This is a genomic window from Streptomyces sp. NPDC086080, assembly GCF_044540255.1.
Taxonomy (GTDB): Bacteria; Actinomycetota; Actinomycetes; order Streptomycetales; family Streptomycetaceae; genus Streptomyces.
Window position 1 is genome coordinate 1 of record NZ_JBITRU010000022.1, and the last position, 57,671, is coordinate 57,671.

Annotated in this window: 44 protein-coding genes and 2 pseudogenes (1 of these 46 running past the window's edge); 21 read left to right on the forward strand and 25 right to left on the reverse strand. The window is 69.7% G+C overall.

What is annotated here, in order from left to right:
• The 4 genes from ACIF9R_RS24080 to ACIF9R_RS24095 all read left to right on the forward strand — a co-directional run.
• On the forward strand, nt 1-297 hold a 297-nt coding region (locus ACIF9R_RS24080), incomplete at its 5' end, for an alpha-glucosidase C-terminal domain-containing protein (RefSeq protein WP_399983632.1).
• 116 nt (nt 298-413) lie between these two features.
• Nucleotides 414-1,832, forward strand: a complete 1,419-nt coding sequence (locus tag ACIF9R_RS24085; protein ID WP_399983634.1) for a maltokinase — start codon at nt 414-416, stop codon at nt 1,830-1,832.
• A 41-nt stretch (nt 1,833-1,873) separates the two neighbouring features.
• On the forward strand, nt 1,874-4,492 hold the full coding sequence (gene glgB, locus ACIF9R_RS24090) for a 1,4-alpha-glucan branching enzyme (RefSeq protein ID WP_399983637.1): 2,619 nt from the start codon (nt 1,874-1,876) through the stop codon (nt 4,490-4,492).
• A gap of 19 nt (nt 4,493-4,511) precedes the next feature.
• Nucleotides 4,512-4,904, forward strand: a complete 393-nt coding sequence (locus ACIF9R_RS24095) for a hypothetical protein (protein ID WP_399983639.1) — start codon at nt 4,512-4,514, stop codon at nt 4,902-4,904.
• A 102-nt stretch (nt 4,905-5,006) separates the two neighbouring features.
• Here the strand turns inward: ACIF9R_RS24095 and ACIF9R_RS24100 are convergent, their stop codons facing one another.
• From ACIF9R_RS24100 to ACIF9R_RS24115, 4 genes are all read right to left on the reverse strand, one after another.
• Complete coding sequence (locus tag ACIF9R_RS24100; RefSeq protein WP_399983943.1) at nt 5,007-7,238, reverse strand: HelD family protein; 2,232 nt, start codon at nt 7,236-7,238, stop codon at nt 5,007-5,009.
• Between the two features lie 179 nt (nt 7,239-7,417).
• Complete coding sequence (locus tag ACIF9R_RS24105) at nt 7,418-7,741, reverse strand: thioredoxin family protein (RefSeq protein WP_399983946.1); 324 nt, start codon at nt 7,739-7,741, stop codon at nt 7,418-7,420.
• Nucleotides 7,738-8,205 carry a MerR family transcriptional regulator gene (locus ACIF9R_RS24110; RefSeq protein WP_399983642.1) on the reverse strand — a complete coding sequence of 156 codons (468 nt, stop codon included), beginning with the start codon at nt 8,203-8,205 and terminating at the stop codon, nt 7,738-7,740. The genes ACIF9R_RS24105 and ACIF9R_RS24110 overlap by 4 nt, the downstream gene beginning before the upstream one ends.
• Before the next feature lie 217 nt (nt 8,206-8,422).
• Nucleotides 8,423-9,811, reverse strand: a complete 1,389-nt coding sequence (locus tag ACIF9R_RS24115; protein WP_399983644.1) for a cation:dicarboxylate symporter family transporter — start codon at nt 9,809-9,811, stop codon at nt 8,423-8,425.
• Between the two features lie 190 nt (nt 9,812-10,001).
• Here ACIF9R_RS24115 and ACIF9R_RS24120 point away from each other — a divergent pair, with 190 nt between their 5' ends.
• From ACIF9R_RS24120 to ACIF9R_RS24130, 3 genes are all read left to right on the forward strand, one after another.
• Nucleotides 10,002-11,912, forward strand: coding sequence for an ATP-binding protein (locus ACIF9R_RS24120; RefSeq protein ID WP_399983647.1), 1,911 nt, complete (start codon nt 10,002-10,004; stop codon nt 11,910-11,912).
• On the forward strand, nt 11,909-12,592 hold the full coding sequence (locus tag ACIF9R_RS24125; RefSeq protein ID WP_399983649.1) for a response regulator: 684 nt from the start codon (nt 11,909-11,911) through the stop codon (nt 12,590-12,592). The genes ACIF9R_RS24120 and ACIF9R_RS24125 overlap by 4 nt, the downstream gene beginning before the upstream one ends.
• Before the next feature lie 306 nt (nt 12,593-12,898).
• On the forward strand, nt 12,899-13,609 hold the full coding sequence (locus tag ACIF9R_RS24130) for an XRE family transcriptional regulator (RefSeq protein ID WP_399983651.1): 711 nt from the start codon (nt 12,899-12,901) through the stop codon (nt 13,607-13,609).
• A gap of 167 nt (nt 13,610-13,776) precedes the next feature.
• On the opposite strand, the gene ACIF9R_RS24135 is transcribed toward ACIF9R_RS24130, so the two are convergent.
• The 3 genes from ACIF9R_RS24135 to ACIF9R_RS24145 all read right to left on the reverse strand — a co-directional run bounded on the left by ACIF9R_RS24135 (nt 13,777) and on the right by ACIF9R_RS24145 (nt 16,239).
• On the reverse strand, nt 13,777-15,024 hold the full coding sequence (locus ACIF9R_RS24135; protein WP_399983653.1) for an NAD(P)/FAD-dependent oxidoreductase: 1,248 nt from the start codon (nt 15,022-15,024) through the stop codon (nt 13,777-13,779).
• A gap of 32 nt (nt 15,025-15,056) precedes the next feature.
• Nucleotides 15,057-15,653, reverse strand: coding sequence for a GTP cyclohydrolase I FolE (gene folE, locus ACIF9R_RS24140; protein WP_399983656.1), 597 nt, complete (start codon nt 15,651-15,653; stop codon nt 15,057-15,059).
• A gap of 109 nt (nt 15,654-15,762) precedes the next feature.
• The gene (locus ACIF9R_RS24145; RefSeq protein ID WP_399983658.1) at nt 15,763-16,239 is read right to left on the reverse strand and encodes a hypothetical protein; all 477 of its coding nucleotides are present in this window, start codon (nt 16,237-16,239) and stop codon (nt 15,763-15,765) included.
• 93 nt (nt 16,240-16,332) lie between these two features.
• Here ACIF9R_RS24145 and ACIF9R_RS24150 point away from each other — a divergent pair, with 93 nt between their 5' ends.
• Nucleotides 16,333-17,001: a helix-turn-helix transcriptional regulator gene (locus ACIF9R_RS24150; protein ID WP_399983661.1), complete on the forward strand. Its 669-nt coding sequence runs from the start codon at nt 16,333-16,335 to the stop codon at nt 16,999-17,001.
• 115 nt (nt 17,002-17,116) lie between these two features.
• Here ACIF9R_RS24150 and ACIF9R_RS24155 read toward each other — a convergent pair whose 3' ends face one another.
• A complete protein-coding gene (locus ACIF9R_RS24155) occupies nt 17,117-17,389 on the reverse strand; it encodes a hypothetical protein (RefSeq protein WP_399983664.1) in 273 nt (90 codons plus the stop codon).
• Between the two features lie 723 nt (nt 17,390-18,112).
• On the opposite strand from ACIF9R_RS24155, the gene ACIF9R_RS24160 reads away from it, so the two are divergent.
• Nucleotides 18,113-18,874: a helix-turn-helix domain-containing protein gene (locus ACIF9R_RS24160; RefSeq protein WP_399983667.1), complete on the forward strand. Its 762-nt coding sequence runs from the start codon at nt 18,113-18,115 to the stop codon at nt 18,872-18,874.
• 404 nt (nt 18,875-19,278) lie between these two features.
• On the opposite strand, the gene ACIF9R_RS24165 is transcribed toward ACIF9R_RS24160, so the two are convergent.
• Nucleotides 19,279-19,818, reverse strand: a complete 540-nt coding sequence (locus tag ACIF9R_RS24165) for a GNAT family N-acetyltransferase (protein WP_399983669.1) — start codon at nt 19,816-19,818, stop codon at nt 19,279-19,281.
• Nucleotides 19,819-20,089: 271 nt separating this feature from the next.
• Between ACIF9R_RS24165 and ACIF9R_RS24170 the strand changes: the two are divergent.
• The 4 genes and pseudogenes from ACIF9R_RS24170 to ACIF9R_RS24185 form a co-directional block, all read left to right on the forward strand.
• Nucleotides 20,090-20,320 (forward strand): annotated as a pseudogene (locus ACIF9R_RS24170) (transposase); the annotation flags it as partial.
• Nucleotides 20,321-20,446: 126 nt separating this feature from the next.
• Nucleotides 20,447-22,777: an ADP-ribosyltransferase domain-containing protein gene (locus ACIF9R_RS24175; RefSeq protein WP_399983949.1), complete on the forward strand. Its 2,331-nt coding sequence runs from the start codon at nt 20,447-20,449 to the stop codon at nt 22,775-22,777.
• Nucleotides 22,778-23,038: 261 nt separating this feature from the next.
• Nucleotides 23,039-24,571: an ISL3 family transposase gene (locus tag ACIF9R_RS24180; RefSeq protein WP_399983671.1), complete on the forward strand. Its 1,533-nt coding sequence runs from the start codon at nt 23,039-23,041 to the stop codon at nt 24,569-24,571.
• Nucleotides 24,572-24,666: 95 nt separating this feature from the next.
• Nucleotides 24,667-25,094, forward strand: a pseudogene (locus ACIF9R_RS24185) (hypothetical protein).
• Here ACIF9R_RS24185 and ACIF9R_RS24190 read toward each other — a convergent pair.
• The 7 genes from ACIF9R_RS24190 to ACIF9R_RS24220 form a co-directional block, all read right to left on the reverse strand.
• Entirely contained in the window at nt 25,082-25,222 is a 141-nt protein-coding gene (locus ACIF9R_RS24190; RefSeq protein WP_399983673.1) for a hypothetical protein, read from the reverse strand. The pseudogene ACIF9R_RS24185 and the gene ACIF9R_RS24190 overlap by 13 nt on opposite strands.
• A gap of 535 nt (nt 25,223-25,757) precedes the next feature.
• On the reverse strand, nt 25,758-26,240 hold the full coding sequence (locus ACIF9R_RS24195) for a hypothetical protein (protein WP_399983676.1): 483 nt from the start codon (nt 26,238-26,240) through the stop codon (nt 25,758-25,760).
• 108 nt (nt 26,241-26,348) lie between these two features.
• A complete protein-coding gene (locus tag ACIF9R_RS24200; protein WP_399983679.1) occupies nt 26,349-32,753 on the reverse strand; it encodes an RHS repeat-associated core domain-containing protein in 6,405 nt (2,134 codons plus the stop codon).
• Nucleotides 32,754-32,889: 136 nt separating this feature from the next.
• Nucleotides 32,890-37,182: a LamG-like jellyroll fold domain-containing protein gene (locus ACIF9R_RS24205; protein ID WP_399983952.1), complete on the reverse strand. Its 4,293-nt coding sequence runs from the start codon at nt 37,180-37,182 to the stop codon at nt 32,890-32,892.
• 256 nt (nt 37,183-37,438) lie between these two features.
• On the reverse strand, nt 37,439-38,944 hold the full coding sequence (locus ACIF9R_RS24210; RefSeq protein ID WP_399983955.1) for an ISL3 family transposase: 1,506 nt from the start codon (nt 38,942-38,944) through the stop codon (nt 37,439-37,441).
• A 60-nt stretch (nt 38,945-39,004) separates the two neighbouring features.
• Entirely contained in the window at nt 39,005-39,241 is a 237-nt protein-coding gene (locus ACIF9R_RS24215; RefSeq protein ID WP_399983681.1) for a hypothetical protein, read from the reverse strand.
• 234 nt (nt 39,242-39,475) lie between these two features.
• On the reverse strand, nt 39,476-40,501 hold the full coding sequence (locus ACIF9R_RS24220) for an ATP-dependent 6-phosphofructokinase (protein ID WP_399983683.1): 1,026 nt from the start codon (nt 40,499-40,501) through the stop codon (nt 39,476-39,478).
• A gap of 201 nt (nt 40,502-40,702) precedes the next feature.
• On the opposite strand from ACIF9R_RS24220, the gene pta reads away from it, so the two are divergent.
• From pta to pyk, 3 genes are all read left to right on the forward strand, one after another.
• Entirely contained in the window at nt 40,703-42,829 is a 2,127-nt protein-coding gene (pta, locus tag ACIF9R_RS24225; protein WP_399983686.1) for a phosphate acetyltransferase, read from the forward strand.
• Complete coding sequence (locus ACIF9R_RS24230) at nt 42,826-44,076, forward strand: acetate kinase (protein ID WP_399983689.1); 1,251 nt, start codon at nt 42,826-42,828, stop codon at nt 44,074-44,076. The genes pta and ACIF9R_RS24230 overlap by 4 nt, the downstream gene beginning before the upstream one ends.
• 88 nt (nt 44,077-44,164) lie before the next feature.
• Nucleotides 44,165-45,592, forward strand: a complete 1,428-nt coding sequence (gene pyk / locus ACIF9R_RS24235; RefSeq protein WP_399983692.1) for a pyruvate kinase — start codon at nt 44,165-44,167, stop codon at nt 45,590-45,592.
• A gap of 116 nt (nt 45,593-45,708) precedes the next feature.
• Here pyk and ACIF9R_RS24240 read toward each other — a convergent pair whose 3' ends face one another.
• The 4 genes from ACIF9R_RS24240 to ACIF9R_RS24255 form a co-directional block, all read right to left on the reverse strand.
• Nucleotides 45,709-47,025 carry a hypothetical protein gene (locus ACIF9R_RS24240; RefSeq protein WP_399983694.1) on the reverse strand — a complete coding sequence of 439 codons (1,317 nt, stop codon included), beginning with the start codon at nt 47,023-47,025 and terminating at the stop codon, nt 45,709-45,711.
• Nucleotides 47,015-47,629, reverse strand: coding sequence for a DUF6114 domain-containing protein (locus ACIF9R_RS24245; protein ID WP_399983697.1), 615 nt, complete (start codon nt 47,627-47,629; stop codon nt 47,015-47,017). Before ACIF9R_RS24245 ends, ACIF9R_RS24240 begins: the two co-directional genes overlap by 11 nt.
• Before the next feature lie 185 nt (nt 47,630-47,814).
• Nucleotides 47,815-48,456: a DUF6230 family protein gene (locus ACIF9R_RS24250; RefSeq protein WP_399983700.1), complete on the reverse strand. Its 642-nt coding sequence runs from the start codon at nt 48,454-48,456 to the stop codon at nt 47,815-47,817.
• 693 nt (nt 48,457-49,149) lie between these two features.
• Nucleotides 49,150-50,130, reverse strand: coding sequence for a tetratricopeptide repeat protein (locus tag ACIF9R_RS24255; protein WP_399983702.1), 981 nt, complete (start codon nt 50,128-50,130; stop codon nt 49,150-49,152).
• Between the two features lie 238 nt (nt 50,131-50,368).
• Here ACIF9R_RS24255 and ACIF9R_RS24260 point away from each other — a divergent pair, with 238 nt between their 5' ends.
• Together ACIF9R_RS24260 and ACIF9R_RS24265 are read left to right on the forward strand one after the other, a co-directional pair.
• Nucleotides 50,369-50,998, forward strand: coding sequence for a TetR/AcrR family transcriptional regulator (locus tag ACIF9R_RS24260; protein WP_399983704.1), 630 nt, complete (start codon nt 50,369-50,371; stop codon nt 50,996-50,998).
• Between the two features lie 171 nt (nt 50,999-51,169).
• On the forward strand, nt 51,170-51,988 hold the full coding sequence (locus ACIF9R_RS24265) for an SAM-dependent methyltransferase (protein ID WP_399983707.1): 819 nt from the start codon (nt 51,170-51,172) through the stop codon (nt 51,986-51,988).
• A gap of 181 nt (nt 51,989-52,169) precedes the next feature.
• On the opposite strand, the gene ACIF9R_RS24270 is transcribed toward ACIF9R_RS24265, so the two are convergent.
• The 5 genes from ACIF9R_RS24270 to ACIF9R_RS24290 form a co-directional block, all read right to left on the reverse strand.
• Nucleotides 52,170-53,870, reverse strand: a complete 1,701-nt coding sequence (locus ACIF9R_RS24270; RefSeq protein WP_399983709.1) for a methylmalonyl-CoA mutase — start codon at nt 53,868-53,870, stop codon at nt 52,170-52,172.
• A gap of 79 nt (nt 53,871-53,949) precedes the next feature.
• Nucleotides 53,950-54,282 (reverse strand): DUF3817 domain-containing protein, encoded by a 333-nt coding sequence (locus ACIF9R_RS24275; protein WP_399983711.1) that lies wholly within the window; start codon nt 54,280-54,282, stop codon nt 53,950-53,952.
• Between the two features lie 43 nt (nt 54,283-54,325).
• The gene (locus ACIF9R_RS24280) at nt 54,326-54,835 is read right to left on the reverse strand and encodes a MarR family winged helix-turn-helix transcriptional regulator (RefSeq protein ID WP_399983714.1); all 510 of its coding nucleotides are present in this window, start codon (nt 54,833-54,835) and stop codon (nt 54,326-54,328) included.
• A 111-nt stretch (nt 54,836-54,946) separates the two neighbouring features.
• Nucleotides 54,947-55,255 (reverse strand): MTH1187 family thiamine-binding protein, encoded by a 309-nt coding sequence (locus ACIF9R_RS24285; protein ID WP_399983717.1) that lies wholly within the window; start codon nt 55,253-55,255, stop codon nt 54,947-54,949.
• On the reverse strand, nt 55,252-55,596 hold the full coding sequence (locus ACIF9R_RS24290; RefSeq protein WP_399983720.1) for a DUF3817 domain-containing protein: 345 nt from the start codon (nt 55,594-55,596) through the stop codon (nt 55,252-55,254). The genes ACIF9R_RS24285 and ACIF9R_RS24290 overlap by 4 nt, the downstream gene beginning before the upstream one ends.
• Nucleotides 55,597-55,792: 196 nt before the next feature.
• Here ACIF9R_RS24290 and ACIF9R_RS24295 point away from each other — a divergent pair, with 196 nt between their 5' ends.
• The 3 genes in view from ACIF9R_RS24295 to ACIF9R_RS24305 are tightly spaced (at most 1 nt apart) and all read left to right on the forward strand, a layout consistent with a single transcriptional unit that may run on beyond the window.
• A complete protein-coding gene (locus tag ACIF9R_RS24295) occupies nt 55,793-56,425 on the forward strand; it encodes an AIM24 family protein (protein WP_399983958.1) in 633 nt (210 codons plus the stop codon).
• Between the two features lies 1 nt (nt 56,426).
• Nucleotides 56,427-57,077 (forward strand): AIM24 family protein, encoded by a 651-nt coding sequence (locus ACIF9R_RS24300; protein ID WP_399983723.1) that lies wholly within the window; start codon nt 56,427-56,429, stop codon nt 57,075-57,077.
• Nucleotides 57,074-57,671 carry the 5' portion of an AIM24 family protein gene (locus ACIF9R_RS24305; RefSeq protein WP_399983725.1) on the forward strand. Its footprint extends 203 nt past the window's final position, so the window shows 598 of its 801 coding nt (coding positions 1-598); its start codon is at nt 57,074-57,076; its stop codon lies off the right edge, out of view. The genes ACIF9R_RS24300 and ACIF9R_RS24305 overlap by 4 nt, the downstream gene beginning before the upstream one ends.

Sequence of the window (57,671 nt, forward strand, 5' to 3'; positions counted from 1 at the left end):
ATCGAGATCCGCAAACAGAACCCCGCCTTCGGCCTCGGCACCTACACCGAACTGCCCTCCTCCAACCCCGCCGTCCTCGCCTTCCTCCGCGAACATGAGGACGACCTGGTGCTCTGCGTCAACAACTTCTCCCGCTTCGCACAGCCCACGGAGCTGGATCTCAGCGCCTTCGAGGGGCGGCACCCGGTGGAGCTGTTCGGCGGGGTGCGGTTCCCGGCCGTGGGGGAGCTGCCGTATCTGATGACGCTCGGTGGGCACGGCTTCTACTGGTTCCGGCTGCGCAAGGACGTCGCCTAGCACCCGGGGCGGGGCTGGGCGGTTTCCACCGGCCCGCCCTGGGCACGCATCAGTAACACCCCGCCCACCGGCGGCGCCCCCGTGGCGCGCCGCAAGAGGGGAGAGGACGCGACGCCATGTCGGAAGCCGTCACACGCACTGTCACGACCCCGCCCGGCCTTCTTGCGTCACTGGATCCGCTGCTGAGGGAATGGCTGCCGCGGCAGCGCTGGTTCGCGGGCAAGGGCCGCCCGGTCACCGGGTTCGCCCTGGTCGCGGCCACCGAGCTGCTGCCGCCGACCGCCAAGCTGGGCCTGTACCACCTGCTGGTGCGCGCCCACCAGCCGCTCCAGCCGGGACACACCGGCCAGGAGCAGCCCGGGGACTGCTACCAGCTGTTCATAGGTGTGCGCGAGGCGCTGCCGCCCCGGCTCGCGCCCGCGCTGATCGGTCATGTGACGCAGGGCCCGCTGGCCGGACGGACGGTCTACGAGGCGCTGCACGACACCCGGCCCGCCGAACTGCTCCTGGAGGCCCTGCGCGCCCAGGCCCGGATCGGCGGGCTTCGCTTCGAGCGCGACCCGCACCAGGAGATCCGCTCCGGCCTGGTGCCGCGTCTGCTGACCGCCGAGCAGTCGAACTCGTCGGTCGTCTACGGAGATACGTTCATACTGAAGCTGTTGCGCCGGATCGTGCCCGGGATCAACCCCGATCTGGAGCTGCCGCTGGCGCTGGCCCGCGAGGGCTGCCCCCGGGTGCCCCCGCCGACGGCCTGGCTGGTCACGGACCCCGGTGAGGTGTCCGGTCCGCCGTCCGCGGCCGAGCCGTACGTCCTGGGGGTGCTCCAGCCGTTCGTGCAGGGGGCCACGGACGGCTGGGAGCTGGCACTGCGGGAGCTGGCCAAGGGTGAGGACTTCGTCGGCGAGGCACGGGCCCTCGGACGGGCCACCGCCGAGGTGCACACCGCGCTGGCCCGCGCACTGCCGACCGTCACCCTGGGTCACACCCAGCTCCATTCCATGGTCGCCGGCATGACCGAGCGGCTGGAGGCGGCCGTGCACGCGGTGCCCGCGCTGCGCCCGTACGCGGACGGGCTGCGCTCCGCGTACACCGCCCTGGACGATCTGGCCGCCGAGGGCCGTACCTGGATCGCGCAGCGGGTGCACGGCGATCTGCACCTCGGGCAGTGTCTGCGGTCCCCGGCCGGGGAGTGGTCGCTGATCGACTTCGAGGGGGAACCGGCCCGTCCGCTGGCGGAACGGCGGATGCCGCAGCCGACGGTGCGGGACGTCGCCGGCATGCTGCGGTCCTTCGACTACGCGGCCCGTTCCGTGGACCCCCCGCAGCCGGACTGGGCGGAGCACTGCCGGGCGGCGTACTGCTCCGGGTACGCGGAGGCCGCGGGCCGCGATCCGCGCACCGAGCCGGTGCTGCTGCGCGCGTACGAGACCGACAAGGCGGTCTACGAGGCGGTCTACGAGGCCCGGCACCGCCCCGACTGGCTTCCCGTACCGCTGGCGGCCGTGGACCGGCTCGCCTCGTCCGACCGGATCTGACCAGACCCGGACCACCGACCTTCGCCCAGGAGGCCTCGCCCGTGACCCCCCGCCCCACGTCCAGCGGTTCGCATCCGGAACAGCCGGCCGAGCAGCGGCGCACCGACCCACCGGCGCCCGCACGGAAGAAGGCAGCCGTGAAGAAGGCCAGTGCGAAGAAGGCCCCCGCGAAGAAGACCGCCGCGGCGACGAAGGCCACGGCGACGAAAGCCACGGCGACGAAAGCGGCGGCCGAGAAGGCGACGGTGAAGAAGGCGGCGAAGAAGGCCGCGAAGCAGGCAGCGGGGAAGGGAACGGGTAAGGCCGCCGGGAAGAAGGCCCCGGCAGGGGGGAAGGCCGCCGGGAAGGGCGCCGCGAGGAAGAAGGCCGAGGCCGGGCAGGCCGCACCAGCCCCCCTGCCCGTCCCGGGAGCCACCACCGCCCCGCGACCCGTCTCCCCGCCCGTGCCGCCCGAGCTGGAGATGGAGATCGCCGTCTCCCCCGCCGTGGACGCCGGCGACCGGGAGCGGCTGCTGGACGGCACCCATCACGCCCCCCACTCCGTGCTCGGTGCGCATCCGATGCCCGGCGGAGTCGTCTTCCGGGCGTTCCGGCCGTACGCCCTGGCGGTGACGGTCGTCTCCGGAGGGCTGACCGTCGAGCTGCACGACGACGGGCAGGGCTTCTTCTCGGGCCTGCTGCCGCTGCGCGAGGTACCGGCGTACCGGCTGCTGGTGACGTACGAGGGGGCGGTGCAGGAGACCGAGGACGCGTACCGCTTCCTGCCCGCGCTCGGCGAACTCGATCTGCACCTGATCGGTGAGGGCCGGCACGAGGAGCTGTGGACGGTGCTGGGCGCGCATCCGATGATCCACCAGGGCGTGGCCGGCACCCGCTTCTCGGTGTGGGCGCCCAACGCGCGCGGGGTGCGGGTGGCCGGCTCGTTCAACTTCTGGGACGGCACCGGCTTCCCCATGCGGTCACTGGGCGGCACCGGGGTGTGGGAGCTGTTCGTGCCGGGGATCGGCGAGGGCGAGCTGTACAAGTTCGAGATCACCCGCCCCGACGGCTCGAAGACCCTGCGCGCCGACCCGCTGGCCCGCCGTACGGAGGTGCCGCCTGCGACGTCGTCGATCGTCACGTCCTCGGCGTACGAGTGGGACGACGCGCAGTGGCTGGAGCACCGGGCCGAGGTGCCCGCGCACCGGGCGCCGTTCTCCGTCTACGAGGTGCATCTGCCGTCCTGGCGACCCGGCCTGACGTACCGCCAGCTGGCCGAGCAGCTGCCCGCGTACGTCAAGGACCTCGGTTTCACCCATGTCGAGCTGATGCCGGTGGCCGAGCATCCCTTCGGCGGCTCGTGGGGCTACCAGGTCACCGGGTTCTACGCGCCCACCGCCCGCCTCGGCACCCCGGACGACTTCCGGTACCTGGTCGACACCCTGCACCGGGCGGGTATCGGCGTCCTGATGGACTGGGTGCCGGCGCACTTCCCGCGGGACGAGTGGGCGCTGGCGGAGTTCGACGGGCGGCCGCTGTACGAGCACGAGGATCCCCTGCGGGCGGCCCATCCCGACTGGGGGACGCTGGAGTTCGACTTCGGGCGGCGCGAGGTGCGCAACTTCCTGGTCGCCAACGCCCTGTACTGGTGCGAGGAGTTCCACATCGACGGGCTGCGGGTGGACGCGGTCGCCTCGATGCTCTATCTCGACTACTCGCGCGAGCCGGGCCAGTGGACGCCGAACGAGCACGGCGGCCGGGAGAACCTGGACGCGGTGGCGTTCCTGCAGGAGATGAACGCGACCCTGTACCGCAGGGTGCCGGGGGTCGTGACGATCGCGGAGGAGTCCACCGCCTGGGACGGCGTCACCCGGGCCACCCACCACAAGGGCCCGAGCGGCTTCGGCGGGCTGGGCTTCGGGCTGAAGTGGAACATGGGCTGGATGCACGACTCGCTCGCGTACATGAGCCATGAGCCGGTGCACCGCCGGTACCACCACGGCGAGATGACCTTCTCGATGGTCTACGCGTACAGCGAGAACTACGTGCTGCCGATCTCCCACGACGAGGTGGTGCACGGCAAGGGCTCGCTGGTGAAGAAGATGCCCGGCGACTGGTGGCAGCAGCGCGCCGGGCTGCGCGCCTACCTGGCCTTCATGTGGGCCCACCCGGGCAAGCAACTGCTCTTCATGGGCCAGGAGTTCGCGCAGGGAGCGGAGTGGTCGGAGGCGCACGGCCCGGACTGGTGGCTGCTGGACCCGCACTACGGCGCGGAGGCCGACCACCGGGGTGTGCGCGATCTGGTGCGCGACCTCAACACCGTGTACGGGCACACTCCGGCGCTGTGGCAGGGCGACACCGAACCGTCCGGTTTCCGCTGGGTGACCGCGGACGCCGCCGAGGACAACGTGTTCGCCTTCCTCCGGTACGACGCCGCCGGCTCCCCGTTGCTCGCGGTGTCGCACTTCGCGCCGGTGGTCCGCCACGACTACCGGATCGGGGTGCCCGACGACGTGCCCGCCTGGCACGAGGCCCTGAACACCGACACCGGACGCTACGGCGGCAGTGACGTCACCCACCCCGACCCGGTCAAGCCGGACCCCCAGGGCTGGCACGGCCACCCGGCAAGCATCCGGCTGACCCTGCCACCCCTGGCGACGGTATGGCTGCGCCCGGCCTAGCCCTCGCTATGGTGGCTCCATGGGGAACGACCGACGCGTCCGCCGCCTCATGGTGGACGGGAGCGTCTGGCACTGGACGGTCCGGCAGCGGGTGAGACCCGACTACGCCGACTGCCGGGTGACCCTCGCCCTCTTCCCGGAGACCTCGGCGCGCGGAGGTCGGCGCCGGCTGTCGTTGGTCTTCACCCCGGGCCCGCACGGCGTCATTTCGAACGCGTACGTCGAGGCGGGCACGGTGATACGGCTCCCCGATCGTGCCTGGCTCAACCTCTACGAGCCGGGAACGGTCCGACGCCTCCTCGACGTTGCGGCGCCCGCGCTGGAGATCCCGTCGTCGCCGCGGAATCCCGAGGTGGACGGCTGGGCCTGCTTCGCCGCGGTGGTGGACCGCCACGCCGACTCCCCTGCTTGATCCTGTGGTGGGTCGTGCACAGCTGACGGATGTGGCGTGCGTCGGTCCCCCGCCTCGCGGCTGCCCGCGATCCGGTCCGGGCGGCCGGCCCCGCCCCGGCGCTCAGTTCAGGGCGGCGGCCAGGGGTTCCGGCAGGGGGCCGGTGTGCAGGATGCCGAGGCGCTGGGTGGCGCGGGTGAGGGCCACGTACAGGTCGCTGGTGCCGTAGCGGCCCGGTTCGACCACGAGGACCGAGTCGAACTCCAGCCCCTTGGCCTGGCGCGGGTCGAGCAGCACGACGTCGTGGGTCAGGTCCGGTTCGGCGCCTGCCGTCACCCCGTCCAGCCGGGCGGCCAGCGCGCGGTGCAGATCGCGCGGGGCGATGACGGCGAGACGGCCCTCGGCGGGGGTGAGTTCGGCGACGGCCTTGGCGGTGGCGCCGGGCAGGTCGTCGGTGGCGCGGGCCCAGGGGCGTACCCCCGTGGAGCGCACCGAGCCGGGCGGCTCGAAACCGGGGTGCTCGGCGCGCACGACCGCGGCGGCCACGTCCATGATCTCGGCCGGGGTGCGGTAGTTGACGCCCAGCCGGGTGTGCTCCCAGCGGTCCCCGACATACGGGGTGAGGATGTCCGCCCAGGCGCCGACACCGCCCGACTCCGAGGTCTGCGCCGGGTCGCCGACCAGGGTCATGGAGCGGGTGGGGCTGCGCCGCATCAGCAGCCGCCACGCCATCGGGGACAGCTCCTGCGCCTCGTCGACGATGATGTGCCCGAACGCCCAGGTGCGGTCGGCGGCGGCGCGCTCGGCGGCGCTGCGGTGATCGTCCTCCTCGTGCCGTTCGGCGAAGCGTTCCGCGTCGATGATGTCGTGCGCGGACAGCACCTCGGAGGAGTCCGGGTCGTCCTCCTCCTTGTCCTCGAACTCGTAGGTGCGGGAGGCGTACGAGACGTCCAGGACGCCCTGCGCGAAGGCGATCTGCGTCTGCCGCTCGCGTTCGGCGCGTTCACGGGCGAGCCGGTCGTCCTCGCCGAGAAGTTCTGCGGCCTCGTCGAGCAGGGGCACGTCGGAGACGGTCCAGTGCCGGGTGACCGGGCGGCGGACGGCGGCGGCGTCCTCCTCGCGGAGGTATCCCTCGGGGGCGGCGAGGAAGTCGGCGACCAGGCGCCGCGGGGTGACGCGGGGCCACAGCCGGTCGATGGCGGACCGGACCTCGGGGTTGTCGGCGAGTTCGTCGCGGATCTGGGTGATGTCGCTGGGGTCGAGCAGATTGCCGCCGTCGTAGGGGTCGGTGCCGATGCGTTCGGCGACCATGTCGGTGAGCGCGTTGAGAATGTGGCCCTCGAAGTGCTCCCGGGCCACGTTGTGCGGCAGCCTGGCGGCACGGGTGCGTTCGCGGGCGACGTTGACCAGGCCGTCGTCGAGCATGAGGATCTCGCGGTCGTGCTCGATCGCGATCACCGGGTCGGGCAGCATCTGCCGGTCGCGTACGACATCGGCGAGGACACCGGCCATCTCCGCCCGCCCCTTGACGGCGGCGGCCTCCGGGGTGTCGGTCCGGGTGGTCCGCACACCGGGGAACAGCTCACCGACGGTCGCCAGGAGCACACCGGTCTCGCCGAGGCTGGGCAGCACCTCGCCGATGTAGCCGAGGAACGCCGGGTTGGGGCCGACGATCAGGACGGCGCGGCGGGCCAGCAGCTCACGGTGCTCGTAGAGGAGGAAGGCGGCGCGGTGCAGGGCGACGGCGGTCTTGCCGGTGCCGGGACCGCCCTCGACGACCATGACCCCGCGGTGCGGTGCGCGGATGATGCGGTCCTGGTCGGCCTGGATGGTGCGGACGATGTCGCCCATGCGGCCGGTGCGCGCGGAGTCGAGCGCGGCGAGCAGGACGGCGTCACCGGTGGGGTCCTCGTGGCCGGTGCGGGTCGCGTCGCCGAGGTCGAGGATCTCGTCGTGCAGGGCGGTGACCCGGCGGCCCTCGGTGGCGATGTGCCGGCGGCGCCTGAGGCCCATCGTGGTGTGGCCGGTGGCCAGATAGAACGGGCGGGCGACATCGGCGCGCCAGTCGATGAGGACGGGCGTGCGCTCGGCGTCGTCGGCGCGCAGGCCGATCCGGCCGATGTGGTGACTCTCGCCGGAGCCGAGGTCGATCCGGCCGAAGCAGAGGGAGCCGTCCACCGCGTTCAGGGCGGCGAGCAGCCCGGAGCGCTCGGCGACGAGGATGTCCCGCTCCAGTCTGGCCTGCCTGGGGGTGTGGCCCTGGGCGAGGGCGTCCGTGACGGAGTCCTCGGCGTCACCGCGCAGGACGTCCACACGTGCGTACAGTCCGTCGATGAATTCCTGTTCCTGCCGCAATTCATCGTCCGGAAATTCGGTGTTTGACAATTGCACTCCCGCCCGGATATACTGTGCTCACTGAACTTCACCGCGACTTCACCATTCAGAAGTCGCGAATCAATGAATATACGCAAGGAAAACCCCCGAGCGCAATTGCCCGGGGGTTTTTCTGTGTCCGCCGACGCCGGACCCGCAGGTCAGAGCACGTCCGCCAGCTCCTGGAGCAGCCGCCGCCGGGGCCTCGCCCCCACCATCGACCGCAGCGGCTCCCCGTCGCGGAACACCATGAAGGTCGGCATCGACAGCACCTTGTAGGCGTTGGTCGTGTCCGGATTGGCGTCCACGTTCAGCTGGACGACCTTCAGCCGGCCCTGCTGCTCCGCCGCCAGCGCGCCGAGCACCGGCGCCATCTGCCGGCACGGCGGGCACCAGTCGGCCGTGAACTCCACCAGCACCGGCAGTTCCGCCTCTATCACCTCCGTGACGAAATCGCCGTCACTCACCTCGGGCACACCCTTCACCACGGTTCCCCTCCCAGTTCGCACACCGGCTCCGGACCACCCGGAACCGCCGCCTCGGCCGCCAGTCCTCCCCCAGTTCTCGGCTTCGCTCGAACCGGGAGGGGCCCCCATCGCGCCGACTCCGCCCGCGCCAGCTGCTCCCCGACCCTCGCCCGCACCGTCCGCAGCTCGGCGATGAGCGCGTCGAGCTCGTCCAGCTTGCGCCGGTAGACCTGGAGCGAGGCGGGACACGCGTCGCCCTCGGGGTGACCGGCCCGCAGACACTCCAGGAAGGGCCGGGTCTCCTCCAGGTCGAACCCGAAGTCCTGGAGCGTACGGATCTGTCGCAGCAGCCTCAGATCACCCTCGTCATAGGTCCGGTATCCGTTGGCCGTCCGCCGCCCGGGCAGCAGCCCACGGGATTCGTAGTACCGCAGCGTCCGCGTGGTGGTTCCGGCCCGTGCGGCCAGCTCGCCGATTCGCATGCGTACGAACGTAGGCCTTGACGTCGGCGTCAGGGCAAGGGCGATGGAACAGGTGGCGTCGCAACGAGCCGAGCGGCCGGGGCTCACGGGGGTGAGAGCCCGGCCGCTCGGCGGGGTTGGAGGCCCTGGCAGGGGAGGCGGGCCTCCAAGGAGTCCGGGCGGCTGAGCGAAGGGGGAGGGCCCAGCCGCCCGGGTCCGGGGGACATGGCGGCAGCCGTCAGGCCTTGGCCAGTTCCTTCTCGGCCCCCGGCTCGGCGTGGGCGGGGCCGGACCCGCCGGCGGCGGCGTGGTCGTCCAGCAGCGTCGCCTCGTCGAACGGGGCGCGGCCGGTGAGCACCTCGGCCACCCGCGCCTTGTCGATCTCCTTGGTCCAGGTGCCGACCAGCACCGTGGCGACCGCGTTGCCGGCGAAGTTGGTCAGGGCGCGGGCCTCGCTCATGAAGCGGTCGATGCCGACGATCAGGCCGATGCCGTCCACCAGGGCGGGCTTGTGCGACTGCAGGCCGCCGGCCAGGGTCGCGAGGCCGGCGCCGGTGACACCGGCGGCGCCCTTCGAGGCGACCAGCAGGAACAGCAGCAGCGGGATCTGCTCGCCGATCGACATCGGCGTACCCATGGCGTCGGCGATGAACAGCGAGGCCATGGTCATGTAGATCATGGTGCCGTCGAGGTTGAAGGAGTAGCCGGTCGGGACGGTGATGCCGACGACCGGCTTGCTGACGCCGAGGTGCTCCATCTTCGCGATGAGGCGCGGCAGCGCCGACTCGGAGGAGGAGGTGGAGAGGATCAGCAGGAACTCACGGCCCAGGTACCTGAACAGGCTCCAGATGTTCATGCCCGCGACGATCCGCAGCATCGCGCCGAGCACCACGAAGATGAAGAGCACACAGGTGAGGTAGAAGCCGAGCATCAGCACGGCGAGGCTCTTCAGCGCGTCCAGGCCGGCGGAGCCGGTGACCGCGGCCATGGCGCCGAAGGCACCGATCGGGGCCGCCCACATGATCATGGCGAGGACCCGGAAGACCAGCCGCTGGATGTGCTCGACGCCGCGCAGGATCGGCTGCCCCGCGTTGCCCATGGCCTGCAGGGCGAAGCCGCACAGCAGGGCGATCAGCAGGGTCTGCAGGACCTCGCCCTGGGTGAACGCGGACACGATCGTGGTCGGGATCACGCCGAGCAGGAACTCGGTGGTGTCCTTCGCCTCCGCGTCGACCTGTGCGTGACCGGTCTCCTTGACCGCGTCGGTGACCGCGAGACCGCTGCCCGGGTCCAGGATGTTGCCGACGATCAGGCCGATGGCGAGCGCGACGACCGACATCACCATGAAGTAGCCCAGCGCGATACCGCCGACCGCGCCGACCTTGGCGGCCTTCCGCACGGAGCCGATGCCCAGCACGATGGTGCAGAAGATGATCGGCGAGATCATCATCTTGATCAGGTTCACGAACCCGGTACCGATCGGCTTCAGCTCGACCGCGGCATCGGGTGCGATCAGGCCGACGGCGATACCGAGGGCGACCGCGATGATCACCGCGATGTAGAGATAGTGCGTGCGGTCCCGCTTGGCTCGGGGTGCGGCTGGTGCCGTAGCGGCTGTGTCGGTCACGGCGGCCCTCCTTGACGTCGTCGGCATCACCGGCGTGCGGCTCACGTCCGGGGGATGGGGTCAGGGCCCGTCCGGCCCTGGGGAACGCCGTGACTATGTCGCGCGCTGTGAGCGCGGTCACCCTTCCGTTCATTGAGTTCACCGTGGACGTCATTTACTTCACCGTGGAGGTGCGAGGCAGACTGGCGGGATGCGCCTCACCCTCCCCCGGCCCCGCAGCCTCGCGGGCCAGCTCTTCGCCATGCAGGCCGTGCTCATCGCGGTCGTCGTGGCCGGGTACGCGCTGTTCACGTACGTCGGTGACCGCGGCCAGGCCGAGGAGGCGGCGCGGCGCCAGGCCACCGCGGTGACCCGTTCGGTCGCCGACTCCCCCTCAGTGCGGGAGGCGATCCGTACCTCCGACCCGTCGGCGAGGCTCCAGCCGTACGCGCTGGCGGTGGTGCGGGACACCGACGTCGACTTCGTCACGATCATGAATCCGCGGGGCATCCGCTGGACCCACCCCGACCCGGACCAGATCGGCCTGCCCTTCCGGGGCAACACGGCCCCGGCGCTCCGGGGCCGCACCTTCACCGAGACCTACACCGGTACCCTCGGCCCCTCGGTCCGGGCGGTCACCCCGATCCGGGACGGCGACCGGATCGTCGGCCTGGTCAGCGCGGGGATAAGGGTCGACGTGATCAGCCGACGCGCCCAGGGGCAGCTGACCGCGCTGCTCGCGGTCGCGGCCGGAGCGCTCGGGCTCGGCGCGATCGGCACCTACGTCATCAACGCCCGGCTGCGCCGCCACACCCACGGGATGAACGCGGCCGAGCTCAGCCACATGCACGACTACCATCAGGCCGCGCTGCACGCCGTGCGCGAGGGGCTGCTGATGCTGGACAGGCAGTACCGGGTGGCGCTGATCAACGACGGCGGCCGGGAGCTGCTGGGCGTGGACCAGAAGGAGCACGAGGAGGACGTGGTGGGCAGATCGGTCGCGGAGCTGGGTCTTCCGGCGCCGCTGACGGGCGCGCTGCTCGCCTCGGAGCCCCGGGTGGACGAGGTGCATCTGACGTCGGACCGGGTGCTGGTGGTGAACACCTCGCCGGTCACCGGTGGCCAGCGGCGCGGTTCGGTGGTGACCCTGCGGGACGTGACCGAGCTCCAGTCGCTGATGGGTGAGCTGGACTCGGAGCGCGGTTTCACGCAGGCGCTCCGTTCGCAGGCGCACGAGGCGGCGAACCGGCTGCACACCGTGGTCTCGCTGATCGAGCTGGGCCGGGCGGAGGAGGCGGTGGACTTCGCGACGGCCGAGCTGGAGCTGGCGCAGGCGCTGACCGACCAGGTGATCGCGGCAGTGGGCGAGCCGGTGCTCGCGGCGCTGCTGCTGGGCAAGACGGCCCAGGCCAACGAGCGGGGCGTGGAGCTGGTGGTGTCGCCCGACAGCCGCTTGGACGACGGACTGCTCCCTGACTGCCTGCCCGCCCGGGACCTGGTGACCATCCTCGGCAACCTGATCGACAACGCCGTGGACGCGGCGCAGGGCGGGATGCGCCCGCGGGTGACGGTGACGGCGCTGACCGGGAGGGACGGCTCCGAGCTGGTGCTGCGCGTCTCGGACACCGGCCCCGGAGTGAATCCGGACCACACGGAGGCGGTCTTCCGGCGCGGTTTCACCACCAAGTCCTCCGGCCCCGGCGGGCGGGGACTGGGCCTGGCCCTCGTCCAGCAGGCGGTGACCCGGCACGGCGGCGCGCTGTCGGTGACCTGCGGGGACTCCGCGGGCTCCGGGAACGCCGGGAACGAGGCCGGCGCGGTGTTCGAGGTGCGACTGCCGCTCACCGGTGGCACCGACCGGGGCGAGAACCCCGCCCCCGGCACCGCCGCCTCGCCGGCCAGGGACGGGGGCGCGGGAGACGTCCCCCGCGGTCGCGGGGAAGCCGGCACCGGGCAGGCGGCGAACACCCCGGACGGCACCAGCGCCCCCACCGGGCGGACCACCGCCGGGCACGGCGCCGCGACGACGGCCGGCGGGGAAGGCGACGACGGGGCGAGCGTCCCCGGCGGGCACTCCCCCGCCGGGGACACGGCCGCGAGGCTCCAGGGGGGCGCCGTATGACCGGCCGGCCGATCAGAGTGCTGGTGGTCGAGGACGACCCGGTCGCCGCCGACGCCCATGTGATGTATGTCGGCCGGGTGCCCGGGTTCGTCGCGGTCGGCACGGCGCGCACCGGCGCGGAGGCCCGGCGGGCACTGGAGCGCACACCCGTCGACCTGCTCCTCCTCGACCTGCACCTGCCGGACGTGCACGGGCTTCAGCTGGCCCGCTCGCTGCGGGCGGCCGGTCACCACGCCGACGTGATCGCGGTGACCTCCGCCCGGGACCTCGCGGTGGTGCGCGAGGGGGTGTCGCTGGGCGTCGTGCAGTACGTACTGAAGCCGTTCACGTTCGCGACCCTGCGGGACCGGCTGCTGCGCTACACCGAGTTCCGTGCGGCCGTGGGCGAGGCCAGTGGCCAGGACGAGGTGGACCGGGCGCTGGCCGCCCTCCGCGCCCCCGCCCCGGCCGCCCTGCCCAAAGGGCTGAGCGCACCCACGCTGGAACGGGTGACCGTGGCTCTGCGCGACGCCGGTGAGGGCCTGACGGCGGCCGCCCTCGCGGAGGCGGTCGGCATCTCCCGTATCACCGCCCGCCGCTATCTGGAGCACCTGGTGGAGGCGGGCCGCGCGGGCCGCAGCCCGCAGTACGGGACGGTGGGGCGGCCGGAGCTGCGGTACCGGTGGATCCCCGGGAACTGAGCCCCGACGGGATCGGAACGACCGACCGGTTCACGCCGCGTGGGCGGTCCTCGGACGCGGGTCCACACGGACATGCTCGCCGCACAGGCATGCGAGTCCCGCACACCCGCGCCCCACCGAGGAGCCGCGCACATCGAAGACGACGGGCGCATATGCCACTGAGCTTGCATTTCGCATTCCCCCGAGCCGAGGGCCAGGAAACGCGACCGGCCCGCCCCGGGAGCCGACTCACCAGTAGCCGTACCTTCCTACAATCAGTGATACTGGCCGAACAGAACGTAGTCATCGCTGCCATGCGGCCCTAGCTTGTGGGCCGTGCACCGACCTTCCGCTCGTACAGACCGCCACCCGCCCCCGCCGTTCAACGCCCCCGCCGCCCGCCGGCTCCGCGCCGGACTGGGCATGGGCCCGGAACATGTCGCCGACGCCCTGCGCGGCTCCTACGGACTGCCGTACGTGACGTCCGCGCTCGTCGCCGCCTGGGAACAGCGGACCGCCGCCCCCTCCCACATCGAACTCACCGCACTCGCAGGCGTGTTGTGGTGCTCCCCCGGAGAACTCCTCGGTCGGCCAAGCACCTTGCGCGAGCATCGCGTGGCCCGCGGCCTGGCGCCCGAGGACGTCGCCCGCACGGTCGGCCACGAACTCCACGCGTACCTGAGGATGGAGGAGACGAACCAGTGGCGCGGCAGCGAGCAGCAGTCCGCCACCCTGGCCCGGCTGCTCGCCCTCTCCCTGGCCGACGTCATCACCATCACCGGCCAGGAGAACCGGCTCGCGGAGTTGCTGCGCGGCGCGACGACGACCCGCTGGCAGACATACGTACGCCCGGTCTCGAAACTCGCCCCGCTGGAGCGACGGCACCTGGAAGAAGCACTCCACCGCCTGCACCGGGACTACCGGGGCCACATGGCCGCCACCCTCAGCTGGAGCAGCGACACGAGCGACATCGGCAGCGAGTTCCTCGCCCGCATCGTCGACCACTTCTGGACGGCGGTCGAGGAAGAGGGCCGGTAGGCAGACCGGCCGGGGGGCGGCACGGCAAGCCCCTCGGTGACGGCCCGGACGATTGCTGTGCCGTGACCCGAGGGCCGGTCGCGGACGGTGCGGCGGCCCCGGGCTCCGGGTCGGCTGCTTTCGCGTGCGTGGGGCGGGTGTCTCCTGTCCGGTTCGGCCCGGTGCGTTTACCGGTGGTGGGGTGCGTCGACGGGGATGAGGGTGTTCAGGTCCGCGTCGGTGAGCTGCCGGGGGGAGACGTGTGCGCGGGTGCCGACCAGTGCGCCGAGTGCGTCGCTGTGGTCCCAGGAGTTGACGTTGAGGGCCGCGGTGATCCGTCCGTCGCGCAGCCAGAACGCGAGGAAAACGCGGGAGGCGGCATCGCCGCGCAGGACCAGTTCGTCGCGGGCGGGGTCGGCCAGGCCGCGGTACTCGCAGCCGAGGTCGTACTGGTCGGAGAAGAAGTACGGGTCGGCGCCGTAGGCGTCGTGGCCGCCGAGGAGGTTGCCTGCCACGTGGGCGCCCTGATCCTTGGCGTTGGACCAGTGCTCGACGCGTACCCGTCCCGTGTAGCGGGGGTGGTCGTGGGCGGCGATGTCACCGGCCGCGTAGATGTCCGGCGCCGAGGTGCGCAGTGCGGCGTCGACGGCGACGCCGCCTGCCGCGAGGTCGAGGCCGGCGGCTTCGGCGAGTTCGGTCCGGGGGAGGGCGCCGACTCCGACGACCACGACGTCGGCGGACAGTTCGCTGCCGTCGTCCAGGCGCACCACCCTGCCGTCGTCGCGGATGTCGGTGCCGCTCACCCTGACGCCGGGGCGCAGAGTGACGCCGTGGTCGGTGTGCAGGTCACGGAAGACCTGTCCGACCCGGTCCCCGAGGACACGGCGCAGGGGCAGGGGGGCCGGGTCGATCATGGTCACGTGCGCTCCGCGGGCGCGGGCGGCGGAGGCGACCTCGCAGCCGATCCAGCCCGCGCCGACGATGACCACCCGGGCTCCGTCGGTCAGCTTCTCCCGCAGGGTGAGCGCGTTGTCGAGGGTGCGCAGTGTGTGCACGTCGTCGCCGTCGAAGCCCGGCAGGGTGCGGGCGCGCGATCCGGTGGCCAGCAGCAGCCGGTCGTAGCCGTACTCCCGCCCGTCGGCGTCGACGACCGTGTGGTCGGCCGGCCGCAGAGCGGTGATGCGGGCGCCGAGGTGCAGCGCGATGCCGTGGTCGCTGTAGTAGCCGGCCGGCCGGACCCAGTCCGGTTCGTCCCTCTTTCCCAGCAGGACGTCCTTGGACAAGGGGGGCAGCTCGTAAGGGTTGTGGTCCTCCCCGCCGAAGAGGGTGATGCCGCCGTCGAATCCCTGTTCGCGCAGGGTGGCGGCCGCTGATGCGCCGGCCAGGCCGGCGCCGACGATCAGGATCCGCCGGGGGGACGACTGTGGTGCGGTCATGACTGCCTCCATGTGACGTGGTGGTGTACGCGCTATCGCTGGACGCCGGTGAGGGCGAGGAACTCCTGCCGGGACGCGGCGTCGTGGCGCAGGGTTCCGAGCAGGGTGGAGGTGACGGTCCTCGACCCGGTGGCCTGGACGCCCCGCAGGGTCATGCAGGTGTGTTCGGCCTCGATGACGACCCCGACTCCTCGGGGCTGGAGGTGCTCGCCGAGCCAGTCCGCGATCTGTTTGGTCAGCCGTTCCTGTACCTGGGGCCGGCAGGCGAAGTGCTCCACCACGCGGGCCAGCTTCGACAGGCCGAGAATGCGTGCGCCGGGCAGGTAACCGACGTGGGCCACCCCCGTGAAGGGCAGCATGTGGTGCTGGCAGACCGAGCGCACCGGGATGTCGCGGGCCAGGACGAGTTCGTCGTAGGCCTCCTCGTTGGGGAACGTGGTCATCCGGAAGGGGCGCGCGGTGAGGAGTTCCGCGTAGCCGCGGGCCATGCGTCCGGGTGTGTCCCGCGTTCCCTCGGTGTCCAGCGTGATCCCGAGCGCCCGCAGGAATTCCCGTGCGGCCCGTTCGGCGGCCTCCAGATCGGGTCCGGTCGCCTCCTCGATCACGTGGAGTGCGGCTGTGGCAGTCATCCCCGTCCTCTCCTCGCAGACATGTCGGTCTTCAGCCGGCGGCAGGGGCGGTACGGCGGCGCCCCTGCCACGGCCGCGGGTCGCCGGACGGTGCCGGCAGACCCGTGATTCAGAGCGTGCGCCCACCGGTACCGCGTGCGCGGGCCGGCCAGGCCGAATCGTGGGCGGAGGCGAGCCTGGCCAGGGTGAGCGCGCCGAGGAGCAGGCCGAAGTCGCGCAGGGCGACGTCGTAGAACCCGGAGTAGGTCAGCAGGTTGACGATGATGCCGGTGAGCCAGAGCGCGACGACGTACGCGGCGTAGCGCGGCTTGATGGCCACCGCGACACCGGCGACGATCTCGATCGCTCCGACGACGTACATCGCGGTCTGCGCGGAGAACGGCAGCAGGTCGACGATCCACGGCGCGAGGTAGGAGGGCCAGTCGGTGAGGGCGTTGACGAATTTGTCGATGCCCATCCAGATCGGCAGCACCGTGTATCCGACGCGCATCAGCCAGAACGCCCCGTAGGCGGGGTCGTCGAGCGCACGCCGCCACCCCGCTTCCGGGGTGTGCGCACGTACGGAGTCGTGGGCAGGAGCAGCCATGGCGGCCTCCATGTATCGACAAGGTTTGTTGTCTTTACAGGCTGGTCACCTCGCCCATCATTTGTCAATTCCTGTTGGTGTTACATTGTGGGTGTGGGTACGAACGAGGACCGTGACAGGGACGCCATCAGCGGACTGAGCAGCCTGGACGACCCGGTGCGGCGACGGCTGTACGAGTACGTGCGCACGCGCGACGAACCCGTCAGCCGGGAGGACGCCGCGAACGCCGCCGGCATCAGCCGCACCCTGGCCGCCTACCACCTGGACAAACTCGCCGACGCGGGTCTGCTGGACACCAGCTACGCCCGCGCGGCAGGGCGCGGCGGACCGGGCGCGGGCCGCCCCGCCAAGCGCTACGCGCGAACCGAGCACGAACTCTCGGTCAGCGTGCCGCCCCGCGACTACGGCCTGCTGGCCGGTGTACTGGCCGACGCGGTCGCCGCCGACGGTTCCGGGACGGTGCGGGAGGCGGTGGCCGCCGCCGCGCGTTCGACCGGCCGGTCGGCAGGCGGCGAGGACCTGATCGCCGCGCTGAGCGCGTGCGGCTACGAGCCCGCGACGACCGCCGAGAACGGCATCGACCTGCGCAACTGCCCCTTCCACCGACTCGCCCGCGAGCACACGGAACTCGTGTGCTGGCTGAACCTGCACCTGGTCCGGGGTCTGCTGGAAGCCGGCGGCCAGTCACCCGAGCGGGCGGTACTGGCACCTCGTCCGGGCCGCTGCTGCGTGGTCCTCGACCCTCCCGCCCGGGAACCATGAGTACGGTCCCGTGCCCCGACCAGTGGCGAGAGCAGCCAACCGGTCGGGGCACCAGGACGGGATCACACTTCACCGAGCCCACAACCGGCAGTCATCCAGCGTGGTGTGGGGGTACTCAAGCGCCCTGGGCATCGAGCGCCCGGTAGGGGTTGTCCGCTGCCGGAGTCACACACCAATAGCTCTCGACCATGGCCTTGTACTGCCGGTGCGCCGGATTCAGGCCCGTGTGTTTCAGCGCCCAGATCTCCGCAGGCTCAGGGGAGTTGGCGGATGCGGGCGCCTCCGCTCCGCATACCATGCACACGGCCGAGTAGACGGCATGCTGAGCATCCTCGCCGGTCTCCGGCTCCAGCGCCCACCCGGCCGCGCTGATGACCGAACGCGTCACGGTGCTCCCCCCGTCAGCCCGTTCACTTCCACCACCTGGGCTCGCACCGGCAGGTCTTTCCTCGATCGGCAACGCGGGCAGGCACACGGCGGGAACCTGTCGAACAGTTCGGGCACGTCCGCAGGCTCGACGGTCCTCAACGGCCGCACCTGGGTACGCACACCGGTCCCCGGATTGATCCGGTAGACCTCAATGGTCATCGTCACCGGACACCGGCCCGGGACCCTGCCCATGCCTGAGCATCTACGCGGCTGTTGCTGGACAAGGCTCCCAGGCATGCCACGTAGGGCCGGACAAGGACACCCGCCGGCTCTCATGCTTCATCGGCCTCCCCGTCACGAAGGGGCTGTACTCGTGTGGGCTTCGGATAGTCGCTCGCACCGCACCGACGCACGGTGACCAGTCGAGCACCCGACACACATGCAGAGAGCGGGAGTGGCTTCCTCCCAGGTGCCACGCGGGCTGCCGCATGCCGACTGTGCCGGCCGGGGATACGCGGTCCGAGCAGGACCGTCCTCACCCATTCGAGCGTTTGTGTGATAAGCATGGTTCGTCGACGCTCCTTGTCAGCGTTGGCCATACCCCGGGACCGTTCGCGCGGTCGCCGGGGTCCTTGTGTATCGCCATGCTGACGCCCCCTCAGGGAGCTTTGAACACAGATCCGGCGACGCCTGGGACGTCTCAGCGGTAGCGTGGAACGCCCAAACGTCGCCAGGAGAAGTCTTGAACAGCGCACTGAGATCGGCTATGAAGTCGGCCAATCTGTCACCCCGGCAGTTAGCGGTACGGGTAGGCGTTTCCGGCAAGACAGTGGAACGGTGGGTGGCGGACGCCGAACTGATCCCGCATGCCAGAAACCGGGAAGACGCCAGCAGAGCGTTGGGAGTTGACGAAGAAATGCTGTGGCCAAGAACACTGAAGGACCGCATCAAGACCGGCGGGGATCGCGAGATCATCCATTCCTATCCCTACCGATCCTCTTGCCCATCCACGGTTTGGGCCGGACTCGTCGAGAAGTCCACATCAGATATTCTTTTCGCGGGATACACCAATTACTTCCTCTGGATCGACCAGCCCGCATTCGTGTCGACCTTGCGCGAGAAGCTCGACAGCGGTTGCCGCGTGCGCTTTCTCCTGGGAGACCTCAACGGCGAGGTGACGCGCAACCGCGAGCAGATCGAAGACGTGGCCCTCACCGTGTCCACCCGCATTCGAATCACGCTTGAGCACCTGAGCAAGCTCGGTGCTCACGAGGGCCTGGAAGCACGATTCTCCGCAGCGAGCGACGCAACCAGTCACGTCTCGCTGTCGGTCTTCCGTTTCGATGAGGAGGCCCTGGTCACGCCCCACCTGGCCCGACTGGTCGGGCATGACTCACCTTTGCTGCACCTGCGGAAGTTCGGCGACACTGGCATGTTTTCTCGCTTCGCCGACCATGCTGAAGAGTTGTGGTCCCGAGGCGTTCCGATCGCGCCTGACTCCTGAAGTCGCTGCCGGTCACCAAGTGCGTCCCTCACATCGCGTGCCGGCTCTCGTACGTCACTTCACCGCGGTACCCATCGCCTCCTGGGAACGCGCGACCCACACTCCCTTGCGGTAATCGCCGGGCTCACTCAGCCGTTTCCGGGCGAACCGGCCTTCGGCTCTTGGTCAACCCCATGCGGATACTGCACGTCGCCAGCACCTCAGCACATCAGCACATCGGTCAAGGGATTCGCGCCGACAAGTGGCCGTAGGCCCGCGAGCGTCTGACCACGGCCGGCCTCGCGGAGGCGGTCGGCGTCTCCTGCTTCACCGACCGCCCCCGCCGTACGGAACGGTGGGGCGACCGGAGTTACGGTGCCGATGGGTTCGCGGAACGGAGAAAGGGCGGGATCCGCGAGTTGGCCTCAGGAGGACTGCGTGACCGGGGACCGCAGACCGAGCCACTGCTCGGCGTCCCATGCATGGAACCGCTCCACCTCGGTGAAGCCCAGCTTTGCCGCAAGGCGCATCGAGCCGACGTTGGCGGTCTGGGTGGCCAGCACCACCGGCTCACCGGGAAGGACTCCGTCGAACCAGTCGAGCGCCGCCACGCACGCCTCGGCGGCATACCCGAATCCCCACGCCCGCGGCAAGAAAAGGTAGCCGAGATCGACCTTCCCCACCGCAGCGGGGCGACGGTGCTCCGTCGCTCTCCTGAGCAGGACCTGGCCGATCACCGCTCCATCGAGTTCTACGGCGAAACTCCCCGGCCACTGCTCGGGTACCTCAGGTATCTCGCACTCAAGCTCGTCACGCGGCCGGGGGCCGCCGAGGTAGGTGTGCACCTCTGGCGACGCCAGCAGCTCGATGAACACCGCGCGGTCTCGAGCCTCGGGCTCACGGAGCACGAGCCTTTCGGTCTTGATCGGGGCAGGTGGCCATGCGATGGGGCCGAGGTCGGACATGCGGCGCAGGCTAACAGCCCGAAGGACGCTGATGGCAGCTTTCCTCTCGGTGCGGGCGATGGCTGCCTGGGCGCCAAGCTCCTGGTGAGCGTGGGTGGTTGGCAGGACCACGCGTGCGGTGGCGGCCTTCCTGCCGGGCGAGCGGCCCCGTGCGCTCCCGGCCCTGGTCGGCTGCACCATCGCCGTACGCGACCTCACCTTCACCTGCGATCTGCCCCGCCGACCGGTCAACGGCGGATTGACTTCACCAGCGCCCGGACCACCCGGCTTGGTGAATGACACGCTGCACCAGCGTCCCGCGACTCCTCGTCACGGAGGTCAGCAGACGGGCGGAAAAGGGTGGCTGGGGAAGCGGCCGTCGGCGGGTGACCGTGAGGCTCTGGCGGCGATCATCTTCGTGGCGACGTCGGGGTGCACGTGGCGGCAGCTACCGCCGGTGTTCGGCCCGGCCTGGCCCACGGTCTACCGCCGGTTCGCCCAGTGGAGCCGGGACCGGGTCTGGGCTCCGCTCCACCGCGTCATCCTCGACGAACTCGGTTGGTCACGGCCTCCTGCGACGGGACGCGTTGTCAGTGGTGAGCGATACGTTCGCGGTCTTGGAATCGCTGTTGCCCGACAGGAGTGGACGATGACCGAGAGCAGTGTGCTGCCCGCGCTCAGGGTGGTACTGACCGACGTCAACGAGCGTGTGGTGGAGGCGTGGCGCGCCGCGTTCGCCGACACCCCCGGCATCGAGATCCGCATGGGCTCGATCCTCGACGAGGACGTCGACGCCTGGGTCACCCCCACGAACTCCCGGGGCCGGATGGACGGCGGGGTCGACGCCGTCATCAAGCGGTACCTGGGGTCGGGCATCCAGGTACGCGTCCAGCGGGCGATCCGCGATCGGTTCGCCGGGGCGATGCCGGTGGGCAGCGCGGTCTGCGTCCCGTCCGGCGCTGCTGTCCCGCGGTACCTGATATCGACGCCCACGATGGTGCGGTCCTCCCAGAACGTGAGCACCACGATGAACGTGGCGCTGGCGTGCGCTGCCGCTTTCCAGGCCGTTCACCGGCAGAACCGGCAAAAGCCGGGCAGTATCCGGTCGGTGGCGCTGGTCGGGCTGGGGGCGCAGACCGGGCAGGTGCCGGCCCGGGTGTGCGCCAATCTGATGTGGACCGGCTACACGCTGTTCCACGACCACTGGTTCGAGGACGACGACGAACTGCGGTCCGCGATCATCTCTCAGCTTCACGGGATCGAGAGCGCGCCCGTCGACCAGCGGGTGCGCATCGTGCCGCCGACGCCCGTCGTGCCCGTACACGCCCCCGCCCCTGAACCCGCCTCCGCCTCCGCGCCCGCCCCCGGGCCGGGTCAGCAAACGCAGTCCCAGTCCGATGCGAACGACCCCCTCGCCCTGACCGAGCTCTTCGATGGCGGCGGGGAGGCATGGCTCCCGCTGCTGAAGCCCGTCATCGAGGCGCAGCCGGATGCCGAGCGGTTCATCGGGAAGGGCCGCAGCCACGAGGTGGTCCCGGTCCGCGAGCTGACGTTCCAGGCGCTCAAGCCGAACCCGCCGCACAAGTGGAAGGTCGTGGTCTTCGGCCAGAACCCGTACCCGCGGCCGGAGAGCGCCACCGGCATAGCCATGTTCGACAACACCTTCAGCGACTGGAAGGACAGCCAGTTCGGGCGGGTCGTCAGCATCCGGTGCCTCATCAAGGCCGCGGCGATGTGGAAGTACGGCATCGTGAAGAAGACCCCGATCGCCGACGTGCGGGCGCTGCTGAAGGAGCGGGACACGGTCCAGCCTCCGGAGTGGTTCCAGGCGATGCTGACGCAGGGTGTGCTCCTGCTGAACGCGTCGCTGACCGCGAGCGCCGACGGGGCGATGGGGACCGACCAGCACACGGCGTTCTGGCGGCCGGTCGCCGAGCGGATCGTCGAGGAGATCCTCAAGGCCAAGCAGGACGCGCCCGAGGAGGACCGCGGGGTCGTGTTCGCATGGTGGGGCGCGCACGCCCGCAGCCTGAAGCGGGTCGTCCTGCGGCTCCAGGAGAAGTACCCGGCCGTCGAGGTCCGGCATCTCGACCACGCGAACCCGGCGGCACAGGGCGACATCTTCTGTGAGGGCGACCACTTCGCCCAGGTCAACGACGCTCTGGCCGCGCTGGGGGCCGACGGCGTCGACTGGCTGCCGAGCAAGGGATGGAACGAGACGGTGGCCGGCGCGGACGGGGGTGTCGCGGCGCACATGGGCGCGTTCATCGAGTCGACCATGAACCTGCACCAGCTGTACCTGGAGCGCCTCACCAGCGTCAAGGACGAGGGCCTTGCCCTGCCCGCGATCACCGGCGTCTTCGATACGCCGCTGATGGACTTCCAGGACGCCGTGGCTCCCGTCGGCACGGCGCTGTCCGGGCTGGCCGGTCACATCACGCGCTCCCGCGACTTCGGTAAGGAGCGGGCGGACCAGGAGGCCGGCGGCGGTCTGTCCGCCGACGCGATCGCCGCCCTCTACCTCTACACCTGTGAGTCGGCCTTCTACCGCGAGATCAACAGCGTTCTGCGCTCCCCCGACCGCAGCCGGCTCACGCCCTACCTGCCGTACCTGCGCCTGCTGTTCTCGGCGGTCTCGGAACTGCCCGCCTATACGCAGCCGTTGTGGCGCGGGGTGTCGCTGGACCTGCGGGCGCAGTACCCGGTGGGCCGGACGGTGACCTGGTGGGGTGTCTCCTCGTGCACCTCGGAGCTGAAGGTGGCCCGGGCGTTCCTGGGCAGTCGCGGCAAGCGGACCCTCTTCGAGGTGACGCCGGCCCGGGCGGTCGGGATCAAGCGTTTCTCCGCCTTCACCGGCGAGGAGGAGTACATCCTCACACCAGGTACCCAGCTCAAGGTGACCGAGGTGAGGAACGAGCCCCGCGGGCTGTGCACGGTCCGGCTGAGCGAGGTCACGGACGCCACTCCCGTGGTGTCCTGAACCGCGCTCAGCCCACGGTGACCCGTCGTGGTGGTTGCCGGACGCCCGCGCCCGGCAACCATGTGGTGACGCGAAAGGCCTCGGGGCCGTGTTGTCGCTGTTCCAGCTCTGTCGGGGGCTCACCCGTCCGTAACGGCCGTCGGCGCGGCGCCGACGCAGCAGCCCGTCAGTAACCCCAACCACCCTGATTACACCGTTCGTTGGGCCCTGTCTCACATTCGGTGGTGACGGAGAGTCGTGAGGTTCGTTGCCCTTCATGTGATGGATGTCAACGAGCTTGTGCAGACGGTGTTTTCGGATCTGTCCCCGCTGGTCGTGGAGGATGTGGCCGACGAGGGTGAGCGGATCGTGGTGCGGGCCCGGACGCCGCTGGACACCGCGGTCTGCCCAGCATGCGGGGCGTCGTCGGGACGGGTGCACGGCTATCACTGGCGGACAGTGGCCGACGTTCCGGTCGACGGGCGACGGGTGGTGGTCCGTGTGCGGGTGCGGCGCCTGGTGTGTCCCACGCGAGGCTGCCGCCACACCTTCCGCGAACAGGTGCCCGGCATGCTGGAGCGATACCAGCGACGCACCGCTCGTCTGACCAGGCAGGTCAAGGCCGTGGTCAAAGAGTTAGCGGGCCGGGCGGGATCACGTTTGCTGGCGATACCCGCGGTGGGCCTGTCCCGTCACACGGCCCTGCGCACCCTGCTGCGCATCCCGTTGCCCACCGGTCGGGTGCCCCGCGTGATCGGCGTCGACGATTTCGCCCTGCGCCGGCGCCACCGCTACGCCACCGTGATCATCGACGCCGAGACCCATGAGCGGATCGACGTGCTGCCCGACCGCACGGCCGACACCCTGGAAGCGTGGCTGCGCGGGCATCCGGGCATCGAGATCGTGTGCCGCGACGGCTCAGCCACCTACGCCGAGGCCATCCGCCGTGCTCTGCCTGACGCGGTGCACGTCGGTGATCGCTGGCATTTATGGAAGAACCTGTGCGAAGCCGCCCTGAGCGAGGTGAAGGCACACAGTGCCTGCTGGGCCACCGTACTGGACGCGCCGATCTACGACGGGCCCCGCGCTCAGACCACCCTCGAACGCTGGTATCAGGTTCATGGCCTGCTCGAGAAGGGCGTGGGCCTGCTCGAATGCGCCCGCCGCCTGCAACTGGCCCTGAACACCGTCAAACGCTACGCCCGAGCCGACCGGCCCGAGCGCATGCTCCGCGTCCCCAAGTACCGTGCCAGCCTGGTCGATCCCTACCGCGAGCACCTGCGCAAACGCCGAAGTGAAGACCCCGGCGTCCCCGTCCGGCACCTCTTCGAAGAGATCAAGACCCTCGGCTTCACGGGCTGCCTGAACCTTCTGCACAAGTACATCAACCAAGGCCGCGCGGACGCCGACCGCAGCCATATCTCGCCACGCCGGCTCACCCGGATGCTGCTGACCAGACCCGACAACCTCAAGCCCGAGCAGCACGAACTCCTGGCCAAGCTCACCGCCGCCTGCCCCGAGATGACCCAACTGGCTTCAGATGTCAGAGACTTCGCCCCGCTCCTTACGCCACACGCCGACAACGCCGATGCGCTCACGCACTGGATCGCCCAAGTCCGAACAGCCGGCCTGCCCCACCTACACGCCTTCACCCGGGGTCTGGACCGGGACATCGACGCCGTGATCGCCGGGCTCACGCTTCCGTACAGCAACGGCCCCACTGAGGGCGTCAACACCAAGACCAAACGGATCGCACGCCAGATGCACGGACGAGCAGGCTTCACCCTGCTCCGGCACCGCATCCTCCTCGGATAACAGCACACTCCGTCACCACCGAATGTGAGACAGGGCCGCTCGTTTGACAGACCCGCTCCCGGCCGTTGTCCGTGTCTGCTGGCAGGATCGCGGGCATGACACCGTTGCTCCTCACCGACATTGAACGAGCCATTCGCAGCAGTTGGAGTGCCGAGACGTGCACGCCTGAGTTTCGATCGCGCTGGACCGCGGACAACCCGGCCCGGGACCAGTGCGGAGTGACCGCCATGGTGCTCAATGACCTGATGGGAGGCGAGTTGATCCGGGGGAGGTCCATGTCAAAGGAGAGCGTGTGGACTACCACTGGTGGAACCGCCTGGGTATGGGCATCGAGATCGACCTTACCCGCGAGCAGTTCGGGCCAGAGGAGATCGTCACCGGTGGCATGGTGATTCCTCGCCCTCCTGTGACTGAATGGCGCAGGCTCCGTGAGGAGTACGAGCTTCTCCGCGACCGCGTCTTGGAGAAGCTCAATCGGCAGCAGGGAACGGCCTCGCCGGCGGTGTCTCGTCAGCCGGCTTGAACCCGGCGGGTCTCGACGTCCACCAGGACAGTGCCGTAGCGGCGGCCCTCGCGGGTGGCGTACTCGTCGACACCGACCACCCGCGGCGTCGGCGCCTCCGGCTCGGGCAGCGCATCGACCAGGCGCAAGAGCCTACTCCGGCTGATGGACATGCCGAGCACGGCAGCCAAGCGGGCGCCGGCTCGACCAGCCAGGGCAAGGCCGACTGCAGTCAGGATGCACCGGAACGCCGGACACGCAGATGGAGTACGACGCTTCCAGCGGCGAACCCAGGTCGAGCAGACTCCGCAACCCGGACGGGCGGCGCTGGCCGTGCTGCACTGTGCGTCAAGGCGCACCTTCTCGATATGCACATCCACCGCCAGCACGTCCGGAGACGCGCAGCCGTCACTCACCGTGGCCACTGCACGAAAGCTGAGCCAGAGCCACGACTCGTGATGAGAGCCATCTCCGCGAGGGACAACGCAGATTCGAGGATGCTGTGCAGCAGGAGAGGAGGTATCTCCTCGGCGGGGACGTCGTTCATGGTTCTCCTGTTGCCTGTGCGGAAATCGTGGTCACTGAGGCCGGGCCCGTCGCGCGCGGTGCACAGCGGACCCCTCACCCAGTGTCAGGCGCTGCTCCACGGAGGGCAGACGACGGTCGACTTGCCGCTACTGGCTGCTACCAGTTGATTCCGCGCAGGCGGACGTCGGCGTCGTCGAGCATCTGCAGGGTACGAGCCCGTGTCCGCTCCTTCATATACGGCCAGGCGGCCTCCACCAGGCCGCTGTCGAGGAAGAGTTGATCCAGCACCTCGAAGTAGACGGCGCCGCCGACGTGCTCCGTGGAATGGTCCACGATGCGCTCGACGAAGTCCCAGCACCGGGTGAGCAGCTCCGTGTCCGGGGTGTCGCTTCTCAGCTGCGGCAGCAACACCGGCGTCGTGAAGCATTCGGCCAGCAACTCGTACAGGAACACGGCCGCGTCCTCGGTCAGGACGGCCGTCTCCGCGGGCTCGTGGAACTTCTCGGCGATGGAGTCGGCTGATTCCGGGACCATGCGCAGCAGCAGCGGAGGAACTTGCCCTTCCGGGATCTCCTCTTCCGGGATCTCCTCTTCCGGCTTCTCCTCTTCCGGGTTCTGCCCGGTGGGCATGTCGCTCATCTCTTCCTCAGTAGGTATGTGTGGGGCGTATTCAGGGGCGGGGGACCGTCGTGCGATGTGCACGACGGGTCCCCGCCCTCATCATCCGGGACAGCGTCTGTCTCGCTGTCAGGCGCAGCTCTCAGGAGGGCACGCGCCTCCGCTCGTCTGCGGCGATTCCAAGGCCTCGTGGAACCCGAACGGGTCCACGATGTCCTTGGTCATTTCCCACGCGCCTTCCTTCAAACCGTATTCGCGCACGTAGGAAGGTGCCTGAGCGGCCATCGCGACACCGCCGACGACACCGAGGGATCTGGAGAAACCGCGTAGCCGGGTCGGCTGGCCGACCGGCTGGGGACCCTTGTGCTGGGTCGGTTTGAACTCCGTACCAGTGAGGTCCTTCACCGCGGGCGTCTTCGCCACGGCCGCGAAGTTCTTCGTGATGGACTTCTTCATCCCGGCGTTGCTGTCCATGATCTTCTTGATGTTGCCGGTGACATCACGCGAGTTGAGTGCGTCCCAGAGTTCCTTCGCCTCAGCCTTGGCGACCTTGAGGTCGCTGTCGGACAGACGGTTCTCGAGACCCTTGCCTTCCTCTCTGGCCTTGCGATCCTTGTCCAGCACGCTCGATAGGGCCTTCATCGTGGACCAGCCCTTCTCGATGTGCAGCTGCCTCTTACCCGGTAGCTGCTCCCCCGTGTTGAACTCGTGAATGATGGCTGTCGACAATTTGCCGTTACCGAAGACGGCCCCGCGTTCCTTCTTGGGGTAGATCTGGGCGAGCGCTCCCCGCAGGCCACCGTTGTGCACGGCCGGCGCCTTCGCGCGGCGTTGCATGAAGCCCGGGTTCTTGTTCGGAGCCTTGTTGAAGACGTAATTGATCGCCTTCTTCACCAGTTTGAACAACTCCAGGAAGCCGAAGAACTTCCCGTCCGGGTCTGCGTACACCAGCGGATTGTTGTTGCCGTAGGTGTAGCCGTGTAGCTGCTGCGGGTCGGACAGGTCCATCACCGGGTCGACGGAGAGGAAACGGCCGGTCCGTGGGTCGTACTCGCGGGCGCCCAGGTGGGTGAAACCGGTGTCCTTGGTTTCGTCGATGCCGCCGATGAATCCCTTGGTTCCCGGCCATGTGGCCGGGGACTTGCCGCGCGTCTCGCCGAAGGGCGTGACGCGGCGCTGGGTGAGGGCCAGGTCGGTGGCGGCGACAGCCAGCAGGCCGGTGCCGTGGTGGTCTGCGAGGGTGAAGGAGAAGCTGCCGTCGTCGGCGCGGACGGCCTGGTGACCGTTGCCGAGGTCGATGTAGCGGGTTGCCTTCGGTTTGGTCGCGCCCTTGTCGAGAGTGACGTCGGTGTGACCGAGGTGGAGGGTGGTCCGGTCGCCGGTACGGTCGATCAGCCGGTTGCCGTTGGCGTCGTACAGGTACTCAGTGACCTTGTCCGCCTTGGCGTCGACGGGTTCGGTGACCTTGGCCAGGTGCCCTTCGGCATCCCAGTCCAACCGTTGTTCGCCGCGCTCGGTGGTGTTGCCGGTCGGGTCGTAGGCGTAGGCGGTGCGACTGGTGCCGTCCGGCCCCTGGGTGGTGAGCGAGGTCAGTTGGTGGGCCTTGGGTGTGCCCGGGTCCGGGTAGGCGTAGGTGCGCTTGACGTCCTTGGCGGTGTCCCCTCCCGGGTCGTGCCGGACGTCGGTCAGCCGGTTGCCGGCCTTGTCGTAGGTGAACGACTGCCAGTACGGGGCCGGGCCGCCGAGTTCGGCGGCGGACGGGGTGGGGGCACAGGTCGGGTCGCCCTGCGTCCATGCCTCGGTCAGCCGGCGCAGGTGGTCATACGCGAAGCACTGGTTGTCGGTGCCGGTGCGGGAGACGTCCGCGAGGGAGAGGATGTTGCCGGCCTCGTCGTAGCGGAAGGTGACATGCTGGTCGACGCCCGGCTGGTCCTCACGGTCGACGCGGGTGGTCGCCAGGCGCTGGGTACCGTGCTCGTAGGTGTTGGTGACCTGTGTCTTCTTTCCGCCACCGGTCAGTCCGAAGGTGTACACCTGTGGCTTGCCGGTGTGGCTGTAGGTGGCGGTCGAGCTCATGCCCTGACCGAAGACGGAGGTCGGACGCAGCGTCTGGTCCTCGTAGGTGTAGTTGATCGAACCGCCAGGCAGCGATCCGGCTGCGGAGTAGCTGAGCGCAGCGACCTTGCCGGAGGGCTTGTAGGCGGTGCCGGACTGGTACGTGCCGGCCAGCGCTCCCTCCGAGACAGGGATCACGGTCGTCGTCTTGACGGGCCGGTACAACTTGTCGTAAGCGGTCACCGCGGTGGTGTACGCCTGGCCGCTCTCGTAGCGGATCGACTCGGCAAGCTGGCCCTTGGCACCCGGGACGGTGTCGTACGTCCACTTGACGCGGAGCTTGCCGGCGGCGGAACCCTCGCGCAGCTCGGTCTTGCGGCCGAGTCCGTCATAGGTGTTGAACAGGGTGGTGCCGCGCTGGTCGGTGCTCGAGACCACCTGACCGTGGTCGTCGTACTTGGTGTCGGTGCGGCCCCGGTCCGGGTCGGTGAAGGACGTCTGGTGGCCGAGCTGGTCGTATGTGTAACTCCAGCTGTTGCCGGACGGGTCGGTGACCTTCCGCAGATCCCCTGCGGGAGTGTGCTGGTAAGTGGTGGTGTCGTAGGCGGACTCGGGGGCGCGGGTGTGGTGCTGACGCAGTTCGGTGACGTTGCCGCGCGCGTCGACCAGGGAGGTGACGGTGGTGTCGCCCACCGGCGGGATCACAGTGGTGCGATCACCGCCGTAGACCACCTTCTTCGTGGACAGAACGGTGCCGCCGTCGCCGTTGCCGGCGATCCGACGTTCCTCGACCTGACGGCCCAGGCCGTCGTAGAGGGTGCGGGTCTGTGTCTCCACGGCCAGCGCGTCGTCGGGCTTGAACAGTTCGGTGACGGGTTTGCCCGTGGCGTAGTAGGGGGCGAACGTCTTTGTGATCAGTCCCCGTTCGTCGTAGAAGTTGTCGGAGATGACCCGGCCACCGTCCGGACCGGGCTCCTGGGACTGCCGCTCGCGGAGGAAGCCGTCGTAGATCTTGTACGACGTGATCTGGCCACCCTCGTTGTCGAGCAGTTTGGTGGCGACAGCGACCGGTTTGCCTTCGGTGACCGAGTAGGCCCACTCGTACGTCGGGACGCTGCTCGTGCGGCGGTCGGCGAGCCACACCTTGGTGGAACGGCCGAGCGCGTCGTATGCGTAGTGGGTGACGTTGCCGTTGGTGTCGGTCTGCTTGAGGAGCAGTCCGCGCAGGGGGTCGAGGTCCTTGGTGGTGGTCTGGGCGGTCGTGAGGTCACCCGGGTCGGCCGGCGGTGTCGTGGTCCTGGTCCGGGTGGTCAGTCCGGTGGCCGGGACGTACGTCGTCGTGGTGGTCCGGCCGTTGGCGCGCGCCTTGCGCACCGGGGCGGCATCGCCGGTGACTTCCACGTCGGCGGTCAGGTCGGTGACCGTCAGTTCGCGTCCGTAGTCGTCGTAGGTGGCGCCGGCCTCCAGGTAGGTGGCCTTGGTGCCGTCGTGGCTCTTGAGTGGTGCGGTGGCCGTGGTGTCGCCCTTGGTCGGCGCCGCGTCGTAGGCGCCACCGTCGTAGGCGGTGCGGACGTCTTCGATGACGTCCTCGGTCCGGTCGACCGGAGCGTCACATCCCACAGCGACGGTTTCCACACGTGAGGGCAGAACGAGCAGGTTCTTCTCGGTGTTGGTGGCATACGTGGTGCGGGTGCACTGGTCGTCGGCCGTCGTCGAGGTGTCCCCGCGGTCGTCCTCCCGGACCACCCGCCCGGCGACCGTGTCGTAGGTCGTGGTGCTCAGGACCGTACGCCACTTGGCCCCTGCGCCGTTGTCCAGCGAGGTCCAGCCCCGGCTGGTGGAGGCGCCGGTGAAGTGGGCAGTGAGCGTGCCCCAGTCACGCACCTTCTTGGCGGTCTCGTGCTGCCAGGGCCGGCTGACGGTCTTGCTCAGGACCTTTCCGCCGGGACGGTCGAAGACCAGGGTCCGGTACTGGAATCCCGCGGCCGACGCGTGGTCCGTGATCGGATCCCCCTCCCCCGCTCCGAGGGACACCGTGACGGATTTCGTACCGCCCGTGGGCTCCTTGCGGTCGCCGTCCATTCCCCGGAGGAAGAAGTGGTCCTGCTGCGACTTCATGGCGGCTGCCCCGCCCTGACCGCCCTGCTTGACCCGGACGTGTGCGTAACCGCGCCACTGCGACCAGGTCCTCTCCTTCTCCTTGGTGAGACCGTCGTCGTCGAAGTGCCAGGCGGCACCGTCGAGGTACTCGTAGGCGGTCACCTGGTCCGGAGACCCGCCGGTGCGGTCGGTCCTGGTCACGGATGTGACGACGTACTTGTTGAACCACTCCAGGTCCCGGCCGTCGTCGCTGTCACCACCTATGTACTGCGGGAAGCAGCGGGTCGAGTTGCTCTGCGGGACGGGCAGGGCGTCGGCGTCGCACGCCGGCGCGGAGTAGGCGACGTCGATCTGGCCGCCCGACTCGTCGGCAACCGATGACAACCGTGCCTTGATGAACGGAGCGTAGCCGTCACCGACCTTGTCCAGCCGGTTGGCCAGCTGTGTGTAGGCGAAGGTGGTTTTGGGCAGCGTGATGGGCGCGCTTCCGGTGTGGCCGGTGTGCTGCACGCTGTCGAGGAGCAGCTGATAGTCCGTGTCGGCCATGCCCCAGCGCTGAGCGAGCTTCCAGGAGTCGACCTTGCCGTAGGTGCCGTCGGACTTCAGAAGCCGGGTGGTGACCTCGGTCAACCGTTTGCGGGTCCAGAACGACGGTGAGAAGCGCCCCTTGTCGCACTTGGCACCGGCCTTGCAGTTCAGGTCCCACGGCGTGTCGTACCAGTAGGCCGACTTGTCGTCGATGGTGTCCGCGGCGCAGGTGACGCCGCTTTGCGGCAGGCACCGCTCGTCGGTGTCGAAGACGACCTGGGCCAAGGGCTTGTCGGCATACATGCGGGACGAGCGCAGGCCGTAGTCGATGCGCCGCAGGTAGCCGCCGCGGGTGTAGGGGGTGTCGTCATCGGCCTTGAGGTTGCGGCCGTAGGAGTTGGTTTCCTTGCCGTAGTGGTAGCTCATCGCGTTGCCGTGGGTGTCCACGACGTAGTCGAGATTCCACCGCCAAGCCTGCTGACACCATGATCCGGCGAAGGTGGACGCGTGGCAGGGCTCGCCCTTGTCGTTGCCGAAAACCGGGACCGTCCAGGTGGAGTCGGTGGTCTCCTTGCCGTCGGTCCAGCCGGGCAGGCGGTGTTGGCCGAAGTAGTAGCGGGTGCCGTCGGGCGTGGTCAGCCGCCAGTATTCGCCGTCGTTGTCGCCGTTGCCGCGGTCGGCGCCGGTCAGTCGCGTGATACGGGTTCCGTCGTCCCGCTGGAGCTTGAACTCGTCGCCGCCCGCGGGAACGAGTTCACCCCCCTTGCCGTTGAACGAGAGGAAGGCGTTGTCGTACGACCAGCACAGGTCTCCCGGTTTGCCGCCGTCGGCGTTCTTCTCACCCTCCTCCCAACAGGACTTGTAGCGACGCTCGATGAAACCCGAGGAGAGGTCGAAGCCGTCGCCCGCCCAGGAGGCCTGGTTGTTGGTGGTGCCGGTACGGCCGTCGATCGTCCCCGAGGCGTAGTCCAGACCCACCTCCGGCACGAGGTCACCGGGTACGTCGGGCACCGGCATGTCGTACGACCATGTGAAGTCGCCGGTGTTGAGGTTGGTGTCCCATGTCGCCGACGGGGCGAGGGACGTCGCCTTGTAGTCGCCCTTCTCACCGCCGGTTTCGGGTACCGCGGCCAGGACCGTCAGGCCGGAGGCGGACAGGTTCACCGCTTTCGCGGTCAAGGTCCGCCGGTCGGTGTCGTTGCGCACGGCGACCGGCGTGCCCGTGCGGCACGCGTCCTTGGTGGGGGTGGACAGGACACACGCGGGCAGTTCGACGAGGTGCAGCCGGGAGGCGTAACCGCCGCCGTAGGTCTGGGCGAAGTCCGCGTAGTCGACCGTGACGGCGACCTCCCCGGCCTCGGGTGGTCCGGCGTCGGGAGCGGTCGCCTTGCCGGCGGTCTCCGGGCGCTGTTGCGTCTCCAGGGTGAACAGCAGACCGTCGACCCCGGCGCGGGCCGCCTGGCCGCGATCCCGGAGGCTGACCTGAACGGCCGGACCGGCGGCGTCCTCGGCCTCCTCGGGCGCGGCGATGCTCAGGGGAAGGTCACCGGCTCGTCGCTTGCCGCGCTTCGGCACCTCGACGGTGGCGGTACCTGTCTTCGGCCAGGCACGCCTGGGCGCCTTTGCGGGCGTGCCCGCGTCCTCGCTGCGGGTGCGGGGCTTGACCTTGGTGACACCGGCTCCGGGAACCGGCTCGTCGGCCTTCGGTACACCGGGCAGAGGATGGTTGTCGGCGGCCGCCGCGGGCGTGGCCGCACCCTGGATCAGACCGCCGACCATGAGCACGGCCGCGACCAGGGATATGGAACCGTGCAGGGCACGGCGAGAACAAAGCAGGTGTTTACGTCTCATACCTATGTCGTCCATGGCTGAGTGGCGGCACCGGGAGGGCCGCGCGGGCAGGCCGGTACCGCTGTGGATGGGACTGAGTGGGAGGTGCCGGCGGGTGACGCGCGCAGCAGTCCGCGCGCACCACCCGCCGTCGGCGTCAGCTGCCGGCCGGTACCTCGGTGGGCACGTCGAACCAGGAACCGGCGAGTTCTGCTATCTGGCTGTCGTTGAGCGCGCCCTGGAAGGCCCAGACGTCGTCGACCAGGCCGGGGAAGTACTCGCCCCAGGCCCCGTCCGTCTTGGCACGGCCGATCTGGAGGGACTTGCCCGCCTTGAAGGTCAGGGTGTTCTCCGCCCAGGAGACCTGGTCCGCGCATGCGCTCTCGTCGGGCTGTCCCTCGCCGTCGGCGTCACCGCAGGAGATCACCTGGAGGACGCCGTTGACGTACAGGCGGGCCTGCTTGGCGAAGCCGTCGTAGGTGACCGCGAGGTGGTTCCATTCCCGCGCGTCGAAGAACTCGCTGTTCGCCACGCGTACGACGGTCGCGTCCGTGCCGTCCTTGTCCGGCAGGGCCAGCTCCCAGCGGCCAGGCGCCTCCGGGTCCGCGGAGTCCGGCACGAAGCGCACGGAGAAGGCGCTCTGTGTGGATCCTTCGGCGCTGAGCAGTGACACGCCGCTCTCGGGCAGCGCGGCCGCCTGCGCCCAGGCGGTGACGGTGTAGCTGGCGCTGGTGTCGAGCGGAACGGACGTGGTGGAGGCGTAGCCCTTCACTCCGTCCAGTTCGAGGCCGCCGAGGTCGATGAAGGCGGTGTCCGACTTCTTCGCTCCGCCGTTCAGCGTGAGCGCGCTGCCGCCGGCCACCGCGTTCGGGGTGGTGACGGGGCTGGTCACGCCGGCGGTCTCAAAGGTCCAGCGGCTTGTGACCAGGGGCCGCTTCTGGAAGATCTGGCGCACCTCGTCGTCGGCGACGGGCCGGTCGAAGAGGCGTACGTCGTCGATGCTCCCGGAGAAGTGGTCGGCCTGGATTCCCTTCCAGATGGTGCGGCCGACCTGCACGGGTCCCTGTGCCTCCCATGTCCTGGGGGCGTCGTCGGTTCCCTGGAGCCGTCCGTTGACGTACAGGCGGATCTGCTGGGCGGTGGCGTCGTGGACGGCCACGAGGTGGGTCCATTCACCGGGCCGTGCGGGCTGGGTCGCTCGCACCACCTGGTCCCGGATGTTGCCCTCCTCGACGTCCTCCAGGGACGTGCGCAGGCTCCAGGTGTCGGCCCCCGCCTCGTAGGACAGATAGAACGGGCTGTAGTAGGTGCCGCTCTGGCTGAGCACCGTGCGGTTGCCGCTCGTGCCCCCCTCAGGCAGTTTCGCCCATGCCGACAGGGTGTAGGAGGCGGCGGTGTTCAGCACCGGGCGTTCGGTGGCGGCGTAGTCGTCCTTGCCGTCCAGCGTCAGGGCATTGCCCGCGACTCCGCTCGTGCCGCCGGCCACGCCGCCGTGCAGCGTGAGCTGCTGTTCGACGGCCCTGCCGGAGACCTCGGTGGCGGTGGCGTCCTCGTCCAGCGGGAAAACCGCCCGGGCCGGCCGGCCGCTGGTGAGGTCCTGGCCCTGCTGAAGCGCTGCCGCCTCGGCCGCGCCGACGGCGCGGTCGAAGATCCGCACGTCGTCGACCGTGCCGGGGAAGAAGGACTTGCGGGTGCCGCTGTAGATGCCGGCGCCCAGCTGAAGGCCCCGCCGGGCCTCCCATGCGGTGGAGTAGGCGGTGGACCCGGCGAGTTTGCCGTCCACGTACAGCCGCAGCTGCTTCGCCTTGCCGTCGTACGTGCCGACCAGGTGGGTCCACTCGCCGGCTTTCGCGTCGCCCGGCGTGGTGGCCATGGCACGGGCGATGGAGGCACCGGCCGTGTCGGACGTGTACTGGTTGAACACCCACCGGTTGTACTCGTGGGAGTAGTAGAGCTCGAAACCCGGGGAGTGATTGCCCGGTTGGGCCGCGATGATCGCCGCGTTCTGCGGCATCCGGTCGAGACGGGCCCAGGCCGAGACGGCGAAACTGTCGGAGGTGTCGACGACGGTGAGGTCGGAGTCGGCGTATCCGGACGTGCCGTCGAAGTGCAGCGCGGTGCCCTTCTTGCCTTCGGCGCCGAGGGTGGCCCCGTCGTGCGTCCGCACGGTCCGCGGAGTCGTCGTACCGGCGGCGGTGGTGGTGCCCGCGGCCTCGTCGAACTGCCAGGTCGACCGCTCCGGCTGCCCGGCCTTGACACGGAACTGGTAGGTGCGGACCTCGGAGCCGTTGCCGGCCTGGTCGAATGCCTGCGCGGTGACGAAGTTCAGGCCCGGCATCGCGGGCAGCAGACGTACGGACTTGGCGGCGCCGCCACTGGTGGTGATCTTCCGGGACGCCGAGGGGTCGGTGTTGAACCCGTAGTGGTAGCGGACCACGTCCGTCGACGACGAGTCGATGGAGAACGCGCCGTACTGGCCGACTCCGTCGTACCAGGGGTCGTCCGGGTTCTCCGGATCGGAGGCCGGGTACTGCCCCGAAGAGATCGCCGGGGCCTTGGGCACGCTGGTGTCGTAGACGAAGTAGCAGGCCGTCGCGTCACCCGCGTACGACCATGGCGAGTACTGCGCCCCGTCGTAGGACCGGACGTACCAGTTGACCTGCTTGTTCACCGGAATCGACGACGGCAGACCGATGGAGAAGCTGGAACCCGACTTCTTGTACGACGTCCTGGCCGGGCTCCAACGGGGAACCAGCCCCTTGCCGTCACCGGTGTCCCACTTCGCCTGGAACTGGACGGCGATGTTGTCGCCGTCGGGGTCGGTGATGTTGTTGGCGTAGATCTTGCCGAGCGTGCGCACCCGGGGCGCGCTGCCGGGGGTCTTGCAGGTGCCGCCGTACTCCATGGCGAGCTGTGACATCTTCACCTGGGTCGGGGCGCGGTTGTACTTCACCCGCAGGAACGCCTTGTCCGAGAACCGCTTCCAGCCGTACCGGTCGCCCTCGCTGCTGGCGCGCATCCCGAACGTCATCGTCGACCACTTGGCGTTGGCGGCCTCCTGGAGCGCCGACTTCACGTCGAACTCAGCGTCCTTCGCGGCGCAGCCCGAGTAGCCGTGGGCGAACGAATCCGTTGCCAGCTTCTTGATCCAGAATCCGGAGGCGTTCTGCGAGTTCCAGGTCGTCGACGACGAGATGCCCTTGGTGCGCCACAGCTGCACCTCCCGCTTCGCGCACGATGCCGAGTGCACGTTACGGACCACGAACTCCGCCGACAGGATCGTTTTTCCTGCGAACTTCGAGGTGGGGACACGGTAGAAGAGCCGCTTGGTGTCATGGGGTGCGCAGTAGTCCCAGCCGCAGTAGCCGAGACCGGCGTCCGGCTTGCCGTTGAACTTCCACTGCGGGGACGACGCCCAGTACTTCGATGCCATGGTCCACGCCGAAGCACGCGGCGAGTACCACTGCGGGTCGATGAAGACCGGGTACGCGGTGTCCTTGCCCTTCAGCACACTCTGGTCCGGTCTGAGGACCAGCTCGCGTCCGCCCGCGGGGATGTCCACGGCGACGGGGGCGAGCTTGGCGGACTCCGTGGGGCCGGGCTCGCCGGCGGCCTCCTGGACGGGCTCGGCCGAGAGGGCTGCGGGGCGGATCCTGGCGGAACTGAGGGCGGTGGCCTGTTCGGCTTCGCCGCCGTTGTCCTCGCCGCCGGTACCCGTGCCTGTGCCGGTACCTGAGTCCCACATCAGCGGCTTCGGAGCCTCGAACACCGCGGTGCCGGCGCCCGCGTCGAGCGCCGCCAGGCCGCCACCCTCGGTCTCCCTCACCTCCATGCCGTCGGCGGCCAACCGCAACCGCAATTCGGCGAGTTCGGGGCTCGCGGCGGCCTCGGCCGACTTGACGACGAGCAACTGGGTGAACCCGTCCTCCTGCGCACCCATGCGCAGGTCCACATCCGGCAGCACGTTCCGGTACGTCGCCGTGGCGCCGTCCAGGTCGGGTGCCGGCAGGCTGCCGGGCCAGGTCAGAGCCAGCTCACGGCCCGCCCTGTTCATCCGTACGAGTGGTACGTCGTCCCCGCCGCCGGAGAACGCCAGACCGACGGCGGTCACCTTCGGCGCGACGGTCCCCTCATCGCTCCGCGCGAGGTCGGTGTCGATGTCCTTCCACTCGCCGCCGATCCGGACCCGGACGGGACGCAGATACTCCCGCGCCTCCAGATCTCCCTCGGGCGTCACGAAGACGTCGTGGCTTTCACCACGCATCGAGGTGACCTCGACACTGCGCCCGGTCTTCTTGGCCTGCGCACGGGCTTCTTCCTCGGCGGGTGAGGCTTCCCCCGCGCCCGCCGGAGCATCCTGTGCCTTCTGTGTGCTCGGTGCGCCCTGGGGGTGCGGTCCCACCCCGATGGACGCTGCCGCGGAGCCGGGCAGCAGCCCTACCGCGAGCATGGAACTCAAAGCGATCGCAAGGGTCCCCCCGACGCCGCGCGTACGGGCACGGGTCCTCATCTTTACATCCCCCTGACAGTATGAAAATTTTATGAAAGTCACTGGTCGGAGGGGAACTTAACTCATCATCACAAGATCGGTCCAGTGCAACGGACCTGTGGTGAGGGCCCGTTGAGCTAGCCCACGCACCGCACTGCGACGCGGGTCTGTCAAACGAGCGGCCCTGTCTCACATTCGGTGGTGACGGAGTGTGCTGTTATCCGAGGAGGATGCGGTGCCGGAGCAGGGTGAAGCCTGCTCGTCCGTGCATCTGGCGTGCGACCCGTTTGGTCTTGGTGTTGACGCCCTCAGTGGGGCCGTTGCTGTACGGAAGCGTGAGCCCGGCGATCACGGCGTCGATGTCCCGGTCCAGACCCCGGGTGAAGGCGTGTAGGTGGGGCAGGCCGGCTGTTCGGACTTGGGCGATCCAGTGCGTGAGCGCATCGGCGTTGTCGGCGTGTGGCGTAAGGAGCGGGGCGAAGTCTCTGACATCTGAAGCCAGTTGGGTCATCTCGGGGCAGGCGGCGGTGAGCTTGGCCAGGAGTTCGTGCTGCTCGGGCTTGAGGTTGTCGGGTCTGGTCAGCAGCATCCGGGCGAGCCGGCGTGGCGAGATATGGCTGCGGTCGGCGTCCGCGCGGCCTTGGTTGATGTACTTGTGCAGAAGGTTCAGGCAGCCCGTGAAGCCGAGGGTCTTGATCTCTTCGAAGAGGTGCCGGACGGGGACGCCGGGGTCTTCACTTCGGCGTTTGCGCAGGTGCTCGCGGTAGGGATCGACCAGGCTGGCACGGTACTTGGGGACGCGGAGCATGCGCTCGGGCCGGTCGGCTCGGGCGTAGCGTTTGACGGTGTTCAGGGCCAGTTGCAGGCGGCGGGCGCATTCGAACAGGCCCACGCCCTTCTCGAGCAGGCCATGAACCTGATACCAGCGTTCGAGGGTGGTCTGAGCGCGGGGCCCGTCGTAGATCGGCGCGTCCAGTACGGTGGCCCAGCAGGCACTGTGTGCCTTCACCTCGCTCAGGGCGGCTTCGCACAGGTTCTTCCATAAATGCCAGCGATCACCGACGTGCACCGCGTCAGGCAGAGCACGGCGGATGGCCTCGGCGTAGGTGGCTGAGCCGTCGCGGCACACGATCTCGATGCCCGGATGCCCGCGCAGCCACGCTTCCAGGGTGTCGGCCGTGCGGTCGGGCAGCACGTCGATCCGCTCATGGGTCTCGGCGTCGATGATCACGGTGGCGTAGCGGTGGCGCCGGCGCAGGGCGAAATCGTCCACGCCGATCACGCGGGGCACCCGACCGGTGGGCAACGGGATGCGCAGCAGGGTGCGCAGGGCCGTGTGACGGGACAGGCCCACCGCGGGTATCGCCAGCAAACGTGATCCCGCCCGGCCCGCTAACTCTTTGACCACGGCCTTGACCTGCCTGGTCAGACGAGCGGTGCGTCGCTGGTATCGCTCCAGCATGCCGGGCACCTGTTCGCGGAAGGTGTGGCGGCAGCCTCGCGTGGGACACACCAGGCGCCGCACCCGCACACGGACCACCACCCGTCGCCCGTCGACCGGAACGTCGGCCACTGTCCGCCAGGGATAGCCGTGCACCCGTCCCGACGACGCCCCGCATGCTGGGCAGACCGCGGTGTCCAGCGGCGTCCGGGCCCGCACCACGATCCGCTCACCCTCGTCGGCCACATCCTCCACGACCAGCGGGGACAGACCCGAAAACACCGTCTGCACAAGCTCGTTGACATCCACCACATGAAGGGCAACGAACCTCACGACTCTCCGTCACCACCGAATGTGAGACAGGGCCGTTCGTTGGACAGACCCGGTGAGGATGTCCATGTCGATGCAGTGTTCGGCATGGACGGAGACATGTGCGGCCAGTACCAGGGCGGTCAGCCGCAGTACGGGCGGTGCGACCGGCAGCAGTAAAGGCACGGGATGCAGCGCCCAGTGGGCGGCGCGGCAGCGGGCGCGGCGGCTCGGCGCCTGGTCCAGGACCGCGGCATCGAGCAGTCGCATCAGCACGGGTGTCGACCGGAAGTTCGGCAGCTCCAGCCGGCCGGCATGAGCCAGTTCGTGCTCCCCGGCTTACGCCCAGCGGAACGCTCTGGATCGGCGGCCGGTGGAAGGGGGCCTTCCACCGGCTGCACCAGGACCGCCGGGACCAGGTGGCCGCCGCCCTCGGCCGGGGCGGCGGTCACGGCGACGCGGGTGAGCGGACGGCGGCCGGTGAGGGACCGCCTCTCGAAGCCTCTAGAAGACCGACTCCGCCTCGTCCATGCGGTTCTTCGGGACCCTCTTCAGTTCGGTGACCGCCTCCGCCAGCGACACCATCACGATGTCCGTGCCGCGCAGCGAGGTCATCTTGCCGAACTCGCCCCGGTGCGCGGCCTCCACCGCGTGCCAGCCGAAGCGGGTGGCGAGGACACGGTCGTACGCCGTGGGGACGCCGCCGCGCTGGACGTGGCCGAGGATGACCGGCCTGGCCTCCTTGCCGAGGCGGCTCTCCAGCTCGTACGCCAGGGCCGTGCCGATGCCCTGGAAGCGCTCGTGGCCGAACTTGTCGATCTCGCCCTTGCCGTAGTCCATGGTGCCCTCGGCCGGGTGCGCGCCCTCGGCGACGCAGATCACCGCGAACTTCTTGCCGCGGGCGAAGCGTTCCTCCACCATCTTGACCAACTGGGCCGGGTCGAAGGGACGTTCGGGCAGGCAGATGCCGTGGGCGCCGGCCGCCATGCCGGACTCCAGGGCGATCCAGCCCGCGTGCCGCCCCATGACCTCGACGACCATCACCCGCTGGTGGGACTCGGCGGTGGTCTTGAGGCGGTCCATCGCCTCCGTCGCCACACCGACCGCCGTGTCGAAGCCGAAGGTGCGGTCGGTGGAGGAGATGTCGTTGTCGATCGTCTTCGGCACGCCGACCACGGGCAGGCCCGCTTCGGACAGCATGTGCGCCGCGGTGAGCGTGCCCTCGCCGCCGATCGGGATCAGCGCGTCGATACCGAAGTCGTGGATCATGTCCGAGGCGTTCTCGCATGCCTCGCGGAGCCGGTCGCGCTCCAGCCGGGCGGAGCCGAGAATGGTGCCGCCGCGGGCCAGGATGCCGCTGACCGCGTTGAGGTCGAGGGTGCGGTAGTGGCCGTCGAGCAGGCCCGAGTAGCCGTCCTCGAAGCCGATGACCTCGTCGCCGTAGTTGTCGATCGCGCGGTGCACGACCGACCGGATCACTGCGTTCAGGCCGGGGCAGTCGCCGCCTGCGGTGAGAACTCCGATACGCATCGTGGCGTGTCTCCTGGTCCCTGTCGATACCGGTGAGCCAGTCACAATTGTTTCATGTCCCCGACGCGATGCCGACGCGGGACGGGCAGGCGTCGTAACCAGCGCCGGAGGTACTGTCAAGGGGGATCCGCTCACCTGTGTGGGCGATTTCTGTGACCTCGCCGATGCCTCTTGCGGCCCCCGACGAAACGGAGAGCGCGCGTGACCCGCAGCGTGTACGTGACCGGTATCGACCGCGGCGACGGCCGGCAGGTCGTCGAGCTCGGGGTCATGGAGCTCCTGACCCGGCAGGTCGACCGGGTGGGTGTGTTCCGTCCCCTGGTGCACGACGGGCCGGACCGCCTCTTCGAGCTGCTGCGGGCCCGCTACCGGCTCACCCAGGACCCGGCGACCGTCTACGGCCTCGACTACCAGAAGGCGTCCACGCTCCAGGCCGAGCAGGGCACGGACGAACTGGTGTCCACCCTCGTCGACCGGTTCCATCTGGTCGCCCGCGACTACGAGGTCGTGCTCGTCCTCGGCACCGACTACGCCGACACCCAGTTCCCCGACGAACTGGCCCTGAACGCCCGGCTCGCCAACGAGTTCGGCGCCTCGGTCATCGCCGTCGTGGGCGGCCGCCGGCAGACCGCCGAGTCGGTGCGCGCCGAGACCCGCAACGCCTACCGCGCCTACGCCACCCGGGGCTGCGACGTGCTCGCCATGGCCGTCAACCGGGTCGCCCGCGAGGACCGGGGCGAGATCGCCGAGCGGCTGGCCAACCGGCTGCCCGTGCCCTGCTACGTGTTTCCCGACGAGCCGGCGCTGTCCGCCCCGACCGTCTCCCAGATCACGCACACCCTGGGCGCGAAGGTGGTGCTCGGCGACGACTCCGGGCTCGCCCGCGACGCCCTGGACTTCGTCTTCGGCGGCGCCACGCTGCCGAACTTCCTCGCCGCGCTGTCCCCGGGCTGTCTGGTGGTCACCCCGGGCGACCGCGCCGACCTGGTCGTCGGCGCGCTGGCCGCGCACAGCGCCGGCACCCCGCCGATAGCCGGGGTGCTGCTCACCCTGGACGAGGTGCCGGGCGAACGCGTCCTCACCCTCGCCGACCGGCTCGCGCCCGGCACCCCGGTGCTCTCGGTGCCGGGCACCAGTTTTCCCACCGCCGAGCAGCTCGTCTCCCTGGAGGGCAAGCTGAACGCGGCCACCCCGCGCAAGGCGGAGCGGGCGCTCGGCCTCTTCGAGCGGTACGCCGACACCGTGGAGCTCACCCAGCGGGTCTCCGCGCCGAGCAGCGACCGGGTCACCCCGATGATGTTCGAGCACAAGCTGCTCGACCGGGCCCGTTCCGACCTGCGCCGGGTCGTGCTCCCGGAGGGCACCGAGGAGCGGGTGCTGCACGCGGCGGAGGTACTGCTGCGCCGGGGCGTGTGCGACCTGACCCTGCTCGGTGACGTCGACCAGATCCGCAAGAAGGCCGCCGACCTAGGCGTCGACCTCGGCGACACCCAGCTGATCGACCCGGCCACCTCGCAACTGCGGGACTCCTTCGCCGAGCGGTACGCGGCCCTGCGCGCCCACCGGGGCGTCACCGTGGAGCTGGCCTACGACGTCGTCTCGGACGTGAACTACTTCGGCACCCTGATGGTGCAGGAGGGCCTCGCCGACGGCATGGTGTCCGGCACGGTGCACTCCACGGCCGCGACCATCCGGCCGGCCTTCGAGATCATCAAGACCCGCGAGGACGCCGGGATCGTCTCCTCCGTCTTCTTCATGTGCCTGGCCGACAAGGTGCTCGTCTACGGCGACTGCGCGGTCAACCCCGACCCGAACGCCGAGCAGCTCGCCGACATCGCCGTGCAGTCGGCGGTCACGGCCGCGCGGTTCGGCGTGGAGCCGCGGATCGCGATGCTGTCGTACTCGACGGGCACCTCCGGTTCCGGCGCCGATGTGGACAAGGTGCGCACCGCCACCGAGCTGGTGCGCTCCCGTCGGCCCGACCTGCGCATCGAGGGACCGATCCAGTACGACGCGGCGGTGGAGCCCTCGGTCGCGGCGACCAAGCTGCCGGGCTCGGAGGTGGCCGGACAGGCGACCGTGCTGATCTTCCCCGACCTGAACACCGGCAACAACACCTACAAGGCCGTGCAGCGCTCGGCCGGCGCGATCGCCGTCGGCCCGGTGCTCCAGGGTCTGCGCAAGCCGGTCAACGACCTGTCCCGGGGCGCCCTGGTCCAGGACATCGTCAACACCGTCGCCATCACGGCGATCCAGGCCCAGACCCCGGGCCCCTCACCCTCCCCGGCCGCCTCCCCGGTCCCGAGCGAGAAGGCAACCGCCCAGTGAGCAGCCCCACCCGTGTCCCCGCCGGTGTCCCCGCCGGGGCCCCCAGCCGTGTCCTCGTCCTCAACTCCGGCTCCTCCTCGGTGAAGTACCAGCTGCTGGACATGGACGACAGCAGCCGGCTGGCCACCGGCCTGATCGAGCGCATCGGCGAGCGGACCTCGCTGGTGCGGCACACCCCGCTCGCGGCGGGCGGCGGGACCCGGGAGCGGACCGGCCACGTCGCCGACCACGACGCCGCCCTGAAGGCGATGGCCGAGGAGCTGGCCGCCGACGGTCTCGGCCTGGACTCCCCCGAACTGGCCGCGATCGGCCACCGTGTGGTGCACGGCGGGATGCGCTTCACCGAGCCCACGGTGATCGACGACCGCGTGCTCGAGGAGATCGAGCGGCTGATCCCGGTCGCCCCGCTGCACAACCCGGCCAACCTCACCGGCATCCGTACGGCCATGACGCTGCGCCCCGACCTGCCGCAGGTCGCCGTCTTCGACACCTCGTTCCACACCACGATGCCGGAGTCCGCCGCCCGGTACGCGATCGACGTGCAGACCGCCGACGAGCACCGCATCCGCCGCTACGGCTTCCACGGCACCTCGCACGCGTATGTCTCCCGGGAGACCGCGAGGCTGCTGGGGAAGGCGCCCGAGGAGGTGAACGTCATCGTGCTGCACCTGGGCAACGGGGCGTCCGCCTCGGCGGTGCGGGGCGGGCGCTGCGTGGACACGTCCATGGGGCTGACGCCCTTGGAGGGGCTGGTGATGGGTACGCGGTCCGGGGACATGGACCCGGCCGTCATCTTCCATTTGATGCGCGTCGGCGGAATGTCCGCCGACGAGATCGACACTCTTCTCAACAAGAAGAGCGGTCTCGTCGGACTGTGCGGGGACAACGACATGCGGGAGATCCGGCGCCGGATCGACGAGGGCGACGCACAGGCGGAGCTCGCGTTCGACATCTACATTCACCGTCTGAAGAAGTACATCGGCGCCTATTGCGCCGTCCTCGGGCGGGTGGACGCCGTGGCCTTCACCGCCGGGGTCGGCGAGAACGCCGCTCCGGTGCGGGAGGCGGCGGTGGCCGGCCTGGAGGGGCTGGGCCTGGCGGTCGACGCCGGGCGCAACGCCGTGCACGGCGGCGGGGCGCGGCTGATCTCTCCCGAGGGCGCGCGGGTGGCGGTGGCGGTGGTACCGACGGACGAGGAAAGGGAGATCGCACAGCAGACCTACGCCCTGGTCGGAAAGAACGACTGAGCAGGAACCAACTGAGCAGGGACTTTCTCATATGTAGCTTCCACCAGACGGAATATTCCGGAGCGAAACAAACCGTTAGGATCGCCCCATGCGCCGTTCGAAAATCGTCTGTACTCTCGGCCCCGCGGTCGACTCCCACGAGCAGCTTGTCGCCCTGATCGAAGCCGGCATGAACGTGGCCCGCTTCAACTTCAGCCACGGCACGCACGCCGAGCACCAGGGCCGGTACGACCGGGTCCGTGCCGCCGCCAAGGAGACGGGCAGGGCCATCGGTGTCCTCGCCGACCTCCAGGGCCCGAAGATCCGCCTGGAGACCTTCGCCGAGGGTCCCGTCGAGCTGGTGCGCGGTGACGAGTTCACCATCACCACCGAGGACGTCCCGGGCGACAGGACGATCTGCGGAACGACCTACAAGGGCCTCCCGGGCGATGTCTCCCGCGGCGACCAGATCCTGATCAACGACGGCAACGTCGAACTGAAGGTGCTCGACGTCGAGGGCCCCCGGGTGAAGTCGATCGTCATCGAGGGCGGTGTCATCTCCGACCACAAGGGCATCAACCTGCCCGGCGCGGCCGTGAACGTGCCCGCGCTGAGCGAGAAGGACATCGAGGACCTGCGGTTCGCCCTGCGGATGGGCTGCGACCTGGTCGCGCTGTCCTTCGTCCGGGACGCCAAGGACGTGGCCGACGTCCACCGCGTGATGGACGAGGAGGGCCGCCGGGTCCCGGTCATCGCCAAGGTGGAGAAGCCGCAGGCGGTGGAGAACATGGAGGGCGTCGTGGCGGCCTTCGACGCCGTCATGGTCGCGCGCGGCGACCTGGCCGTCGAGTACCCGCTCGAGAAGGTCCCCATGGTGCAGAAGCGCCTGATCGAGCTGTGCCGGCGCAACGCCAAGCCGGTGATCGTGGCGACCCAGATGATGGAGTCGATGATCACCAACTCCCGGCCGACCAGGGCCGAGGCCTCCGACGTGGCCAACGCCATCCTGGACGGCGCCGACGCGGTGATGCTGTCGGCCGAGTCGAGCGTGGGCGCGTACCCGATCGAGACCGTGCGGACGATGTCGAAGATCGTCCAGGCGGCCGAGCAGGAGCTGCTGTCCAAGGGCCTGCAACCGCTGGTGCCCGGCAAGAAGCCGCGCACCCAGGGCGGTTCGGTGGCCCGCGCCGCCTGCGAGATCGCCGACTTCCTCGGCGGCAAGGGTCTGGTCGCCTTCACCCAGTCCGGCGACACGGCCCGGCGGCTGTGCCGCTACCGGGTCGCCCAGCCGATCCTGGCGTTCACCACGGACGAGTCGACGCGCAATCAGCTGACGCTCAGCTGGGGCGTGGACCCGCACGTCGTGCCGTTCGTGAACAGCACCGACGAGATGGTCGAGCTGGTCCAGCAGGAGCTGGTCAAGCTGCACCGCTTCAGCGAGGGCGACATCGTGATCATCACGGCCGGCTCGCCCCCCGGCGTCCCCGGCACCACCAACATGGTCCGCGTCCACCACCTGGGCGGCGCGACCGCCTGATCCGGACCACTCCGGTACGCCATCGAGGGCGCCCCCCGCCGCGCGGGGGGCGCCCTCGATGGTTGTGGTGCGGTTCCCGGAAGGTCCGGACTGCTCCAGGAAGGTCCGGCGGCGGCTCAGTCGGTGACGTACTGGCGCAGGCCGGGGATGTGCAGGGTTCCGCCGAACTGACCGGCCTGCTGCACCGTCACGTCGGTGAAGTAGATCAGCGGGATGTTCAGCGGCGGGGGGTGCTCCGGGTCGAACGTGATCGGGATCAGCCCGAGGAGCTTGCCGGAGATGCGCTCCGTGTACATCACGGTGTCGCCGTCGCGGATGGTGGACGTCGATCCCTTGGCGGCCTGCACGTGGTGGGTCTTGCCGGACTGTTCGTCCTTGACCGTCTGGTGCAGGTCCCCGATGTCGGTGCCGTTGGAGACGACGTACTTCAGCACCTCCTTGACGCTCCCGTCGGCCGTCCGGACCTTGACGATGCCCTTGTAGTCGGCACCCTTCAGGGTCAGCGAGCTGGCGTTGAGGTACCACGGGTCGTCGGGCAGCAGGATCTTGTTGTCGACCCCGCCCTCGGCGTCCGTGGCGACGGGGCAGTCCTCGAGGTCCACCGTGGCCGACTCGGACGGGCTCGGGGAAGCGCTGGCCTCGGGGGTCGCGGTCGCTTCCGCGTCCTCCTTCTCCTCGTCGGCCTTGTCCTCGTCCTCGTCCTTGCCCTTGTCCCCGGTGTCCTCGGGCGCTTGGGAGTCCTTGCCGCCGGAGTCCTCCTCCGCCGGTTCCGAGGCCGTCCCTCCCGTCTCCCCTGCGGTGCCCGCCTTCTCGTCGGTGGCGGGGGCGGAGGTGGACGGGGTGGGGGTCGGGCTCGCCTCTTCCTGCTTGTCCTTCGGAGTGAAGACGTCCTTGATGGCGTCCCCGATCTCCTCGAGCACGTTGCGGTCGGTCTCCGACGGGGACGGCTCGGGCTCGGCCTTCTGCTCGGCGGCCTGGCCGTCCGCGGTCGCGGAGGGAGTCGGCGTCGGCTCGGGCTTTTCGCCGGAACCTGAATCCGGCGACGAGCCACTGGCCTTGTCGCTGTCCGCGTCCGAGGTCTTCTTCTCGGGGACCTTCGCCGAGGGCTCCTCGTCCGGGGTCTCCTCGTCCGGTGACGCGCTCTCGCTCGCCGTGGCGGACGGTGTGGGCGACGCGGAGGCGTCCCCCTTCTCGGCGTCCGCGAGGGCGGCCACGCAGTCCTTGTACTCGTCCGCGGTCAGGCTGTTCGAGAGCGGCGTCGTCCCGTCGTTGCCGTCGGCGAGGGCCAGTGTCGGCGTGAAGCCCATGCCCATGAGGACCGCCGTGGGCATCGCCGCCAGGGCGATCACCTTGCCGCTGGGCACCTGGAGTCTGGTGAGCAGCGGCTTCTTGGGGGCCGCGTGACGCGGCCCGCGCACCTCGTCAACCGACACGGTGCCCCCCGTCGTGGAATGCGGCCCGGGCACCGTCCGTCTCGCCGACGTCGCCGTCCTTGTGGAAGGACACCGGGTCCTGCGGTCCGGCGGCGGGGTCATGAGGCGCGTAGTCCTCGGCTCCCCGGTCCGCGGACGCGTCGTCGTCGGCTCCCTCGTCGGTGGGCGCGTCCGATCCGTCGTGCTCTCCCGCGGCCTCGGCCGGCGGTACGCCCGGCACCCAGGAGAGGGAGAGAGCGCCACCGATCATCGCGAGCAGGAAGCCGATGAAGAAGCCGCCGAAGTTGGAGACCACCAGGGACACCAGGGCCAGCAGGATCGCCGCGACACCGGCGAAAACCCGGGTGGCCGACTGGAACCACATGGTCAGGCCCAGCGTGACCAGCAGGACACCGATGATCAGTGAGCCGGCGCCGGCCGTCGTCGCCATGGCGAGCGACATGTGGCCCAGCTTGAGGGTGGCATAGGGGAGATAGGCGATGGGTATTCCGCCCAGCAGCGTGAACAGGCCGGCCCAGAACGGCCGGGCGCCGCGCCAGCCGCGGAATCGCAGACGCATCCGGGTGAAGGTCCCGGCGCTCTGGACCGGAGTCTCGGCACTCATGGAAAAAGCTCCCTGGGTCCGGTGGAAGTACGTGCCGGCTCGGCCGTAGGCATGGAGAAGCCGGACATCTGAATCTGTGAGGACGACCCGGCACGTGGACAGGCCGGGCGGCGGGGCGGAGAAGCGACGGCTCCCCCGCCCCCGGACGGCTCAGCCGCCCCGGGTCACCCCGGTGACGGAGACCGTCAGTAGCACTCCATCTTGGAGCTCGTGCCGAGACGCATCGACAGGTTGTTCAGCGTGAACGTGCCGGCCGAGGTCGCCCACGCCGTCTGCTCGACGTCGTAGAGGTCGGCCGACTCCGCCTGCTGGGCGAAGCCGCCCGGCAGCGTGCTCGCCTCGTCCTTGTTCGCCGGGCCACGCGTCTTGTCCTTGACCGCCACACCGATGTCGATGTTGTGGAACGTCGCATCGGCGTCGAGCTGGGCGACGTCGATGTAGAGGTTCTTGGCCTTGACCGGCTTCTCCGCCTCAGTGCCGGCCGTGAGACGGAGGTAGATCGAACCCACGAAAGGCACGTCCGTCTTGACCGACTGGCACATGTTGGTGAGGGTCGCGTCGTCGAACGACGAGATCGCCACCGGCACCTGCGTCTTCTTGTCACCCTTGACCGAGGTGTAGACGCTGTCTATACCGCCGTACTGGGCGAAGCCCTCACCGTGCAGGTGATCGACCGTCACCTTGAACTGCTGGCCGGAGACGCTGAACGAGGCCGCGAGAGCGCCCTGCGCCAAGCTGATGCCCACCGCCGCCGTAGCGAGCACGCTGGGCACCATGACCACAGCGAACCGCTTCCATCTGGTCCCGCCACGCACCTGGGACTGCATATGTCCTCCTTCTCGGACGTACATCTCCTGCCCCGACTCGCCGCCATGAACGGTGGCCCAGTTGGGCAGGGATGGGAGAAGTGCTACGTCCTCGGGAAGGAGAGCGCCCGGACTCGACGACACGTACACCGCGCCCGAATCACCGGCGATCACCCCCGAGCGACAACCACTGGTCGCGCCTGACACGCATCACGCACAACCCTGCCGGACAGGCTTCACCCAGCGGGCGAAGACCCCCCTGTCCAAGAACCGGCGCCACTGCCGCCGGTTCTGCTCGGTGGGGACCCAGGAGTTCCCGCGGCCCGACCGGCTGTCGGGACTACGGGGTAATGGACCGAGCGTGGCCGATCGTGGTGCATTCTCGCCGCCCGCACAAGGGGGTTCGTTACTCGCTAGTAACGACCGGATAACCGCGTGGCGACCCGGGGACCTCACTCGACGACGCTCGGTGCATCGGAGGGGGTGTACAAAACTATTGATCGATGGACAGAATCCGACAGATCAACGCCTGCGACTTACTCGCAGTAACAGCGGCCGCGATTACCAAGATTTGGTAAAGCGCGGCCGCTTCGGCCCCCTTGAGCCGATCCGCAACTCGGGCACCACGGACCCGATCGACCGGCAAACCGGCCGCTATCGGTCACCCGTACCGACGGGCTTCGGACACTCTGTCCGGCCGGGCACCCGGTCCGCTCAGAACAGGGCCCGCGCCAGCGCGCGGCGCGCGGCCATCACCCGTGGATCCTCGGCGCCGACCACCTCGAACAGCTCCAGCAGCCGCACCCGTACGGCGTCACGGTCGTCGCCCGCGGTACGCGCCACCGTCTCGATGAGCCGGCCGAAGGCGTCCTCGACATGACCGCCCACCAGGTCCAGGTCGGCGGCGGCGATCTGCGCGGCGGCGTCCCGCGGCTTGTCGGCGGCGTCCTTGCGCACCTGCTGCGGGTCCAGGCCCTGCACCCGCTGGAGGAGTTCGGCCTGGGCCAGACCCAGCGTCGCCTCCGGGTTGCCCGGGTCGTCGGCCAGCACGTTCTTGTACGCCTGGACGGCGCCGGCGAGGTCCCCGCTGTCCAGGGCCTGCACGGCGGCCTCCAGCAGGGCGTCGTACGGCCCTACGGCCTCGGCCGCGGCGGCCGCCGGGGCCGCCCCGCCCGGCACGGCGTCCGGGTCGACGGTGAGACCGGTCAGGCCGAAGCGCTGCTCGCCGACCTGCACCAGCTGGTCCAGGGTCTGGCGGATCTGCTGCTCGCCCGCGGCACCCTGGAAGAGCGGCAGCGCCTGCCCGGCCACCACCGCGAAGACCGCCGGGATCCCCTGGATCCCGAACTGCTGCATCAGCATCTGGTTGGCGTCGACGTCGATCTTGGCGAGCATGACGCGCCCGTTGTATTCGACGGTGATCCGCTCCAGGAGCGGGCTCAGCTGCTTGCAGGGCTCGCACCACTCGGCCCAGAAGTCGATGACGACCGGGACCTCGGTGGACCGCTGCAGGACGTCGCGCTCGAAACCGGCCTCGTCGACGTCGATCACGAGGTCCGCCGGGGAGATCGCGCCCCCGCCGCCCTGCCGGGCCGTCTCGGCGCGCGCCTGCTCCGCCTTCGCCTTGGCCTCCTGGGCCGCCTTCACCGCGGCGAGGTCGACGACCCCGCTCATGGACATGTTCCGTGGCTGCATGCGTCTATCCTCCCCCGTACACCGCGCGTGTGTGAAAAACGCCGGGTAAACCCGGACGTACGTGTGCTGTTGGCGCCGGGTCCCCACCCCACGCCGGTGGTCGTCGCTCGGGCGCGCCGGTCGAGCGCGCCTTTCGCTACGGGTCGTAGCGTAATACCGATCAGTGACCTCGCGGCACCCCTTTCGGGTGATCTCTCTCACGAGCTACCGTTCGGTATCCCCCGGTTATGGTCATGCCATGCAGAGCCACACCCCCGCCGGCCGCACCGGTCGCCCGCGCAACGCCGCCGCGGATGCCGCGATCCTGGCCGCGACCCGGGAGGCTCTGGTCGAACTCGGCTGGTCCAAGCTCACCCTGGGAGACGTGGCGGTGCGCGCGGGGGTCGCCAAGACCACCCTCTACCGCCGCTGGCCGGGCAAGAACGAACTGGTCGTGGACGCGGTCGCGGAGCTCTTCGACGAGCTGACCCTGCCCGACCGCGGTTCGCTGGCCGCCGACATCGAGGGCGTGGTGCTCCAGTTCGCGGCGATACTGGCCCGTCCGGAGGCGCGCAGCGGCCTGATGGCGGTGGTCGCCGAGTCCACCCGCGACGACGCCCTGCGCGAGCGCATCCGCGCCTCCATCGTCGAACGCCAGAAACGCCTCGTCCTCGCGGGCCGCGCCCGCGCCCAGCAACGGGGCGAACTCCCGGCCGAGCCGGACCCCGCGGAGGCGGCCCGCACGGTCGACCTGATCTTCGACATGGTGGCCGGCGCGGTGGTGCACCGCACCCTGGTGAGCGCGGAACCGGCCGACGAGCAATGGGTCCACGGCCTCACCCGCGTCCTGCTGTCCGGGCTGGCCGCGGCCCCCGTCTCGACGACGTGACCGGAGCGCTTCTCCACCGACACGCCGCCTGGGCGCGGTTCGGCCGGGAGAAGCGCTCCGATCAACGCCCACCGTCGGCCGATACTCGTCTGTCGTCGCGCCCCGGGGCCTGCGAGGATCCTGGTCGTCCCCACAGGACGTACCGGAAGCCCAGTGGCCAGGGAGGCGCGCATGACCGGGACCGGACCCGGACCCGGACCCGTACGGATCGACCCCTCCAGGCCGCACCCGGCCCGCGTCTACGACTGGTTCCTCGGTGGCAAGGACAACTACCCGGTCGACGAGGAACTGGGCCGGCAGATCATGGGTGTCGACGGCACCGCCCGGCACATCGCCCGCACCAACCGCTGGTTCATGCAGCGCGCCACGCTGTGGCTGGCCGCCGAGGCGGGCATCCGGCAGTACCTCGACATCGGCACCGGCATCCCCACCGAGCCCAATCTGCACCAGATCGCCCAGCGCGTTGCGCCCGAGTCCCGCATCGTCTACGCCGACAACGATCCCGTCGTCCTGAAGCACGCGGAGGCGCTGCTGCGCAGCACCCCCGAGGGCGACACCGACTACGTCCAGGCCGATGTGCGCGAGCCCGGCCGCATCCTCCGGCAGGCCCGCGAGAGCCTGGACCTCGACCGGCCGGTGGCGCTGTCCCTGGTGGCGCTGACGCACTTCCTCGGCGCCGAGGACGACCCGTACGCCCTGGTGGCCCGGCTGGTCGACGCCCTCCCCTCCGGCAGCCATCTGGTGCTGTCCCAGCTCACCGCCGACTTCGACCCCGAGGGCGTCGGACGCGGGGTCGCGATGTACGCGGCGGGTGGTGTCACCCTCGCGCCGCGCACCCACGCGGAGATCGCGCGGTTCTTCGAGGGGCTGGAGTTCGTCGATCCCGGGCTCGTCCAGGTGACCGACTGGCGTCCCGAACTCGCCGACGGGGAGAGCGTCGACGACAGCGCCGTGATCTCGCTGTACGGCGCGGTGGCCCGCAAGCCGTGAGGACCCCCGGCTCCGTCACCCCGGCGGGCGCGACTGCCCGTTGGCCGGTCGTAGGGGCCGGTCGTACGGGCCGGCCGTACGGGGGCGTTCCGGCGCACTCCCGCCGGCCCGCCCCGCACACGCGTCCGGCAGGCACCGTGTCGGTCGACACCGTGCCTGCCGGGGAGTCCGAGGGCGGGGTTCAGAAGCCGGCCGGCTCCCGGTACACGCCCCATTCGTCGCGCAGGACGCCGCAGATCTCGCCGAGGGTCGCCTCCGCGCGTACGGCGTCGAGCATGGGCTCGATCATGTTGGCCCCGGAGCGCGCGGCGGCGACCATGGCGTCGAGCGTGCCGCGCACCTTCGCGTCGTCGCGGCCGGTCCTCCGCTCGCCCAGCAGCCGGACCTGCTCGCGCTCCACCTCGTGGCTGACCCGGAGGATCTCGAGGTCGCCGGTGACCGACCCGGTGTGGACGTTGACGCCGACGACCCGCTTGTCGCCCTTCTCCAGCGCCTGCTGGTAGCGGAACGCCGACTCGGCGATCTCGCCGGTGAACCAGCCGTCCTCGATGCCGCGCAGGATGCCGGAGGTGATCGGCCCGATGGGGTGCTTGCCGTCCGGGTGGGCGCGCAGGCCCCGCTCCTTGATCTGCTCGAAGATCTTCTCGGCGTCCGCCTCGATCCGGTCGGTGAGCTGCTCGACGTACCAGGAACCGCCCAGCGGGTCCGCGACGTTGCCGACGCCGGTCTCCTCCATCAGTACCTGCTGGGTGCGCAGGGCGATCTCGGCGGCCTGCTCGCTGGGCAGTGCGAGGGTCTCGTCGAGGGCGTTGGTGTGCAGGGAGTTGGTCCCGCCGAGGACGGCGGCCAGCGCCTCGACGGCGGTCCGTACGACGTTGTTGTACGGCTGCTGCGCGGTCAGCGAGACACCGGCGGTCTGGGTGTGGAACCGCAGCCACTGCGCCTTGTCGCTCTTCGCGCCGTAGACGTCCCGCATCCACCGCGCCCAGATCCTGCGCGCGGCGCGGAACTTGGCGATCTCCTCGAAGAAGTCGACGTGCGCGTCGAAGAAGAAGGACAGTCCGGGCGCGAACACGTCCACGTCAAGACCGCGGCTGAGCCCCAGTTCCACGTACCCGAAGCCGTCCGCGAGCGTGTAGGCGAGCTCCTGCGCGGCCGTCGCCCCGGCCTCGCGGATGTGGTAACCGGAGACGGAGAGCGGCTTGTACGCGGGGATGCGGGCCGCGCAGTGCTCCATGAGGTCGCCGATCAGACGCAGATGGGGCTCGGGCTGGAAGAGCCACTCCTTCTGCGCGATGTACTCCTTGAAGATGTCCGTCTGGAGCGTGCCGTTGAGCACGGCCGGGTCGACGCCCTGCCGCTCGGCGGCCACCAGGTACATGCAGAACACGGGTACGGCGGGCCCGCTGATGGTCATGGAGGTGGTGACGTCCCCGAGCGGGATGTCACGGAACAGGACCTCCATGTCGGCCGCCGAGTCGATCGCCACCCCGCAGTGCCCGACCTCGCCCAGGGAGCGCGCGTCGTCGGAGTCGTGACCCATGAGCGTCGGCATGTCGAAGGCGACGGAGAGCCCGCCGCCGCCGTTGCGGAGGATCATCTTGTAGCGCTCGTTGGTCTGCTCCGCGTTCCCGAACCCGGCGAACTGCCGGATGGTCCACGTCCGCCCCCGGTAGCCGGTCGGATACAGCCCGCGGGTGAAGGGGTACTCCCCCGGCCAGCCGATCCGCTCGAAGCCCTCATAGGTGTCCCCGGGCCGGGGACCGTACACCGGCTCGACGGGATCGCCGGAGAGCGTGGTGAAATCCGCGTCGCGCTTGCGTGCGGCGTCGTACCGGGCCTGCCAGCGTCGGCGGCCCTCCTCGATGGCGTCAGCGTCCATGCCTTCAAATTTACTAGGACGTCCAAGTAAATGTCGATGGCAAACCGCCGCACGCTGCTCCGTACGGCGGTGAGACGCGTTACGCGACCGCGGGGGCCTCGTCCACGATCTTGCCCTCCAGCTCACGGCTGATCCTGCGCTCCACGAAGAACGCGGCCGTGGGCACGGTGCCGGCCAGCAGCACCCAGAGCTGCTTCTTCACGGGCCACTTCTGCTTGGAGCCGAGGTCGAAGGCGAAGATCAGGTACACGACGTACAGCCAGCCGTGCGCGATGCTGACCACCTGCGTGAAGTCGGCCGCCCCGCCCATGTCGAGCACGTACTTGCCGATCATGCCGAAGGTCAGCGCGACAAGGAGAACACCGGTGACGTAGGCCATGACCCGGTAGCGGGTGAACACGCTTTTCTTCATGGACACGAGCGTAACGGTCCGTTCCGGGAGATCTTGGCGGGGGTCAGTCCTCCTCGAAGTCCCCCGCCGCCACCCGCAGCGGCCGCAGGATGGCGAACAGCTCGGCGCACTCCTCGGCGTCGTAGGCGCTCAGGCCGAAGTCCATCGCCATCAGGTCGCGGGTGGCGGCCTCGACGACATCGCGGCCCTTGTCGGTGATGGTCGCCAGAGTGCCGCGGCCGTCGTTGGGGTTCGGGCGCCGGGACACGAGACCGGAGCGCACCAGCCGGTCCACGGTGTTCGTCACCGACGTGGGATGCACCATCAGCCGCTCACCGATCTTCGACATCGGCAGCTCACCGGACTTCGAGAAGGTCAGCAGCACCAGCGCCTCGTAGCGCGCGAACGTGAGCCCGTACGGCTTGACGACCGCGTCGACCTCGGCCAGCAGGATCTGGTGGGCGCGCATGACCGAGGTGATCGCGGCCATGGACGGCACGTTTCCCCAGCGCTGCTTCCAGAGCTCGTCGGCGCGGGCGATGGGATCGAACGAGAGACTGAGCGGCTTCGACACGGACCAGACCCTACCGGCCGGTCATATGTCGGTCAGCCCTGTCTCACTCATCGGTCCGCGAGGCCGCCGACGGGACCGGAGACTCCCCGGGGGGCGGCCTCGCGGCAGCGGTTACGGTTGCGCGTCGCCGGGTGCCAGGTGCCGCTCGACGGTCTCCACCTTCGAGGTGAGGCCGTCCGTCACGCCCGGGCGGATGTCCGCCTTGAGGACGAGGGAGACGCGCGGGGCGCGGGCCTCGACGGCGGCCACGGCGCGCTTCACCACGTCCATGACCTCGTCCCACTCGCCCTCCACCGAGGTGAACATCGCGTCGGTGCGGTTCGGCAGGCCCGACTCGCGGACCACCCGCACGGCGTCGGCGACGTACTCCCCCACGTCCTCGCCGACACCGAGCGGTGTGACGGAGAAGGCGACGATCATGCGCCGACGACCCCCTCGTTACGGGCACGGGAGGCGATCACCGCGTCCTCGGCCTCGCGCTTGAGGCGGCGGTCGGCGAAGAAGCCGCCGGTGGGCAGGACCGACATCGCGAAGTAGAAGGCGGCGGTGCCCAGCGGCCACTTGGCGCGGTTCCAGGCGTCGGCCCAGAAGAGCACGTACACGACGAAGAGGAAGCCATGGATCGCGCCCACCACCGGGACGGCGTTGAAGTCCGTGGTCCGCTTCAGGACCGAGCAGACGAGCAGCAGCAGGAACGAGATCGCTTCGGGGCCCGAGACCAGGCGGAGGCGGCGGAGGGCGGAGGCGGTCTTGATGTCCACGGGTCACCTTCGAGGGGAGAGACGTCGGCGTCGACGGGTCGGTCGGCTTGTGAACATACGCACAAGCGCGCGTCCATTGTGGCAAACCGCGTCCAAGGTCACGGGAAGGGGGTACTTAGGGGATCGATCAGGGTGCGACCCGGGCTCCTGGATCTGTCGGCGGGGCAAAGGGGCGGCTACCGTCGCATCCGTGGCGATGTTCCGACTTCAGAGCAGCAAGGTGCTCGCTGTCGACATGACCGGGGATGCCGTGAAGGCGAAGAACGGCTCCATGGTCGCGTACGACGGCGAGATGGCCTTCAAGAAGCTCAGCGGTGGTGGTGAGGGGCTGCGGGGGATGGTGACCCGCCGGCTCACGGGCGAGCAGATGACGCTGATGGAGGTGAAGGGGCACGGGACCTGTTTCTTCGCGGACCGGGCCTCCGAGATCAATCTGGTGGGGCTGCGGGGCGACACGCTGTACGTGGAGTCCAGCAATCTGCTGGCGACCGATGGGGGGCTGCGTACCGGGACCACGTTCACCGGCCTGCGCGGGGCCTCGCAGGGCAACGGGCTGTTCACGACCACGATCGAGGGCCACGGCCAGGCGGCGATCATGTCGGACGGGCCGGCCGTGCTGCTGAGGGTGAGTCCGCAGTACCCGCTGACGGTCGACCCGGGCGCGTACGTGGCGCACCAGGGGAATCTGCGGCAGTCGTTCCAGTCGGGTGTGACCTTCCGCACCCTGATGGGCGAGGGCGGCGGCGAGGCCTTCCAGATCCGGTTCGAGGGCGACGGGGTGGTCTACGTCCAGCCCAGTGAGCGCAACACGATCGCGGGGGACGTGTGACATGGGCTTCCGGGAGATCAACTCGAAGATGATCGAGGCGACGGTGGCGCCGGGGCAGCGGCTGTTCAGTCAGCGCGGCGCGATGCTCGCGTACAAGGGGGAGGTCGGCTTCACTCCGAACCTGCGCGGCGGGCAGGGCGGGGTGATGTCGATGATCGGGCGGCGGGTCGCCAACGAGGACACGCCCCTGATGACCGTCGAGGGCAACGGCACGGTCCTCTTCGGGCACGGCGGCCATCACATCCAGGTGATCAACCTTGCCGGGGACACGCTGTACGTCGAGGCCGACCGGCTGCTCGCCTTCGAGGGCACGCTGGAGCAGGGCACGGTGTTCCTCGGCGCCCAGGGCGGGGTGATGGGCATGGTCCGGGGGCAGGTCTCCGGGCAGGGTCTCTTCACCACCTCGCTGAAGGGGCACGGGGCGGTCGCGGTGATGGCCCACGGTGGGGTGATCGAGCTTCCGATCACCCCGCAGCGGCCGGTGCGGGTCGACCCGCAGGCCTATGTGGCGCACCACGGCGACGTGCGCAACAAGCTGTCGACCGCCCTCGGCTGGCGGGACATGGTGGGCCGTGGCTCCGGCGAGGCCTTCCAGTTGGAGCTGAGCGGCAGCGGTGCCGTGTACGTCCAGGCGTCGGAGGAGAAGCTGTGAGCACGTACGGAACGCCGGGCGCCGGGCCCATGGCGTACGACCCCATGACGCTGCCGTCCGACGACAGCGTCGATCACTACACCTTCTGCGTGGAGCTCAAGGGCACCCAGTGGTTCATGCAGAAGGGGAAGATGATCGCCTACTACGGTTCGATCGAGTTCAACGGCATCGGGCACGGGCGACTCGACCGACTTGTCCGTACGGCGTTCCATTCGCCACTGCACGCGAGCGACTGGGTCGTGGCGGAGGGCTCGGGCAAGATGCTGCTCGCCGACCGGGCCTTCGACGTGAATTCGTACGACCTCGAGGACGGCAACCTGACCATTCGCTCGGGCAACCTCCTCGCTTTTCAGCCAAGTCTCGCGCTCAAGCAATCGATCGTGCCGGGTTTTCTGACGCTGATCGGAACCGGAAAGTTCGTGGCCGCCTCCAACGGCCCGGTGGTGTTCATGGAGCCCCCGATCCGGGTGGATCCGCAGGCACTGGTCGGCTGGGCGGACTGCCCGTCGCCCTGCCACCACTACGACCACGGGTACATGACCGGCATCATGGGCGGTCTACGTGCGATGACGGGCCTGGGCGGGGCGTCCGGCG

Bases quoted from the DNA above. Each gene is read 5' to 3' on its own strand.
- ACIF9R_RS24145 (WP_399983658.1), bottom strand. From the start codon at position 16,239: ATGGCTGCTCCTGCCCACGACTCCGTACGTGCGCACACCCCGGAAGCG.
- ACIF9R_RS24110 (WP_399983642.1), bottom strand. From the start codon at position 8,205: ATGCGAATCGGCGAGCTGGCCGCACGGGCCGGAACCACCACGCGGACG.
- ACIF9R_RS24255 (WP_399983702.1), bottom strand. From the start codon at position 50,130: ATGCAGCCACGGAACATGTCCATGAGCGGGGTCGTCGACCTCGCCGCG.
- ACIF9R_RS24260 (WP_399983704.1), top strand. From the start codon at position 50,369: ATGCAGAGCCACACCCCCGCCGGCCGCACCGGTCGCCCGCGCAACGCC.
- ACIF9R_RS24200 (WP_399983679.1), bottom strand. From the start codon at position 32,753: ATGAGACGTAAACACCTGCTTTGTTCTCGCCGTGCCCTGCACGGTTCC.
- pyk (WP_399983692.1), top strand. From the start codon at position 44,165: ATGCGCCGTTCGAAAATCGTCTGTACTCTCGGCCCCGCGGTCGACTCC.
- ACIF9R_RS24180 (WP_399983671.1), top strand. From the start codon at position 23,039: ATGGATGTCAACGAGCTTGTGCAGACGGTGTTTTCGGATCTGTCCCCG.
- ACIF9R_RS24125 (WP_399983649.1), top strand. From the start codon at position 11,909: ATGACCGGCCGGCCGATCAGAGTGCTGGTGGTCGAGGACGACCCGGTC.
- ACIF9R_RS24265 (WP_399983707.1), top strand. From the start codon at position 51,170: ATGACCGGGACCGGACCCGGACCCGGACCCGTACGGATCGACCCCTCC.
- ACIF9R_RS24250 (WP_399983700.1), bottom strand. From the start codon at position 48,456: ATGCAGTCCCAGGTGCGTGGCGGGACCAGATGGAAGCGGTTCGCTGTG.
- ACIF9R_RS24300 (WP_399983723.1), top strand. From the start codon at position 56,427: ATGGGCTTCCGGGAGATCAACTCGAAGATGATCGAGGCGACGGTGGCG.
- ACIF9R_RS24205 (WP_399983952.1), bottom strand. From the start codon at position 37,182: ATGCTCGCGGTAGGGCTGCTGCCCGGCTCCGCGGCAGCGTCCATCGGG.
- ACIF9R_RS24275 (WP_399983711.1), bottom strand. From the start codon at position 54,282: ATGAAGAAAAGCGTGTTCACCCGCTACCGGGTCATGGCCTACGTCACC.
- ACIF9R_RS24095 (WP_399983639.1), top strand. From the start codon at position 4,512: ATGGGGAACGACCGACGCGTCCGCCGCCTCATGGTGGACGGGAGCGTC.
- ACIF9R_RS24120 (WP_399983647.1), top strand. From the start codon at position 10,002: ATGCGCCTCACCCTCCCCCGGCCCCGCAGCCTCGCGGGCCAGCTCTTC.
- ACIF9R_RS24085 (WP_399983634.1), top strand. From the start codon at position 414: ATGTCGGAAGCCGTCACACGCACTGTCACGACCCCGCCCGGCCTTCTT.
- ACIF9R_RS24285 (WP_399983717.1), bottom strand. From the start codon at position 55,255: ATGATCGTCGCCTTCTCCGTCACACCGCTCGGTGTCGGCGAGGACGTG.
- ACIF9R_RS24270 (WP_399983709.1), bottom strand. From the start codon at position 53,870: ATGGACGCTGACGCCATCGAGGAGGGCCGCCGACGCTGGCAGGCCCGG.
- folE (WP_399983656.1), bottom strand. From the start codon at position 15,653: ATGACTGCCACAGCCGCACTCCACGTGATCGAGGAGGCGACCGGACCC.
- ACIF9R_RS24215 (WP_399983681.1), bottom strand. From the start codon at position 39,241: ATGCGACTGCTCGATGCCGCGGTCCTGGACCAGGCGCCGAGCCGCCGC.
- ACIF9R_RS24165 (WP_399983669.1), bottom strand. From the start codon at position 19,818: ATGTCCGACCTCGGCCCCATCGCATGGCCACCTGCCCCGATCAAGACC.
- ACIF9R_RS24295 (WP_399983958.1), top strand. From the start codon at position 55,793: ATGTTCCGACTTCAGAGCAGCAAGGTGCTCGCTGTCGACATGACCGGG.
- ACIF9R_RS24175 (WP_399983949.1), top strand. From the start codon at position 20,447: ATGACCGAGAGCAGTGTGCTGCCCGCGCTCAGGGTGGTACTGACCGAC.
- ACIF9R_RS24245 (WP_399983697.1), bottom strand. From the start codon at position 47,629: ATGAGTGCCGAGACTCCGGTCCAGAGCGCCGGGACCTTCACCCGGATG.
- ACIF9R_RS24220 (WP_399983683.1), bottom strand. From the start codon at position 40,501: ATGCGTATCGGAGTTCTCACCGCAGGCGGCGACTGCCCCGGCCTGAAC.
- ACIF9R_RS24195 (WP_399983676.1), bottom strand. From the start codon at position 26,240: ATGAGCGACATGCCCACCGGGCAGAACCCGGAAGAGGAGAAGCCGGAA.
- ACIF9R_RS24135 (WP_399983653.1), bottom strand. From the start codon at position 15,024: ATGACCGCACCACAGTCGTCCCCCCGGCGGATCCTGATCGTCGGCGCC.